Source organism: Actinomyces sp. oral taxon 171 str. F0337 (assembly GCF_005696555.1).
In the GTDB taxonomy this organism is placed as follows: Bacteria; Actinomycetota; Actinomycetes; order Actinomycetales; family Actinomycetaceae; genus Actinomyces; species Actinomyces oris_E.
Genome location: NZ_CP040005.1, coordinates 860,981 through 916,299, shown reverse-complemented (window position 1 = coordinate 916,299; position 55,319 = coordinate 860,981). Strand labels below are relative to the sequence as shown.

57 protein-coding genes and 1 riboswitch (2 of these 58 running past the window's edge) are annotated in these 55,319 nt (G+C 69.7%); of the genes, 20 read left to right on the top strand and 37 right to left on the bottom strand.

Going from position 1 to position 55,319, the window contains the following annotated elements; translation table 11 throughout:
• The 8 genes from FBF36_RS04075 to FBF36_RS04040 form a co-directional block, all read right to left on the bottom strand.
• On the bottom strand, positions 1-706 hold the 5' portion of the coding sequence (locus FBF36_RS04075; RefSeq protein ID WP_034491674.1) for an ABC transporter permease. Its footprint begins 587 nt before the window's first position; only the first 706 of its 1,293 coding nucleotides appear in the window; its start codon is at positions 704-706; the stop codon falls past the left edge of the window.
• Between the two features lie 3 nt (positions 707-709).
• Complete coding sequence (locus FBF36_RS04070) at positions 710-2,053, bottom strand: ABC transporter permease (protein ID WP_009394944.1); 1,344 nt, start codon at positions 2,051-2,053, stop codon at positions 710-712.
• Positions 2,050-3,579 carry an ABC transporter ATP-binding protein gene (locus tag FBF36_RS04065; RefSeq protein ID WP_138137203.1) on the bottom strand — a complete coding sequence of 510 codons (1,530 nt, stop codon included), beginning with the start codon at positions 3,577-3,579 and terminating at the stop codon, positions 2,050-2,052. The genes FBF36_RS04070 and FBF36_RS04065 overlap by 4 nt, the downstream gene beginning before the upstream one ends.
• 57 nt (positions 3,580-3,636) lie before the next feature.
• Positions 3,637-4,737 (bottom strand): BMP family lipoprotein, encoded by a 1,101-nt coding sequence (locus FBF36_RS04060; protein ID WP_009394947.1) that lies wholly within the window; start codon positions 4,735-4,737, stop codon positions 3,637-3,639.
• Between the two features lie 222 nt (positions 4,738-4,959).
• Positions 4,960-6,162 carry a mannose-1-phosphate guanylyltransferase gene (locus FBF36_RS04055; RefSeq protein WP_138137201.1) on the bottom strand — a complete coding sequence of 401 codons (1,203 nt, stop codon included), beginning with the start codon at positions 6,160-6,162 and terminating at the stop codon, positions 4,960-4,962.
• A 53-nt stretch (positions 6,163-6,215) separates the two neighbouring features.
• Positions 6,216-6,566: a hypothetical protein gene (locus FBF36_RS04050; protein ID WP_034492139.1), complete on the bottom strand. Its 351-nt coding sequence runs from the start codon at positions 6,564-6,566 to the stop codon at positions 6,216-6,218.
• 234 nt (positions 6,567-6,800) lie between these two features.
• Positions 6,801-7,823: a YihY/virulence factor BrkB family protein gene (locus FBF36_RS04045; protein WP_138137199.1), complete on the bottom strand. Its 1,023-nt coding sequence runs from the start codon at positions 7,821-7,823 to the stop codon at positions 6,801-6,803.
• A complete protein-coding gene (locus FBF36_RS04040) occupies positions 7,820-8,482 on the bottom strand; it encodes a 2'-5' RNA ligase family protein (RefSeq protein WP_009733979.1) in 663 nt (220 codons plus the stop codon). The genes FBF36_RS04045 and FBF36_RS04040 overlap by 4 nt, the downstream gene beginning before the upstream one ends.
• Positions 8,483-8,796: 314 nt before the next feature.
• Between FBF36_RS04040 and FBF36_RS04035 the strand changes: the two genes are divergently transcribed.
• The 5 genes from FBF36_RS04035 to FBF36_RS04015 all read left to right on the top strand — a co-directional run bounded on the left by FBF36_RS04035 (position 8,797) and on the right by FBF36_RS04015 (position 14,396).
• Positions 8,797-9,594 carry a DeoR/GlpR family DNA-binding transcription regulator gene (locus tag FBF36_RS04035; protein ID WP_009396109.1) on the top strand — a complete coding sequence of 266 codons (798 nt, stop codon included), beginning with the start codon at positions 8,797-8,799 and terminating at the stop codon, positions 9,592-9,594.
• A gap of 59 nt (positions 9,595-9,653) precedes the next feature.
• The gene (gene galK / locus FBF36_RS04030; protein ID WP_138137197.1) at positions 9,654-10,931 is read left to right on the top strand and encodes a galactokinase; all 1,278 of its coding nucleotides are present in this window, start codon (positions 9,654-9,656) and stop codon (positions 10,929-10,931) included.
• 182 nt (positions 10,932-11,113) lie between these two features.
• On the top strand, positions 11,114-12,181 hold the full coding sequence (locus tag FBF36_RS04025) for a biotin/lipoyl-binding protein (protein ID WP_009394581.1): 1,068 nt from the start codon (positions 11,114-11,116) through the stop codon (positions 12,179-12,181).
• Positions 12,178-12,969 carry an ABC transporter ATP-binding protein gene (locus FBF36_RS04020; RefSeq protein WP_009394585.1) on the top strand — a complete coding sequence of 264 codons (792 nt, stop codon included), beginning with the start codon at positions 12,178-12,180 and terminating at the stop codon, positions 12,967-12,969. The genes FBF36_RS04025 and FBF36_RS04020 overlap by 4 nt, the downstream gene beginning before the upstream one ends.
• Positions 12,966-14,396 carry an ABC transporter permease gene (locus tag FBF36_RS04015; RefSeq protein ID WP_009394586.1) on the top strand — a complete coding sequence of 477 codons (1,431 nt, stop codon included), beginning with the start codon at positions 12,966-12,968 and terminating at the stop codon, positions 14,394-14,396. The genes FBF36_RS04020 and FBF36_RS04015 overlap by 4 nt, the downstream gene beginning before the upstream one ends.
• A gap of 85 nt (positions 14,397-14,481) precedes the next feature.
• On the opposite strand, the gene FBF36_RS04010 is transcribed toward FBF36_RS04015, so the two are convergent.
• Positions 14,482-15,315, bottom strand: coding sequence for an exodeoxyribonuclease III (locus FBF36_RS04010; RefSeq protein ID WP_009394588.1), 834 nt, complete (start codon positions 15,313-15,315; stop codon positions 14,482-14,484).
• Positions 15,316-15,361: 46 nt separating this feature from the next.
• On the opposite strand from FBF36_RS04010, the gene FBF36_RS04005 reads away from it, so the two are divergent.
• Both FBF36_RS04005 and FBF36_RS04000 read left to right on the top strand, forming a co-directional pair.
• Positions 15,362-15,667 (top strand): acylphosphatase, encoded by a 306-nt coding sequence (locus tag FBF36_RS04005; protein WP_009394590.1) that lies wholly within the window; start codon positions 15,362-15,364, stop codon positions 15,665-15,667.
• Between the two features lie 13 nt (positions 15,668-15,680).
• Positions 15,681-15,905, top strand: a complete 225-nt coding sequence (locus FBF36_RS04000; RefSeq protein WP_009394591.1) for a hypothetical protein — start codon at positions 15,681-15,683, stop codon at positions 15,903-15,905.
• 95 nt (positions 15,906-16,000) lie between these two features.
• On the opposite strand, the gene FBF36_RS03995 is transcribed toward FBF36_RS04000, so the two are convergent.
• Positions 16,001-17,194 (bottom strand): choice-of-anchor L domain-containing protein, encoded by a 1,194-nt coding sequence (locus FBF36_RS03995; RefSeq protein ID WP_034491516.1) that lies wholly within the window; start codon positions 17,192-17,194, stop codon positions 16,001-16,003.
• A 333-nt stretch (positions 17,195-17,527) separates the two neighbouring features.
• On the opposite strand from FBF36_RS03995, the gene FBF36_RS03990 reads away from it, so the two are divergent.
• A complete protein-coding gene (locus FBF36_RS03990) occupies positions 17,528-19,426 on the top strand; it encodes a glycoside hydrolase family 68 protein (RefSeq protein WP_009394593.1) in 1,899 nt (632 codons plus the stop codon).
• A 124-nt stretch (positions 19,427-19,550) separates the two neighbouring features.
• Here the strand turns inward: FBF36_RS03990 and FBF36_RS03985 are convergent, their stop codons facing one another.
• The 4 genes from FBF36_RS03985 to FBF36_RS03970 all read right to left on the bottom strand — a co-directional run bounded on the left by FBF36_RS03985 (position 19,551) and on the right by FBF36_RS03970 (position 25,006).
• The gene (locus tag FBF36_RS03985) at positions 19,551-21,293 is read right to left on the bottom strand and encodes a glycoside hydrolase family 32 protein (protein ID WP_138137195.1); all 1,743 of its coding nucleotides are present in this window, start codon (positions 21,291-21,293) and stop codon (positions 19,551-19,553) included.
• A 42-nt stretch (positions 21,294-21,335) separates the two neighbouring features.
• Positions 21,336-22,232, bottom strand: a complete 897-nt coding sequence (locus FBF36_RS03980) for a bifunctional methylenetetrahydrofolate dehydrogenase/methenyltetrahydrofolate cyclohydrolase (RefSeq protein ID WP_009394595.1) — start codon at positions 22,230-22,232, stop codon at positions 21,336-21,338.
• Positions 22,229-23,539: a serine hydroxymethyltransferase gene (glyA, locus tag FBF36_RS03975; RefSeq protein WP_009394596.1), complete on the bottom strand. Its 1,311-nt coding sequence runs from the start codon at positions 23,537-23,539 to the stop codon at positions 22,229-22,231. The genes FBF36_RS03980 and glyA overlap by 4 nt, the downstream gene beginning before the upstream one ends.
• Positions 23,540-23,603: 64 nt before the next feature.
• A riboswitch (ZMP/ZTP riboswitch) is annotated at positions 23,604-23,689 on the bottom strand.
• Between the two features lie 105 nt (positions 23,690-23,794).
• Entirely contained in the window at positions 23,795-25,006 is a 1,212-nt protein-coding gene (locus tag FBF36_RS03970; protein WP_138137193.1) for a GTP-binding protein, read from the bottom strand.
• A 55-nt stretch (positions 25,007-25,061) separates the two neighbouring features.
• Between FBF36_RS03970 and rpmB the strand changes: the two genes are divergently transcribed.
• The 8 genes from rpmB to FBF36_RS03930 all read left to right on the top strand — a co-directional run bounded on the left by rpmB (position 25,062) and on the right by FBF36_RS03930 (position 28,919).
• On the top strand, positions 25,062-25,301 hold the full coding sequence (gene rpmB, locus FBF36_RS03965) for a 50S ribosomal protein L28 (RefSeq protein ID WP_003789593.1): 240 nt from the start codon (positions 25,062-25,064) through the stop codon (positions 25,299-25,301).
• On the top strand, positions 25,298-25,471 hold the full coding sequence (rpmG, locus tag FBF36_RS03960) for a 50S ribosomal protein L33 (RefSeq protein ID WP_003789591.1): 174 nt from the start codon (positions 25,298-25,300) through the stop codon (positions 25,469-25,471). Before rpmB ends, rpmG begins: the two co-directional genes overlap by 4 nt.
• Positions 25,471-25,776: a 30S ribosomal protein S14 gene (gene rpsN, locus FBF36_RS03955; RefSeq protein WP_070660171.1), complete on the top strand. Its 306-nt coding sequence runs from the start codon at positions 25,471-25,473 to the stop codon at positions 25,774-25,776. Before rpmG ends, rpsN begins: the two co-directional genes overlap by 1 nt.
• Before the next feature lie 143 nt (positions 25,777-25,919).
• Positions 25,920-26,171 carry a type B 50S ribosomal protein L31 gene (locus tag FBF36_RS03950; protein ID WP_009395619.1) on the top strand — a complete coding sequence of 84 codons (252 nt, stop codon included), beginning with the start codon at positions 25,920-25,922 and terminating at the stop codon, positions 26,169-26,171.
• A gap of 80 nt (positions 26,172-26,251) precedes the next feature.
• A complete protein-coding gene (gene ykgO, locus FBF36_RS03945) occupies positions 26,252-26,374 on the top strand; it encodes a type B 50S ribosomal protein L36 (protein ID WP_003782012.1) in 123 nt (40 codons plus the stop codon).
• Positions 26,375-26,465: 91 nt separating this feature from the next.
• Positions 26,466-27,338: a formyltetrahydrofolate deformylase gene (purU, locus tag FBF36_RS03940; protein ID WP_009395617.1), complete on the top strand. Its 873-nt coding sequence runs from the start codon at positions 26,466-26,468 to the stop codon at positions 27,336-27,338.
• A gap of 482 nt (positions 27,339-27,820) precedes the next feature.
• Positions 27,821-28,246: an ester cyclase gene (locus tag FBF36_RS03935; protein WP_009395615.1), complete on the top strand. Its 426-nt coding sequence runs from the start codon at positions 27,821-27,823 to the stop codon at positions 28,244-28,246.
• Positions 28,247-28,394: 148 nt separating this feature from the next.
• Positions 28,395-28,919, top strand: a complete 525-nt coding sequence (locus tag FBF36_RS03930) for a DinB family protein (protein WP_009395612.1) — start codon at positions 28,395-28,397, stop codon at positions 28,917-28,919.
• A gap of 117 nt (positions 28,920-29,036) precedes the next feature.
• Here the strand turns inward: FBF36_RS03930 and FBF36_RS03925 are convergent, their stop codons facing one another.
• The 17 genes from FBF36_RS03925 to FBF36_RS03845 form a co-directional block, all read right to left on the bottom strand.
• Entirely contained in the window at positions 29,037-30,272 is a 1,236-nt protein-coding gene (locus tag FBF36_RS03925; RefSeq protein ID WP_192575010.1) for an N-acetylglucosamine-6-phosphate deacetylase, read from the bottom strand.
• A 110-nt stretch (positions 30,273-30,382) separates the two neighbouring features.
• Positions 30,383-31,633: a DNA glycosylase AlkZ-like family protein gene (locus tag FBF36_RS03920; RefSeq protein WP_192574994.1), complete on the bottom strand. Its 1,251-nt coding sequence runs from the start codon at positions 31,631-31,633 to the stop codon at positions 30,383-30,385.
• Between the two features lie 10 nt (positions 31,634-31,643).
• Complete coding sequence (gene nucS, locus FBF36_RS03915) at positions 31,644-32,339, bottom strand: endonuclease NucS (protein WP_009395863.1); 696 nt, start codon at positions 32,337-32,339, stop codon at positions 31,644-31,646.
• A 121-nt stretch (positions 32,340-32,460) separates the two neighbouring features.
• Positions 32,461-32,877: a DUF2550 family protein gene (locus FBF36_RS03910; RefSeq protein ID WP_009395862.1), complete on the bottom strand. Its 417-nt coding sequence runs from the start codon at positions 32,875-32,877 to the stop codon at positions 32,461-32,463.
• A gap of 3 nt (positions 32,878-32,880) precedes the next feature.
• The gene (locus tag FBF36_RS03905; RefSeq protein WP_009395861.1) at positions 32,881-33,147 is read right to left on the bottom strand and encodes a F0F1 ATP synthase subunit epsilon; all 267 of its coding nucleotides are present in this window, start codon (positions 33,145-33,147) and stop codon (positions 32,881-32,883) included.
• Between the two features lie 45 nt (positions 33,148-33,192).
• Positions 33,193-34,629 (bottom strand): F0F1 ATP synthase subunit beta, encoded by a 1,437-nt coding sequence (gene atpD, locus FBF36_RS03900; RefSeq protein WP_009395860.1) that lies wholly within the window; start codon positions 34,627-34,629, stop codon positions 33,193-33,195.
• 92 nt (positions 34,630-34,721) lie between these two features.
• Positions 34,722-35,666, bottom strand: a complete 945-nt coding sequence (locus FBF36_RS03895) for a F0F1 ATP synthase subunit gamma (RefSeq protein WP_009395858.1) — start codon at positions 35,664-35,666, stop codon at positions 34,722-34,724.
• A gap of 1 nt (position 35,667) precedes the next feature.
• Positions 35,668-37,299, bottom strand: a complete 1,632-nt coding sequence (gene atpA, locus FBF36_RS03890) for a F0F1 ATP synthase subunit alpha (RefSeq protein ID WP_009395857.1) — start codon at positions 37,297-37,299, stop codon at positions 35,668-35,670.
• A gap of 100 nt (positions 37,300-37,399) precedes the next feature.
• On the bottom strand, positions 37,400-38,215 hold the full coding sequence (locus tag FBF36_RS03885) for a F0F1 ATP synthase subunit delta (RefSeq protein WP_009395856.1): 816 nt from the start codon (positions 38,213-38,215) through the stop codon (positions 37,400-37,402).
• Positions 38,212-38,799, bottom strand: a complete 588-nt coding sequence (locus FBF36_RS03880) for a F0F1 ATP synthase subunit B (RefSeq protein WP_009395855.1) — start codon at positions 38,797-38,799, stop codon at positions 38,212-38,214. Before FBF36_RS03880 ends, FBF36_RS03885 begins: the two co-directional genes overlap by 4 nt.
• Positions 38,799-39,008, bottom strand: a complete 210-nt coding sequence (atpE, locus tag FBF36_RS03875; protein WP_009395854.1) for an ATP synthase F0 subunit C — start codon at positions 39,006-39,008, stop codon at positions 38,799-38,801. Before atpE ends, FBF36_RS03880 begins: the two co-directional genes overlap by 1 nt.
• A 78-nt stretch (positions 39,009-39,086) precedes the next feature.
• Positions 39,087-40,076 (bottom strand): F0F1 ATP synthase subunit A, encoded by a 990-nt coding sequence (atpB, locus tag FBF36_RS03870; protein ID WP_009395853.1) that lies wholly within the window; start codon positions 40,074-40,076, stop codon positions 39,087-39,089.
• Positions 40,077-40,176: 100 nt separating this feature from the next.
• The gene (locus FBF36_RS03865) at positions 40,177-40,638 is read right to left on the bottom strand and encodes a hypothetical protein (protein WP_009395852.1); all 462 of its coding nucleotides are present in this window, start codon (positions 40,636-40,638) and stop codon (positions 40,177-40,179) included.
• Positions 40,635-41,885 (bottom strand): MraY family glycosyltransferase, encoded by a 1,251-nt coding sequence (locus FBF36_RS03860; protein ID WP_009395851.1) that lies wholly within the window; start codon positions 41,883-41,885, stop codon positions 40,635-40,637. Before FBF36_RS03860 ends, FBF36_RS03865 begins: the two co-directional genes overlap by 4 nt.
• Positions 41,882-42,652: an L-threonylcarbamoyladenylate synthase gene (locus FBF36_RS03855; RefSeq protein WP_009395850.1), complete on the bottom strand. Its 771-nt coding sequence runs from the start codon at positions 42,650-42,652 to the stop codon at positions 41,882-41,884. The genes FBF36_RS03860 and FBF36_RS03855 overlap by 4 nt, the downstream gene beginning before the upstream one ends.
• A gap of 141 nt (positions 42,653-42,793) precedes the next feature.
• Positions 42,794-43,504, bottom strand: coding sequence for a response regulator (locus FBF36_RS03850; RefSeq protein ID WP_075376961.1), 711 nt, complete (start codon positions 43,502-43,504; stop codon positions 42,794-42,796).
• 115 nt (positions 43,505-43,619) lie between these two features.
• Positions 43,620-44,987 carry an ATP-binding protein gene (locus FBF36_RS03845; RefSeq protein ID WP_034492049.1) on the bottom strand — a complete coding sequence of 456 codons (1,368 nt, stop codon included), beginning with the start codon at positions 44,985-44,987 and terminating at the stop codon, positions 43,620-43,622.
• A 125-nt stretch (positions 44,988-45,112) separates the two neighbouring features.
• Between FBF36_RS03845 and FBF36_RS03840 the strand changes: the two genes are divergently transcribed.
• Positions 45,113-47,221, top strand: coding sequence for a PspC domain-containing protein (locus FBF36_RS03840; protein WP_138137186.1), 2,109 nt, complete (start codon positions 45,113-45,115; stop codon positions 47,219-47,221).
• A gap of 80 nt (positions 47,222-47,301) precedes the next feature.
• On the top strand, positions 47,302-47,784 hold the full coding sequence (locus FBF36_RS03835) for a hypothetical protein (protein WP_009394694.1): 483 nt from the start codon (positions 47,302-47,304) through the stop codon (positions 47,782-47,784).
• Between the two features lie 163 nt (positions 47,785-47,947).
• Here FBF36_RS03835 and FBF36_RS03830 read toward each other — a convergent pair whose 3' ends face one another.
• Both FBF36_RS03830 and FBF36_RS03825 read right to left on the bottom strand, forming a co-directional pair.
• Positions 47,948-48,541 (bottom strand): DJ-1 family glyoxalase III, encoded by a 594-nt coding sequence (locus tag FBF36_RS03830; protein ID WP_009394696.1) that lies wholly within the window; start codon positions 48,539-48,541, stop codon positions 47,948-47,950.
• Between the two features lie 110 nt (positions 48,542-48,651).
• The gene (locus FBF36_RS03825) at positions 48,652-50,184 is read right to left on the bottom strand and encodes an alpha-amylase (RefSeq protein WP_138137184.1); all 1,533 of its coding nucleotides are present in this window, start codon (positions 50,182-50,184) and stop codon (positions 48,652-48,654) included.
• A gap of 791 nt (positions 50,185-50,975) precedes the next feature.
• On the opposite strand from FBF36_RS03825, the gene FBF36_RS03820 reads away from it, so the two are divergent.
• Entirely contained in the window at positions 50,976-51,179 is a 204-nt protein-coding gene (locus FBF36_RS03820) for a hypothetical protein (protein ID WP_009394702.1), read from the top strand.
• Between the two features lie 10 nt (positions 51,180-51,189).
• Positions 51,190-51,567: a type II toxin-antitoxin system death-on-curing family toxin gene (locus tag FBF36_RS03815; RefSeq protein WP_009394703.1), complete on the top strand. Its 378-nt coding sequence runs from the start codon at positions 51,190-51,192 to the stop codon at positions 51,565-51,567.
• Between the two features lie 298 nt (positions 51,568-51,865).
• Here FBF36_RS03815 and FBF36_RS03810 read toward each other — a convergent pair whose 3' ends face one another.
• The 4 genes from FBF36_RS03810 to FBF36_RS03795 all read right to left on the bottom strand — a co-directional run.
• Positions 51,866-52,675, bottom strand: coding sequence for a class I SAM-dependent methyltransferase (locus tag FBF36_RS03810; protein WP_009394704.1), 810 nt, complete (start codon positions 52,673-52,675; stop codon positions 51,866-51,868).
• 88 nt (positions 52,676-52,763) lie between these two features.
• Positions 52,764-53,546 (bottom strand): alpha/beta hydrolase family protein, encoded by a 783-nt coding sequence (locus tag FBF36_RS03805; protein ID WP_034491559.1) that lies wholly within the window; start codon positions 53,544-53,546, stop codon positions 52,764-52,766.
• A 97-nt stretch (positions 53,547-53,643) separates the two neighbouring features.
• On the bottom strand, positions 53,644-54,522 hold the full coding sequence (locus tag FBF36_RS03800) for an alpha/beta fold hydrolase (protein ID WP_009394707.1): 879 nt from the start codon (positions 54,520-54,522) through the stop codon (positions 53,644-53,646).
• Positions 54,515-55,319, bottom strand: the 3' portion of a protein-coding gene (locus tag FBF36_RS03795; protein WP_034491562.1) for an NADP-dependent oxidoreductase. The gene runs 221 nt beyond the window's last position; the window shows 805 of its 1,026 coding nt (coding positions 222-1,026); the start codon falls outside the window, past its right edge; its stop codon occupies positions 54,515-54,517. The genes FBF36_RS03800 and FBF36_RS03795 overlap by 8 nt, the downstream gene beginning before the upstream one ends.

Sequence of the window (55,319 nt, the reverse complement as noted above, 5' to 3'; positions counted from 1 at the left end):
TGGAGAACAGGAAGCCGGTGAGCCCGGAGACCAGGACGTTGAGGACGACGCCGACGACGATCTGGTTGACCCGGTAGCGCAGTCCGAACAGGGCCAGCAGGAGCGCCACGAGGACTCCGGCCACGGGTGCGGCCAGGAGCCCCACCCACGGGTTGGAGCAGGCCGAGGCGACGACGGCGCCCAGGAAGGCCCCGCCCAGGAGCTGGCCCTCGATGGCGATGTTGATGGTGCCCGAGCGCTCCCCGATGATCCCGGCAAGCGAGCCGTAGACGAGGGGGACGCTCAGTCCCAGCGCGGAGGACAGGATGGTCACCAGGGGGATGACGCCGCTGCGTCCGGCTCCGGCCCAGGCCAGGAAGGCGATGACGAATCCGACGCCGATGAGGGCGGCGCCCCAGGTCGGGATCCTGCTGCGACGCCGGGCCCGGTCGAAGGCGACGGCGGTGGCCACCGCGACGATCCCAGCGGCGGCGAGGATGACCAGGCGCGCGTTGAGCTCGGGGGCCCCGAGCCGGAAGAGGTCGGAGGAGGAGGTGAGGTCGAAGGTGGTCGCGCCTCGGGCCCCCAGGGCCATGAGCCCCTGCAGGAGGAGCACGACGACGCCGGTGATCGGGACCTTGAGGTCCATGGGCGCAACCGCCGCGGGAGCGGACACATCCGATGCGGTCACGGCGTGAGAATCGGTGGAAGCAGTTGATGCGCTCATGGCTCAGGCCTCCTTCACGGCGGGAGCGGCCGGGGCTGTGGCCGTCACTGAGGCGGGGGACGGATCGGTGCCGCCGGGGGACTCTCGGCGCTCCGGGAGCCGGAAGATGGCTCGGATCAGAGGTGGAGCGGCTATGAACAGCACGATCGTGGACTGCAGGACCAGGACGATCTTGATGTGGGTGCCCGGTGCGGCCTGCATGGCGGTGCCGCCGGCGCGCAGTGCTCCGAAGAGCAGGCCGGCCAGCACGGTGCCTACGGGGCGGGAGCGGCCCAGGAGTGCCACCGTGATGGCGTCGAAGCCGATGGTGCCCACGACGGACTCGTCCATGCTCTTCTGGGTGCCCAGGACCGGTGCGGTGGCGGCCAGTCCGCACAGGGCGCCGGAGATCATCATGACTAGGCACGTCACCCAGGGCACGCTCATGCCAGCGGTACGGGCGGCGTCGGCGTTGAGGCCGGTGGCCCGCAGCTGGAAGCCGAGGCGGGAGCGCTCCATGAGCCACCACACGGCCACGGCGACCAGCAGGGCGAGGAGGAATCCGGTGTGGAGGCGGAAGGAGTCGCCGGCCAGTGAGGGGTACTGGGCGGTGTCCGCCACGGTCAGGGACTTGCGGTTGCCGGTCTCTCCCTCCCCGTTGAAGGCCTTGAGGCTGAGCACCTGGGACAGCAGGTGGGCGGCGATCGAGTTGAGCATGATCGTCACGATCACCTCGTTGGCACCGGTGCGGGCCTTGAGGACGCCGGCGATGCCGCCCCACACCAGTCCTCCCAGCGCCGCCCCGATGACGGCCACGAGCAGGTGGGCCACCGGCGGCAGGTTCCAGGCGATGCCCGCGTAGCAGGCCGTGATCGCCCCGAGGATCATCTGCCCCTGGCCGCCGATGTTGAACAGGCCGGCGCGGAAGGCCACCGCCATGCCGAGCCCGGCAATGATGAGCGGGGTGGCGTTGGTCAGGGTGTCGGTGATGGGGCGGATCATGCGCACGCCCGTGGTGGCGCGCCAGTCGAAGATGGCGCCGCGCAGCAGGGAGCTGTAGGCCTCGCTCAGGGTGGAGGCGGTGGCGTGAAGGAAGTCGCCGGGACGGTTGAACAGGTAGGTGGCGGTGTAGCGCACCTCGGAGTCGGCCGCGAGGATGAGGATCGAGCTGAGGATCAGGGCGGTCAGGACCGCGAGCAGCCCGACGACGGCCGGTGAGGAGATGACCTGTCGCAGCAGGGCGGCCTGGCCGGCAGGCCGACTGCCTGACTGGCCGCTCGGGCCGCGCTTGGTCCGCCCCTCGGGGCGGTCCTCGGACTGGTCCGTCGGCGTCGGTTCGGTGCCGGAGCCGGTGGTGGAGGTGCTCATCGTGTCTGCTCCTGAGGGTCGAGGGCCTGCTCGGCGGGGGTGCCGGCCATCATGAGGCCCAGGGCGTCACGGGCGGTGTCGGCGGGGACGGTGCCAACGATTCGTCCGCGGTACATGACGGCGATCCGGTCGGCCAGGGCGTAGATCTCATCGAGCTCGGAGGAGATGATGAGGACGGCGGTGCCGGTGTCCCGCTCGGCGACGATGCGCTGGTGGACGAACTCGATGGAGCCCACGTCCAGGCCGCGGGTGGGTTGGGAGGCGACGAGCACCTTGAGGGGCCGGGAGAGTTCGCGGGCGAGGATGGCCTTCTGCTGGTTGCCTCCTGAGAGGGTCGAGATGGCGTCGCCGACGTCGGTGACACGCACGTCGAACTCCTCGCGCATCCGGTGGGCGGCGTGGCGCACGCGCGTCGGGGACAGTGACGGGCCCCGCCCCAGGGAGGGGTCGTCGTAGCGGTCCAGGACCATGTTCTCGGCGACGGAGAGCTCGGCGACCATGCCGTCGGTGGTGCGGTCCTCGGGCACGAAACCGAGTCCGGCCCGCAGGCGTCGACGCACCCCATGGCGGGTGACGTCCTGGCCGTCGAAGGCGATGGAACCGGTGGTGGGCGGACGCAGCCCGAGGATGACCTCGCTCAGCTCGGTCTGCCCGTTGCCCTGGACGCCTGCGATGGCGAGGATCTCGCCGGCGTGCACGTGCAGGTCGATGTCCTCGAGCAGGACGGCGCCGTCCTCGACGAGGCTGATGCCCTCCAGGGCGAGCCCGCCGTCCCCGGGTTCGGCCGGTGGCTTGTCGACAGTCAGGGAGACGTCGTGGCCGACCATGAGGCCGGCGAGCTCGGCGGCCGAGGCGGTGGGCTCGGCGGTGCCGACGACACGGCCGCGGCGGATGACGGTGATGGTGTCGGCCACCTCGCGGATCTCGCGCAGCTTGTGGGTGATGAAGACGATGGAGGTGCCCGAGGCCTTGAGCTCGCGCATGATGGTGATGAGCTCGTCGGTCTCCTGCGGGGTGAGCACGGCGGTAGGCTCGTCGAGGATGAGGACCTTGGCGTCTCTGGCCAGGGCCTTGATGATCTCCACGCGCTGCTGGACGCCCACGGGCAGGTCCTCGACGAGGGCGTCGGGGTCGACGTCGAAGCCGAAGCGGCGGGAGATCTCGGTGACCTTGGCCGCGGCGGCACCGGCGTTGAGGATCCCCAGCGGCCCGGCCGGCTCGTAGCCCAGGGCGACGGACTCGGCCACGGTGAAGACGGGCACGAGCATGAAGTGCTGGTGGACCATGCCGATGCCGGCGGCCACGGCGTCGCCCGGACCGGAGAAGGTCACGGGCTCGTCGTCGATGAGGATCTCTCCGGCGTCGGGCTGGTGGAGGCCGTAGAGGACGTTCATGAGCGTGGACTTGCCCGCGCCGTTCTCGCCCAGGAGGGCGTGGATCTGGCCGGGTTCGACGGTCAGGTCGATGTGATCGTTGGCCACGAGCGGCCCGAAGGCCTTCGTGATCCCGCGCAGCTCAAGCTTCACAACAGGCTCGCTTCCGGGTGGCGGTGGAGGCTCGGGGCGCCGGCCCCGGCCGGGCGGTCAGGAGGGGTCGTAGGGGGTGGAGACATCGAGGGAGCCGTCGATGATCTGATTTCGCAGCTCCTCAAGCCTGGCCTTGACCGGCGCCGGAACCCGGGAGTCGAAGTCGTGGAAGGGTGCGGTGGTCACCCCGTTGTTCTTGAGGGTCCCGATGTAGGGCTCGGAGGAGAACCTCCCCTCGGAGGCGTTCTTGACGGTGTCGAAGACCGAGTTGCCGATCTCCTTGACCACGGAGGTCATGATGATGCTGCCGTCACCGGTGGAGGTGTAGCCGTCGGAGTCGACCCAGATGACGGCGTTGGTGCCACCGGCGTCGTTCTTCTGCTTGACGGAGGACAGTGTGCCCTGGCCAACGGGGCCGGCCACCGGCATGATGATGTCCGCGCCCTGGGACATGAACTGCTCGGTGATGGCCTGACCCTTGGCGGCGTCGGTGAAGTTACCGACGAAGGAGCCTCCCTTGCCGGTGGTGGTGTCCCAGCCCTTGACCTGGACCGAGGCACCGGTGTCCTTGTTGTAGCGGGCCACGCCTTTGGCGAAGCCGTCCATGAAGATCTGGACGGTGGGCAGGGGCTTGCCGCCGTAGGTGCCCACGACACCGGTCCGGGAGGTTCCGGCGGCGGCGTATCCGGCCAGGTAGGCGGCCTCGGCCGTCTTGAACAGCAGCGGCTTGGTGTTGGGCAGGGCGGCGGGCTTCCCGTCGGCGCCGATGAAGGAGGCGTCGATGAGGGCGAACTGGATGTCGGGGTTGGCCTTGGCCGACTCGGTCAGGTCGGCGGCGATGTTGAAGCCGACGCCGATGACGAGCTTGCAGTTCTGCTGGATGAGCGCGTAGATGTTGGTGGCGTAGTCGGCGGAGTTCTCCGACTGGACCGCGATGGTCTTGACTCCCAGCTCCTTGCCGGCCCGGTCCAGTCCCTTCTTGCCGGACTCGTTGAAGGAGTGGTCGTCGAATCCGCCCTCATCGGAGAGCATGCAGGCGGTGAAGTCCTTGGCGCCCTCCAGGTTGCGGGTGGGCCGCTGCGCCGGCGGCGTCCCGCAGGCGGCCAGGACCAGGGCCAGGGCCGCACCGAGCGTCATCGCGGAACAGGCCTTCTTCATGGAAACCTCCGTGGTTCTCACGTGCGACGGGGGACACATCCGAGTGTCAAGGATAAGTGAAAACCTCTCATTCTCACACCACCCGTTCCACCGGAATCACCTCATGATCGTGTCGGTTTCGATGAGGGGGCCCGGCGCCGGAGGACTCTCTTCTCCTGGCGCCGGGCCCCTCAAGGCCCCAGCGGCCCCAGCGGTTGCGGCATCCGTGGGCCGGTGGCGCGGTTAGAGCAGGTCCTCGCGACCAGCCGCTCTCAGTGCGTCGACGACGCCCTTGACGTCCTGGGCGTGCGCGGGGGTGGTGACCAGGAGGGCATCGGGGGTATCGACGACGACGGCGCCCGGCACTCCCAGGAGCACGACCGTGCGTCCGGACGTGGAGGCGATGAGGGCGCCGTCGGAGTCAACGGCCTGAATCTCTGCTCCAGGGGCCGCGAGGGCCGCGCCGTCGACGTCATCGAGGACGCCGGCCCCTGCCGCCGTCCCCTCCGTGCGCGGCGGGACGAGGTCGGTCAGGGCGTCGAAGCCGCCGACGTCGTTCCATCCCATGGAGACCGGCACGGTGGCCACTCCCCCGGAGGCGGCCACCGGCTCGGCGATGGCGTGGTCGATGGCGATCTTCTCCAGGTCCGGCCAGCGCTCGGCCAGGACCTCCTCGCGCTCGGGGGTGTCCCAGACGGCGGCGATGGCCTCGATGCCCTGGGCCAGCTGGGGTCTGAGCTCGGCCAGGTGGTCCAGGAGGACACCGGCGCGGACCACGAACATGCCGGCGTTCCAGCGGTAGTCACCGGTGGCCAGGTAGGCGGCGGCGGTGTCGGCATCGGGCTTCTCGGTGAAGCCCAGGACCCGCCGCCCGTCGGGGGCTCCGGGCACATCGGTGGGGTCCCCGGCGTGGATGTATCCGAAGGCGGTCGAGGGGCCGGTGGCCTCGATCCCGATGGTGACCACCCAGCCCTGCTCGGCGAGGAGGGCGGCCTGGCGGACGGCGTCGGCGAAGGCGGCCCGGTCGGCCACGGTGTGGTCGGCGGCGAAGGAGCCGACGACGGCGTCTCGCCCGTGGCGGTGGGCGACGACGGCGGCGGCCAGGCCGATGGCCGCCATGGAGTCGCGCGGGGAGGGCTCGGCCAGGAGGTTGTCTCGCGGGACGTTTGGGAGCTGGTGGGCCACGGCGTCGATGTGGGCGACACCGGTGACGACTGTCGTCGTCGCGGTCACCGGGGCCAGGCGCTCGACGGTGTCCTGCAGGAGGCTGCGGCCGGCCCCGGTGAGGTCGAGGAGGAACTTGGGGCGGCCACGCCGGCTGAGAGGCCACAGCCGGGTGCCCGCGCCGCCGGCGGGGATGATGGCGTGAATGGCCGGTGCCGAGCCGTCGGGCTGTACGGCGCGATCGGACGTGCCGGGGTTGCCAGAAATGTCAGTCACCGGCACAGGCTAGCGCTCGGACCACCACCCCGCACGCACCACCGCCCCAGTCTCAGCAACTACATCCCCGGCCGGGCGACCTTCTTCCGCTGAGTCGCTTTCATGACACCTGCGGCAACCAAACCAATAATGCCGAGCACCACTCCACCAGCCGCCACCTTACGAACCGTATAGGCGCTCTCACCGAGCCATCCTTGACTCTCCCACTGGGCACGGGCCCGATAGCTCTCAATGGTGACGGAGCAGCCTCCCTGGTCCGGATCGCTGACCCCGGAGCTGACGGACCCGTCGGTGACGCATTCGTACTTGGGGGCCTCTCCGCTCGCAGGAATAAGACTGACCCCGATGACTCCCACGCCCGCTACCAGCAGAACCAACGCAAAGATGAGCACTCGTTTAGCCGCTGACACATCGACTCCTTTCAGGAAAAGAGAACAAGGGATGCGTTCGACAGGCAATGCTACCCATGCGGACGAGAATCTCCACCTGCGGATTCACAACTCGCCGACGCATGCACATCCTACCGATTCAGTAGGCGACCAGGGACTCGAGAACACGTCACACCCGCCTTTTGAGTCGTGAAAATTTCGTCTTCGGACGTCACCACCATTTCCCTCCTCTCCCCAAAAAAGTTCCATCCACTCTCAGGGGATCGGCACCGGCGGGACGTAGTCGGGGTGCGCCGTCGGGTCCGCCTCGAGGCTGCCGGTGATGGACTGACGGGGCCAGGTCAGGGTCTCCGGCACGGAGAGCGTCACGTAGTTGGGGCGCTCGTGGGCGTGGACCTCGTCGGGGTGATCGACGTCGCGGGGCAGCGGCGGGTTGGCCATCCAGGCCGCCACGAGCAGCACGACGCGGCTGGTCAGGTGCAGCCACAGGATGAGGACGGCGATGGCCGCGAAGGAGGCCAGCAGCGGGTTGCGCGTCACCGAGCCGACCGCCCCGGTTCCCACCTGGCGCAGCACGCCCAGCGCGAAGGCGCCCAGCATGCAGCCCTGCACCAGGTCGCGTCGGGGAGGGCGGATGCCGCACATGGTGATGAGGAGCGCCAGGACACCGGTGTCGATGAGGAAGGAGAGCAGGAGCGTCATCACCCACGCCCCGGTTCCGGTCAGCGACTGCGGCAGACCCAGGGAACGACCGACGCTGCCCGACAGCGTCGTCGTCACCACCGAGGCGACGGCGGTCACCAGCACTCCGGCCACGATGACGAGGAACCCCGCGAGATTCGCCAGCTGCCCGACCACCGGCCTCATCACGGGATTGACCAGGCCGAACATGGCCCGCAAGGCGATCTTGAGGGTTCCCATGAGGCTGATGACCGAGTAGATGAAGGCCCCGGCCGCCAGCACCGATCCCAGGTTGAGCGCCGAGGTGAGCGTCAGCTGCTCGACCGACACCATCCCCTGGCCGTTGCCGGTGTCGATGACACCGGGCAGCAGCGAGTTGATGGAGTCCACGACGGCCGCCCGGATGGTGGGATAATGACCGAGCATCGCCATGAGCATGCTCACGCCGATGACGAGCACGGCGAAGACCGAGAACATGCCCGTGTAGGCGATCCCTCCGGCCATGAGCGCACCGCGCGCCGTGCCGTAGCGGATCAGGGCCCGGCCGACCCGCGTGCGCCGTCCGGCCGCCAGCAGCTCCTTGACGCGCTCGATCACAGCGAGACCACCGGAGTCGAGGAGGTCACCGATGCTGCGGTTGCCTCACTGTCAGCGGAGGCGTCGGAGGCGAGGGAGCCTCCGAAGGCGAAGGCGGCAACCACGTCCCAAACCCCCTCCGAAGCCGGGTACCCGCTACAAGTGTGGCGAGAGGGCCGGCTGCGGTGGCGGTAGAGATGAAGCTTGGTGACGGTGAAGTCCATAGTCAGATCCGCTCCCTTCCTCGCGGCGGTTTCGAGGCCGTCCTCGGCGATATCGTGGGCCAGGGTCACGTGCGGGTGGAAGGGGAAGCTGAGCGAACGGGCCAGGGGACCCCGGCGGTGACGGACCCGCATCTGAAGACGATCGCACTCCTCCGCACCGCTGCGCAGACCGAGGTAGACCACGGGGCTGACGGGCCGGAAGGTGCCGACCTCGTCGAGACGCACCTCGAAGGGACTCGTCCCGGCAGCCACGTCACGCAGGTGCCGCATGACCTCGTCGAGGGAGTCGACGTCAACGGCCGTGGGCGGCAGCAGCGTGATATGAGGCGGCACGACCTCGGCCAGAGGATCCCCGGCGGCCTCCCGCACCGCTCGCACCTGGGCGGCGTAGTGGAAGGGCAGGGCGATGGCCACACCGATGACGCACTGGTGCGCGTCTGGCGCGGGGATCTGCATGACTCCTGGGCTCCTACGGGATGACGGGTTGATCGGGCTGATGTGAAAACCTGCGTCCGGAGAACGCGTGCCCATGAGGGCGACCCGGACACATTACCGTGTCATGCCCTTGTTATCCCAGCCGGGAGCGCGGCACGAGCGGGATGAGTGTGCCATGACCGACCGAACGGGCGACACATCGGCGACCATCACCGCCTGTGCGACTCTGTGCGGGAACGTGCGAACATGGCGTTTTCGGCGCTGAGGTCTGGCAGACTGGCCCCATGCAACCCGGCACCTCAGCCTCCGCCGTCGGATCGCCCCGCCCGGCCCCGATGCTCGCCCGTCAGCGCCAGGAGCACATCCTGGAGCGGGTCGCGACCACCGGCGGGGTCCGCGTGGCCGACGTCGTCGATGAGCTGGGGATCTCCGAGATGACCGTGCGCCGTGACATCACCGAGCTCGTCACCCAGGGACTGGTTGAACGCGTCCACGGCGGAGCGGTGGCGGCCGGCCCCACCACCCTCGAACCGCGATTCACCGCCAAGTCGACCCTCAACCTGGAGGTCAAGCGCCGCATCGGCCAGGCGGCGGCCGCCATGGTCCGCCCCGGGGACTCCCTGGCGCTGTCGGCCGGGACCACCACCCTCGCACTCGCCCAGGCCCTGACCGAGCTGGAGCACTTCCCCACCCTGACCGTCATCACGAACTCGCTGCCCGCCGCGCAGGTGCTCTTCGACGCCGCCGACACCGCCCGCGCCGAGAACCGCGACGCCCCCACGGTGGTCATCACCGGGGGTGAGCGCACGCCGTCGAACGCCCTGGTGGGGCTGGTGGCCGTCGACGCGCTGCGCACGATGCGCGTGGAGTGGGTCTTCCTGGGCGCCCACGGCTTCACTCCCGAGGCCGGGCTCATGACCCCCAACCTGCAGGAGGCCTCCGCCAACCAGGCGCTGGTCGCCGCCGGGCGCACAGTGGTGGCCACACTGGACTCCTCCAAGTGGGGGGTCCTGGGGCTGCGCTCCTTCTGCGCCACTAGGGACATCGGGGTCCTGGTGACCGAGGCCGAGCCCGACGCCGACAGCGTTGACGCCCTGCACCAGGCCGGCACCCGCCTGACCATCGCCACCTGACCCCGCCCCGCCACAGCCCGTCCGCTCACTCACAGAACAACCCATCACAGGAGACCACGATGACCAACGATGCTCCCGTCTTCGCCCCTGCACTGAGCCCGCAGGAGGGCGCCGAGGCCGCGACCGACCTGTTCCGCGAGGTCTTCGAGGCCGAGCCCGATGGCGTCTGGTACGCGCCCGGGCGCGTCAACATCATTGGCGAGCACACTGACTACAACGGCGGCCTGGCCCTGCCCATCGCCCTGCCCCACCGGGCGCACCTAGCGCTGCGCCGCCGCGACAACCGCGTCGTACGCCTGGTCTCTCCCCAGACCCGGGAGAAGGTCGACGTCATGGACCTTGACACGATCGGCCCGAAGGGATCCCCCGGGGAGGTGGAGCACTGGGCCTCCTACATCGCCGGCGTCGCCTGGTCCCTGGAGCGCGACGGGTTCGAGGACCTGCCCGGCTTCGACGCCGCCCTGGTCTCCTGCGTGCCTCTGGGAGGCGGGCTGTCCTCCTCGGCGGCCCTGGAGTGCTCGGCGGCCGTCGCCATTGACGAGGTCGCGCACCTGGGCCTGGCCGGGCCCCCTGAGGAGCCCGACGACGCCGGGCGCGCCCGCCTGGTGACCAACTGCGTGCGCACGGAGAACGAGATGGCCGGAGCCCCGACCGGTGGCATGGACCAGTCGGCATCCCTGCGCTGCCGAGAGGGCCACGCACTGGAGCTGGACTGCCGCGACGGCTCGGTGACCCACGTGCCCTTCGACCTGGCCGCCGAGGGGCTGGCCCTCCTGGTCATCGACACCAAGGCCAAGCACTCCCTGGATGACGGCCAGTACGGGGCCAGGCGAGCCGCCTGCGAGCGCGCCGCCGAGATCCTCGGGGTGGAGCTCCTCGCGGACGTCGCGATCGCGGACCTGCCCGGCGCCCTGGAGCGCCTCGCCGCCACCGACGCCGACGACGCCGACGAGCTGGTCAAGCGCACCCGTCACGTCGTCACCGAGATCGACCGCACCCGCCGGCTCGTCGCGCTCCTGCAGAACGGGCGCCCCCTGCGCGGTGAGAAGCTCGCCGAGGCGGGCAGGCTCATGGATGCCTCGCACGAGTCACTGCGCGTGGACTACGAGTGCACCTGCCCCGAGCTGGATGTGGCCGTGGAGGCGGCCCGCGCCGCCGGCGCCCACGGCGCGCGCATGACCGGTGGCGGGTTCGGCGGCTCAGCGATCGCCCTGGTGGACGCCGACGCCGTCCACGCCGTGGCCACCGCCGTGGCTGACGCCTACCGGCGTGAGGGCTTCAACCCGCCGGCCTTTCTCGATGCGGTTCCCGCCGCCCCGGCCGGACGGCTTGCCTGAGCTGTACAGCACACCGCTCGGCCCACGCACCCGACGATGCTCAGCCCTCTCCAACCTCGGTTGGAGAGGGCTTTCAGCGTTCCTCCTTCAGGATGAGGTCAGACAAGCACCTCTGCCGTAGTCTCTGTGCGTATTAATCAGGAACGCGGGCTCCCTACCCGGTTCCGATTCCGTTGCCTTCCATGGAGGACGCCGTGAAGCGCTTCGTTTGGCCCGCCCTCAAGACCCTCATCGCGGCGATCGTCGCCGTCGCCCTGGTGAAGATCGCCTTCTTCCCCTCGCAGAACGACGGCACAACCGCTGACATCTCCCCCGGTTACGCCGCCGACGTCAAGACCGCCACCGTTGCCACCGGCAGCATCTCCAACACGGTCACGGTCAAGGGTCACATTGTTCAGGACGCCACGGTCGAGGTCCAGGCCGACCTGGCCGGCGTGGTGGACTCGGTCGCCGTGGAGAAGGACAGCCAGGTCAACGCCGGCGATCCGCTGCTCTACATCAAGCACTCCGAGTCCCAGCCCCCGGCGACCAGGACCGACGAGAACGGCAACGTCACCCAGACTCCGACCGAGGACAAGGTCACCTGGTCCACGATCTACGCCCCCGTCAGCGGCACCGTGAGTCCCAAGGTCATCAAGCAGCAGGAGACCGGCGTCGGCGTCGTCGTGGCCACCATCACCCCCTCGACCTACTCGGCCACCGGAACCGTCAGCGCTGCGCAGCAGTACCGGCTCACCAACGCCCCCACTGCCGCGACCCTGACCCTGGAAGGGGGACCGGCGCCCTTCCAGTGCAACAACCTCAAGATCGGCACCAAGGCCTCCACCTCCACGACCACCGGTGGGGACGGATCGACGACGACCACCTCCGGTGACGGCACCAGCGTGGAGATGCGCTGCGCGGTTCCCGGCGACCAGAAGGTCTTCGCCGGCATGCCGGTGACCATCAGCGTCGACGCGGGCAGCGCCTCGGACACCCTGATGGTTCCAGTCACCGCCGTGGAGGGCAAGGTCGGCTCGGGCTTCGTGTGGCTGGTCCCCGAGTCCGGGGACGCCTCCAAGGCGGTCAAGACCGCTGTGAAGCTGGGGATCACGGACGGTACGAACATCCAGATCACCGCCGGGCTCAAGGCCGACCAGCAGGTTCTGCAGTTCGTCCCCAACAAGGACACGCGCCGTACCGGGACGCCGGACACCTGCGAGCCGGACAACTCCGCCTGCTACGACTCCGAAGGCAAGGAGATCCTGTGAGCGGGCTGCTGGAGCTGCGGGAGATCACCCGTACCTTCACCGTTCCCGACTCCGAGCCCCTGGAGATCCTCACGGGAGTCAACCTGAGCGTCTCCCCCGGCGAGCACGTGGCCATCGTGGGACGCTCGGGAACGGGCAAGTCCACCCTGCTCAACATCCTGGGCCTCATCGACAAACCGACGTCGGGCCACTACACGCTCTCCGGCACCGACACCTCCCGGCTCGGGGAGAGCCGCCGCGCCCACCTGCGGGGGCAGACCTTCGGTTTCGTCTTCCAGTCCTTCAACCTCATCCCTGGGCTGAGCACCACCGAGAACGTGGCCGCCCCGCTCCTGTACGACACCGGCAGGGCCTTCTGGACCCGCAGCACGCGGGCCGCGGAGCTGCTGGAGGCCGTGGGCCTGGGAGACAAGGTGGGCTCGCCCATCTCACGCCTGTCGGGAGGCGAGCAGCAGCGGGTGGCGATCGCCAGGGCGCTGTCCCGCCGCCCCAGCGTCATCCTGGCCGACGAGCCCACCGGTGCCCTCGACGTCGACACCGGAAACTCGGTCATGACGCTCCTGGAGCGCCAGTGCGCCGAGAACGGTGCCGCCCTCATCATCATCACTCACGACCTGGCCGTGGCCGGCCGCGCCCACACGCAGTACCGGCTCGACCACGGCACCCTCACCCCGATCTCCGTCACGCAACGGAAGGTCGGCAGCCTGGAGGAGTTCGGTGAGGTCGTCACCGCCCCTCCGACATCCCCCTACCCGTCTGTGTCCACCAACCACGAAGGAGCCTCATGAACGGCATTCTCACCGGATTCTTCGGCGCCATCGTCGAGGCCTGGGCCCAGCTGCGCATCGGCAAGCTGAGGGTCCTGCTGTCGCTGGTGGGCGTGGCGGCGGCGGTGGCGGCCATGACCTTCGTCATCGCCCTGGGGCAGGTCTCCGTCGACGCCATCAACAAGGTCAGCGAGAAGTACACCGGTCGCCAGGGCACGGTGACGATCAATGTCAGCCCCACCGGCAAGGGCCTGGACCAGGCCCTCCAGGCCGACGACGCACCGGAGGCGAGCACTGGCGGCGACTCGGGCAGCAGCAGCTCCGACTCGGGCAGCAGCGACGCAGGCGGGGCGGGAGGCTCGGGTGGCTCAGGAGGTGCGGGTGGCGCAGGTGCCCCGGGCGGAGGCTCCACGACCAGCGCCGCGACCGCGGCGAAGATCTCGGGGGCGATGAACAGCTTCGTCGAGCGCTACGAGGTCAAGTCCTGGGCGACGACCTACACCTCCAACGTCCGCTTCTCCTTCCCCGACGGCGCTCGGAGCGTGCCCACCCAGACCGTGAGCCTGAGCTACGGGCTCCTGCACCACAAGACCGTCTCCCAGGGGCGCTGGTTCACCGCGCAGGACGAGGACGACCTCTCCCCGAGCATGGTCGTCACCCAGGGCTTCCTCGAGGCGCTGGGGATCCAGCAGTTCACCGAGCCGGTCACCGTCACCTCCTTCTCCCCCGTGCAGACCTCCTTCACGATCGTCGGCGTGCTGGAGGCGGAGGACCTCTCCCTCATCGGTTGCAGCGGTGACCCCGAGCGGGACGCGGGCCTGCCGTGCACACAGCCCGTGACCGCCTTCGCTCTCAACACGCCCTACGAGCACTGGCTGCCCAAGGACGCTTCCCGCCCTGCCCCCACACTGGAGATCTGGGCCGGTCAGGACGGTGCCAAGGAGATCGCCGGCCTGGCCAAGAAGGACCTCGACGCGCGCTTCGGTCAGGGATCGACCCAGACCGAGGACAACCTCCAGGGCAGCGGCATGGTCTCCAGCGCGAACACCTTCACCCAGGTGGTCACGGCCGCCGGAGTGTTCGTCATGCTGCTGGGGGCCCTGAGCCTGGTCAACATCTCGCTGGTGACCGTGCGCCAACGCATCCACGAGATCGGGGTGCGGCGCTCCTTCGGGGCGACGAGCCGACGCATCTTCTTCTCCATCATGTTGGAGTCGGTGGTGGCCACCGTGGTCGCCGGCGTCATCGGCATCGGGATCGCGATCGTCGGGATGCGCGTCATGCCGCTGAGTGCCTTCCTGGGCATCCCGGTGACCACGACTCCGCCCTTCCCCATGATGGCGGCCGTCATCGGCCTTGTCGCGGCCACCGCCGTGGGCGCGCTGGCGGGCATCATCCCGGCGATCGTGGCAACCCGCATCCGGCCGATCGACGCGATCCGCTACTGAGACGACACTGAGACGACGGCGGGGGTCGGGCACGTTCAGGTTCCCGACCCCCGCCGCCTGTTCTCTGAAGGAGTCAGCCGCGACGTCAGAGATACTCGACGACGAGCGGGGCGTGGTCGGACCAGCGCGAGGCGTAGTCGGGCGCTCGGTCCACAGTCACGCTGCGGGCCCGTTCGGCCAGGGCGGGGGTGAGGACCTGGTAGTCGATCCGCCAACCGGCGTTGTTGTCGAAGGCCTTGCCGCGCTGGGACCACCACGTGTAAGGCCCCTGCTCCTCGTCCCCCACGAGGTGGCGCGAGGCGTCCACCCAGCCGGAGGCGAACCATCCCTCCAGGTGGGCGATCTCCTCATCCATGACGCCGGCGATCTTGTTGTGGTTGGGCTTCCAGTTCTTGATGTCGCGCTCGGAGCGCACCACGTTGAGGTCCCCGGCCATGAGGACCTGGGGGCCGCCATCACGGGCGGCGGCCAGGAGGTCGGCCATACGGGCGTCGACGAGCTCGAGGTGGGCGTACTTCTGGTCCATCTTCTCGGTGCCCAGCTGGCCGGAGTGCAGGTAGGCGGAGATGACGGTGAGCTGCTCGACGCCGTCGAAGCCAGTGAGACTCAGGTCGGCCTCGAGCCAGCGGCCGGAGTCGACGTCGGGCTCCTCGGTACCGGGAGCGGCCACGCCGTAGCGCAGCTCGCCGAGGGTCGCAGGGCCGCCGTCGCGCACGGCGACGCCCACGCCCGCACGACCCTTGATGCGGCAGGGCCAGATGGCGGCCTCGTAGCCGGGCAGCAGGTCGACGGCGATCTGCTCGTCGGCCCGAACCTCCTGGAGCAGGAGGATGTCGGGGGCGGAGGCGGTGAGCCACTCCCCCATGCCCTTGCGGGCGGCGGCTCGGATGCCGTTGACGTTGACGGTGGCGATACGCATGGCGGCAAGCCTACGCGGTCGGCCCTGAGCCTGAGACGATAGAGCCATGAGCGACGCCGGTACAAGTGCCAGCAGCCTGAGAACCGTGCATGTCCTGGTCGAGGGCACGGTCCAGGGCGTGGGTTTCCGCTACCACTGCGCCCACACCGCCCAGGAGCTGGGTGTGGTGGGGCAGGTCCGCAACCTGCCCGACGGGGACGTCGAGGTCATGGCCCAGGGCGATCCCGAGGCCGTGGCCCTGCTGATATCGTGGCTGGAACGCGGCCCACGGTGGGCCTCGGTGCGCACCATCACCACCACCGACCTGCGCGCCGGCTGCCTGGAGGACCGCCGGTTCGAGATCACCGGATGAAGAGGAGCAGGCCATGAGTGACAACAACGACTCAGAATCGCACAGCGGGCGCCGAATCGCTTTCTGGATGATGTTCATCGTTGTCGCCGCTATCCTCCCCGTCCTAGCTCAGATACCGGCTCTGTCCCGTTTCTCCACGGCACTGTGGTTGAGCTCCATGCCTCTGTGCGTCCTGGGCTTCGCGATGCTGGTCAAGGAGGCGGCAGCGCACCGCGCCTCCAGGCAGGACCTGGACTGAGCACCCAGTGGCGGTCAGTGGCAGCCAGCACTGACGGGGCGGATGAGGAGAGCCTCATCCGCCCCGTCAGCCGTCCGTGGGCCTCAGCCTCGCTGTCAGTCGGCCTCTAAGCCGGCCAGGCGACGACGGCGCAGCATGAGCGCTACACCGCCACCGGCCAGGAGCAGCAGGGCGATGCCCCCCAGGAGGAGCGCCTGGGTTCCAGTCAGGGGCAGACCGGCCACAGTGTTCTTGGTTCCTGCGGTGGGCGAGGCGGCGCTGTAGTCGGTGACGCCCGGCTTGCCCTGGCCGAGCGGAGTGGTTGAGGCCTTGCCGTTGCTCGACTTGCTGGAGCCGTTGTCGGCTCCGGGGATGTCGCAGGTTCCGGCCTTGGCGGTGCAGGAGTCGGTGATCGGCTTGTCAGTGAAGCCCAGTCCCTGGGTGCGCAGAAGCACCGTGGAGTCGAGCTGACCGTCCTGGGCGTCAGCGATGGCCACGCGCACGTGCACCTTCTGCCCCGGGGCCGTGGCCGCCTGGCAGGGCAGGGCCGAGGTGTAGCCGTTGAACTCGACCGGGATCCGTCCCGGCGTGTGGCCCGAGACATTGGCCGTGTAGTAGTCGGCGTTCGAGGAGTCGTTGATCGAGGCGGCGCTCACGGCTGTCTGCGTGCCGGGGACGTGGGCGCACTCGGTGCCGTTGACCTGGATGCTCAGCGGGTCCTTGTAGCCGCGGGACTGCCAGGAGGCCGGGGTCCCCTTAGTGGCGCCGGCGTACTCCTCGGAGCCGAGGCTGTAATAGAGGACGATGTTGGAGCTGGTGGCGGTGACGTCGAACTCCAGGACGGCCTCGTCATAGACATCGGTGCCGGCCACCTTCGCCAGGCCCGCCGGGTCCTCAGTGACGCCGAAGTCACCAGTGGTGTCGAGGGCGTCATTGGGCCCCAGGACCGCGGAGCGGGTGATGTCGGTATCGGAGTCGGCGGTGGGATCGGGGTCGATGAGAGAGCCGGTGGACAGGGCGACGCCCTCGGTGATGGCATTGCCGTCACCGGGCAGGCCCTTGACGGTGCCGATCTGGACATCCTTGCTGGAGACGGAAGCGTTGGAGACTGTCGCCTTCGGACCGGCGACCATCTGAGCCAGGGACTGGGCACTCACCGTGGAGGTGTCACGCAGGGAGGCGGTGGACTGCCCCGCCGTATTCGGCGCAGTAGCGGCCACCGCCGGGCCGGCCGCACTCAAGGCGAGCACAGCCAGGAAAGCGGTTGTTGATGCGGATAACCGTCGCAGACGGATGGGAAGAATACTCACAGGATCTCCGTTAGACACGGGGCCGCCCAGCAGCGGACGACCACCTGAACCGACAGGCTGGGAGACCAGACAGCTCACGGAGAACACATTTAAGACTAACCGGCCAGTAACATATCGCCATGTGCGATATATCACTAAACTGTTCAATAACCTCAATAAAGCCTGGAAGTGAGGGGGTCCGTCTTCAGTAGGAGACCACCGGAACTGCCTGCACGACCAAGAGTCCCATCCCTCCATGTTCAGGTTGCTCTAAGGTAGCGGCAGGGAGATCACGAACATTGGCTCACGGCGCACTGACACCCTCATCCCTCATGAGTAAGGACAGTACGGACAATGACCGTGACACACACTTCGTTCCGCGCCCGTCGCAGACGACTGGCCGCGGCGCTGGCGCTCGGGCTCCTGGTGGCCGGCTCCGGCACCACCGCGCTCGCCGATGAGTCACCCTCCCCCAGCGCCTCCGCCACCGCCGAGGCCTCACCCGAGGCGGGAGCAGACCAGAAGAACGACCAGTCCCCCGCCGGCCAGGGGCAGGCGAGCCAGTCCCCCGCTGAACAGGGCCAGGCAGGTCAAAGCGACCAGCAGGCCGCCGGTGGAGCCGCCGCCCAGGAAGCGAACGGCTTCAAGGCCGATAACCCCGGCTGGGCCAACGCCACCAAGCACACCGGTGCGGCGCACGGGGTCGAGGAGAACTACACAGCAAAGTGGACCCGCGCCGACGCCATGCAGATCCAGCGGGTCTCCAACCCCAATGCGCCGTCGGGCACCAACTCGATGCCCGAGCAGCTCACGATGCCGGAGATCTCCAACGGCTTCCCAGCCACGAGCGAGGACGTGTGGGTGTGGGACACCTGGACGCTGACCGATGAGGCCGCCCACCAGATCTCCTACAACGGGTGGGAGATCGCCTTCTCCCTGGTGGCCGACCGGCACGCCGGCTACACCTTCGACGACCGCCACACCCACGCGCGCCTGGGCTTCTTCTATCGCAAGGCCGGCACGCAGACCTCCTCGGCCGACGGCGCGAACAGCTCCAACGGCGGGTGGATCTACGGGGGACACGTCTTCCCCGACGGCGCCTCCGGCTCGATCTTCGAGGACCAGAGCTTCACGGCCCAGACCGAGTGGTCCGGCTCGGCCCGACTCATGGAGGGCAACAAGATCCGCATGTTCTACACCTCGGTGGCCTTCTACAACACCACCGCCGGTGGCAGCGGCGACAAGGGCTATGGTCAGGACGGCAACGGCGGGGCGTCCAAACCCTACGACCCGCGGATCGTGCAGTCCGAAGGACGCATCCATGCCGATGAGAACGGCGTGTGGCTCACCGGCTTCCGCACCCAGCACCAGCTGCTCGTCCCAGACGGCAAGTACTACCAGACCCGCGAGCAGAACCCGGGCGTGAACTTCCGCGACCCCTTCACCTTCCGCGACCAGAACAACCCCTCGGACCCCACCGAGTACATGGTCTTCGAGGGCAACTCGGCCTTCGTCCGTGAGCAGCAGTACGTCGATGCCGCGGCCAAGGCCGGTCAGAACACCACTCTGGCCACCTGCACCGAGGAGGACCTCGGCTACGAGAAGGGCGATCCCAAGGCGGAGACGGTCGAGGCGGTCAACCAGCGCGGCGGCTACTACCAGCTGGCCAACGTGGGGCTGGCTCGGGCCAAGAACAAGGCGATGACTGAGTGGGAGTACCTGCCGCCGTTGCTGAGCGGCAACTGCGTCAATGACCAGACCGAGCGACCACAGATCTACTTCCAGGACGGCAAGTACTACCTGTTCACGATCTCGCACCGGGAGACCTATGCCGACGGGCTCCAGGGGCCCGAGGGCGTCTACGGGTTCGTGGGTGACGGACTGCGATCCGACTACAAGCCGCTCAACCAGAACACGGGTATCGCACTGGGCAACCCCATCAATCTCAACTTCAACCCGGGCAAGCCCTACTCACCGGACTTCAACCAGAGCCCGTACACCTTCCAGTCCTACTCGCACTACGTCATGCCCGGCGGCCTGGTGGAGTCCTTCATCGACTCCATCGGCGGCAACAAGGACGGCAACCCGGTGCGCGGAGGCTCACTGGCCCCGACGGTGAAGCTGAACATCTCCGGGGACACCACTTCGGTGGACCGCACCTACGGCACCAACGGCTTGGGAGGCTTCGCGGACATCCCCGCCGACCAGGCCCGCACCAACGGCGGTGACACCCGCCCGCAGCGACTGAAGTAGGTGCCGGCAGGGCCGAGGACGGAGCACCACGGTGCCCGGCAGCACCCTGAGACGATGGCGGGGCCGTCGGAACAGAAGTTCCGGCGGCCCCGCCTCCTTGTCGTCGACACGTCCTGCGGTGCACCTACAGGGCGGCCGACAGTGGGGTGAGGCTACCGGAGGTGATGGTGGCCGTGCCCTTGGCCCCCAGGACGATCTCCTGGCAGGAGGGGGCGGTGAAGACCAGGAGGCTGCCGACGGTGGCGCCGTCGTCGATGAAGACCTCGAGGCTGGAGCGGTCCAAGTAGAGGTGCAGACGCACCGTGGAGCCGGTGGGGCGGTACCGCGTCTGCCTGCGCAGGGCGAAGTCGGTCCTGGTCCCCTCATCCTTGCCGTCAACCTGTATGAGCCCGCCGTCGGTGCGGTCGAGGTAGAGGGTGCCTGTCGAGATGTCGACTCCGACACGAACCTCCTGGGTCTTGCCGTTGACCTCCCCGCGGGCCAGGCCCAGCCAGGCCTCAGAGGCCTGGGAGACGTCCAGGGTCAGGTCGATCTCGACCGTGCGACCCGCACCCAGCCCCGTCACCGTGTCGGTGGCCTTGAGGCCGGCGAGATCGGTGGCCTTGCCGCGCAGCGCGTCGAGCTCGGGGACGGGCTTCTGCACGAGGGTGCGCTTGCCGCCAACAGTGGTCAGGGACAGCTCGCGCGGGATGCTCATCTCACCGCGCCAGTCGCCGGTGGGAAGCGAGTAGGGATAGTTCCAGTTGCCCAGCCAGGCCATCCACACGCGGCGACCCTCGACGTGCTCGAAGCTCTGGGCGGCGTAGAAGTCCTGGCCGACGTCGGTGAAGCGGGTCTGGCGGTCCTCGGGGAAGAAGACGGAGCCGTCGAAGTCGCCGATGAAGTACTGGGCGGTGGAACCCGCCGTCTCCTCGTTGGCACCCACCGAGAGGGTCATGACCCAGCGGGTCCTGCCGTCGCTGGAGTCGGTCAGGGGGAAGAGATCGGGGCACTCCCACACGGCGGCGTGAGAGCCGACGCCCTGGCCGAAGTCGCTGGCGTGGGTCCAGGCCTTGAGATCGGTGGAGCGGAACAGGGAGACGTGGTCGCCGGCGGAGACGATCATGATCCAGGCCTTGGAGTCCTCGTGCCAGAAGACCTTGGGGTCGCGGAAGTCCTTGCGCCCGTCGTTGGGGATGACGGGGTTGCCGGAGAAGCGCCGCCAGCTCCTCCCCCGGTCGGTGGAGTAGGCGAGGGACTGGGCCTCACCGCCCTCGGTGGAGGTGTAGACGGCGACCAGGCCGCCGCCGGCGACCAGGCCGGAGGTGTCGGCGCCGTCGACGACGCAGCTGCCGGACATGGCCAGGCCCTGCGCGTCGTGCTTCAGGGCCGTCCCCTGGCGCTTCCAGTGCACCATGTCCGAGCTGATCGCGTGGCCCCAGGTGCCGTCCTGCTGGTGGAAGAGGTGGTACTCGCCCTCGTAGAGAACCAGGCCGTTGGGGTCGGCAAGGTTCCCCGTGGCGGGGCTGTAGTGGTAGGCGGGGCGGTAGGCGGCTGAGGCCGGCGAGTCGGTGGCCGTGGGTGTCGGTGAGCTCCGGCGCCCCGTGGTGCAGCGCACCAGGATGGCTCCGCCCACGATGAGAGAGCCGGCGCCGGCCGCACCGAGGATGAGGGTCCGCCGTCGCAGGCCACCGCGGTCCGGTCGCGGGTCCTGGGAGCCGGTCGCGTCCGGCGAGGACGACTCAGGCGCCGTGTCCGCAGGGGGCGGCGGGCACGCCTCCGGCTGAGTCGGTTCAGACTCCGAGGAGCTCGGGGAGCCTGCCGACTCAGCCGGATGGGTGGGGTGGTCAGGATGGGAGGGATGGGCGCCGTGGGACTCGTCCGTCATGACCTCAAGATTATCGGCCGGTCGGGCGAGCGGCGACGTCCCTCAGAGCGAGCGCTCCGCGGTCTCGACCACGTTGGCCAGCAGCAGGGCGCGGGTCATGGGGCCCACGCCGCCGGGGTTGGGCGAGAGCCAGGAGGCCACCTCGTCGACGCCGTCGGCGACGTCACCGGCGATGCGGCCCTTGCCGGTGGCGGGGTCGACGATGCGCGAGACGCCCACGTCCAGGACGATCGCGCCGGGGGCGACCATCTGCGGGGTGATGATGCCGGGGCTGCCGGCCGCCGAGATGACGACGTCGGCCCGGCGCATGTGCTCGGCCAGATCCGTGGTGCCGGTGTGACAGATGTCCACGGTGGCGTTGACGTCCTTGCGGCCCAGGAGCAGGCCGATGGAGCGGCCCACCGTGACCCCGCGGCCGACGACGCACACGTTGCGGCCGGCCAGGTCGATGCCGTGGCGCTCCATGAGCTCGATGCAGCCGCGCGGCGTGCAGGGCAGGGGCGAGTCGATGGGCCCCGAGGCCCGCAGCACCAGGCGCCCCAGGTTGGTGGGGTGCAGGCCGTCGGCGTCCTTGGCCGGGTCGACGCGCTCCAGGATCGCGTTGGTGTCCACGCCCGCCGGCAGCGGGAGCTGGACGATGTAGCCGGTGCAGGCGTCATCGGCGTTGAGGCGGTCGACGGCGGCGGCCACCTCGGCCTGGGTGGCGGTGGCCGGCAGGTCCTCACGGATGGAGAGGATGCCGACCTCGGCGCAGTCGGCGTGCTTCCCGGCGACGTACTTGACGCTGCCGGGGTCCTCCCCCACCAGGACCGTGCCCAGGCCGGGGGTGACGCCGCGCTCGCGCAGCGCCGCGACGCGTTCCTTGAGCTCGGCCTTGAGGGCGGCGGCCGTGGCCTTGCCGTCCAGGACCCGGGCCGCCCCGTTCCAGGGGGCCCTCACTGGGCCAGCCCCGGGTAGAGGGGGAAGGCGTCGGTCAGGGCGCGCACGCGGGCGCGCAGGGCGGCCAGGGTTTCGTCGTCGGCGGTGCCGGCGGCGCCGTGGACGAGGGTGGCGGCGATGATGTCGGCGACCTCGGTGAACTCGGCCTCCCCGAAGCCGCGGGTGGCCAGGGCGGGAGTGCCGATGCGCAGGCCGGAGGTGACGCGCGGGGGACGCGGGTCGAAGGGGACGGCATTGCGGTTGACCGTGATGCCGGCGGTGTGCAGGAGGTCCTCTGCCTGCTGGCCGTCCAGGGAGGAGTCGCGCAGGTCCACCAGCACCAGGTGGACGTCGGTGCCACCGGTGACCAGGCTGACGCCGGCGGCCTTGACGTCGTCAGCCCCCAGGCGCTCGGCGATGATGGCGGCGCCACGCACGGTGCGCTCCTGACGCTCGCGGAACTCCTCGGTGCCGGCGATCTTCATGGCCACGGCCTTGGCGGCGATGACGTGCATGAGGGGGCCGCCCTGCTGGCCGGGGAAGACGGCGGAGTTGAGCTTCTTGCCCCACTGCTCGGCGCGGCTGGACAGGAGCATGCCGGAGCGGGGCCCGCCCAAGGTCTTGTGGACGGTGGTGGACACGACGTCGGCGTGCGGGACGGGGTTGGGGTGCAGGCCGGCGGCGACGAGCCCGGCGAAGTGGGCCATGTCCACCCACAGAGTGGCGCCGACCTCGTCGGCGATGGAGCGGAAGGCGGCGAAGTCGAGGTGGCGGGGGTAGGCGGACCAGCCAGCGATGATGACCGAGGGGCGCTCACGCAGGGCGGCCTCGCGCACCTGGTCCATCTCGATGCGCATGGTGGTCTCGTCCACGCCGTAGGCGGTGGCGTTGTAGTTCTTGCCGGAGAAGTTGATCTTCATGCCGTGGGTGAGGTGTCCGCCGTGGGCCAGGGACAGGCCCAGGAGGGTGTCGCCGGGGGTGGCCAGGGCGTGGAGGACGGCGGCGTTGGCCTGGGCCCCGGAGTGGGGCTGGACGTTGGCCCACTCGGCGTCGAAGACGGCCTTGGCGCGCTCGATGGCCAGGGACTCGGCGACGTCGACGACCTCGCAGCCGCCGTAGTAGCGGCGACCTGGGTAGCCCTCCGCGTACTTGTTGGTCAGGACCGATCCCTGACACTCCAGGACGGCCCGGGGAACGAAGTTCTCCGAGGCGATCATCTCCAGGGTCTCGCGCTGGCGGGCGAGCTCACCGGTGAGGACCTCGGCGATGTCGGGGTCGAGCTCGGCCAGCGGCTGGTTCAGGGACGGGGTGACGGCTTGCGCGGTCATGTCTCTCCTCAGGTGTGGGGCGCACGCCACGGTGAAGCGGGCGGCGTGCGCGCACTGGTGGGCGATCCGTGGCCCAGGCGGGCGACCCCGGAGTCGTGTTCGTGCCGCTCCCCGGTGGTGATCCACCCGGCGCCAGTCGCGACGGGGACACCCTACCGTGCCGGGGAGCGGCCGCGCCCGTCCCGGGCCGCACCGCGTTGTCCTGTGCCGCGCTGTGGCGCCTCGGGGTAGGGCTCGCACCACGGGGGCGGGCGCTCAGCCCTCCTGGTCCTCCTGTCCGAACCAGTCGCCCAGGCCGTCGTCGGCGCCGATCCAGGCCAGGGCCTGGGCCATCTCCTCGGGGCGCAGGAGGATCCGGGAGAAGGCGCGGCGCACCTGCTCGCGCATCCCCTCGTCGCCCACGCCGGTGACCACGAGGTGGCAGCGGGGCTCGGCGGACGCGTCGTCGCCGGCACCGGCGGGGGCGGCCGGGACCTCCGCCCAGGTTCCGGCGTCGCCGACGCTCACAGCACCCCCGGCGACCTCCCAGGTGCAGACCCGGCCGGGGCGGCTGGGCAGCCAGAAGCAGCCGCGAGCGCACAGGCCCTGTCCTGCGAGCTCGACGACGAGGGAGCGCAGGCGCTCGGGGTGGAAGGGCAGGGAGGCGCTGAGGTCGAGGGTCCACACGCCGTGCTCATCGGGGCCGCCCCAGGCGCTGGTAGTGGCGGGGTGGATGCGGCTCAGGGAGGCGGCGGTGTCGTGGGTGAGGGAGGCGAGGGCCTCCAGGAGGGGCGCGTCGAGCCCCGGGAGCAGGAGGGCGTCGTGGGGGCGCAGGTGCTCGATGAGGTCGGCGCCGGCCGGGTTCTCGTCGCGTCCCAGGGCCAGGACGAGGTCGGCGTAGCCGAGGTTGGTGAGGTGGACGGCGCCCGTGCAGCGACAGTCGCCGGGGAAGGCGCTCAGCCGGCGGTGCTCGAGGAGCTCGTCCAGGGCGGTGGTGGCGTCCAGGACGTGGGCGGCTCCGGCCAGTCTCACCCAGGTGCCGGCGAGCTCCTCGGCCAGGCCGGGCAGGAGGTGGGCGAGCTCGATGGCCGCCGGCAGGAGGATGACGGTGGTGCCGCCCGGTTCCTGGGCGGCGCGGTCCTGGGCGACGGCGGCCAGGACCTCCCGCAGGGAGCAGGTGGGGCAGGTGTAGGGCATGGGGACGTCGAGGCGCACCGGTTCGTCGTCGAAGCCGTCGGCCGAGCTGTGGCTGACGAGCCGGACCAGGTCGTCGCCGGCGTCACTGCTGCCGGCATCGTCGTCGGCGCCGAAGTGGAGCCCGGCGCGGATGACGACGGCGTCCTGGCCGGCCAGGGAGAGGTCGACCAGGTCCAGCAGCGCGGGGTCGACGGCGCCGATGACGGCCAGGGTGTGCCGGCCTTCGGCTGCGGCCGGGGAGCCGGGGATGTCAGCGCGGTTGCCGGCAAAGTCATCCGAGGGATCGGTCACGAGGTCCTCCAGCAGAGTTGACGAAACTGAGAATCATTCTTATATCATGCTCGTCATGACCACCTACTGCCAAGTCACGGGGGCCCGGCCTGTCTTCGGCCGGTCCGTCTCTCACTCCCACAAGCGCACGCCCCGGCGCTGGGATCCCAACCTGCAGCGCAAGCGCTACTGGGTGCCGTCCCTGGGACGCACCGTGCGCCTGACGGTGTCCGCCAAGGGCATCCGCACGATCGACAAGCTGGGCATCGACGTCGTCGTGGCTCAGATGCTGGCCCGAGGGGAGAAGCTGTCATGAGCGGGGCGAAGGGCAAGGACCTGCGGCCGATCATCAAGATGGTCTCGACCGCGGGCACGGGCCACACCTACGTGACCCGAAAGAACCGCCGCAACACCCCCGACCGGCTGGTGCTGCGCAAGTTCGATCCGGTGGTGCGCCGGCACGTGGAGTACAAGGAGTCGCGCTGATGGCCAAGAAGTCCAAGATCGCCGCCGAGCTGCGGCGCCAGCAGGTGGTGGAGCGTTACGCCGAGCGCCGCGCCGAGCTCAAGCGGGCCTCGGTCAACCCTCACCTGAGCCAGGACGAGCGCGACGAGGCGATGGCGGCGCTGCACGCGCTGCCCCGCGACGCCTCCCCCACTCGTCTGCGTCGGCGCGACGCGGTGGACGGTCGCCCACGCGGGCACCTGCGCGTCACCGGGACCTCCCGGGTGCGCTTCCGCGAGATGGCGCTGCGCGGCGAACTGCCGGGCATCGTCAAGTCCTCCTGGTAGGCGGGCACGGGCGGGACGGGGCCTGCGGGCCCGCACCCGCCGGGGCGTGCGGCGTCACGCAGCCGCAGCCACCCTCTCGCAGCGCCGCCTCCGGCACCCGTTCACCACGTCAGTTCTCACATTCACCCATCCAAGGAGCTCGTATGCGTCCTGGGATCCACCCCAGCTACCAGCCCATCGTCTTTCGCGACAAGTCCGCCGGCTTCGCCTTCCTGACCCGTTCGACCCTGACGTCGTCGGAGACCATCGAGTGGGAGGACGGCAACACCTACCCGGTCTACGACGTCGAGGTCTCCAGCGCCTCGCACCCGTTCTGGACCGGCCAGGGCAAGATCCTGGACACGGCCGGCCGGGTGGAGAAGTTCGAGCGCCGCTACGGCAAGCGCAAGCGGTAGGTGCACAGGCGGGGCGCCACCGCCCTGCACCCTCGTCCTCTCACCGCCATCACTGGACACGAAGAAGGAAAGGAGCCGGCATGAAGGTTCGTGCCTCGATCCGGTCCCTGGCCAAGCAGCCGGGGTCCAAGGTGGTCCGACGCCGCGGTCACACCTACGTCATCAACAAGAAGAACCCCCGCCTCAAGGCCCGTCAGGGCTGAGCCACGACGGGAACCCAAGGAACACGGATCCTCCGGGACCGGCACCTGAGCCGTTTCTACGGCGGGGGCCGGTCCCGGTTAGGCTGAGGCCATGGCTCACTCCACGGCGCAACCCGACTCCGCCGCCCACCTGGTCCTGTCCCTGTCCTGCCCCGACCGCCCGGGGATCGTCCACGCGGTCACCGGGACGCTGGCGCGCCGCGGTGGGAACATCACTGAGTCCAAGCAGTTCGGGGACTCCTCCACGGGCCTGTTCTTCATGCGGGTCCAGGTGCTCACCACCGTGCCGCGCGTGGAGCTGGAGAAGGACCTAGCCGAGCTGGCCGGCGAGTACGAGATGGAGTGGAGCCTCGACGAGGTGGGGCGCGCCATGCGCACCCTCATCATGGTCTCCAAGGAGGGGCACTGCCTGACCGACCTGCTCTTCCGGGCCCGCAGCCAGGGACTGCCGGTCGACGTCGTCGGCGTGGTGGGCAACCATGAGACGCTGCGGGACGTTGCCGAGTTCTACGGGGTGCCCTTCCACCACATCCCGGTCACCAAGGAGACCAAGGAGGCCGCCGAGGCCGAGCTGCTGGGGCTGGTGGACTCCCTCGACGTCGAGCTGGTGGTGCTGGCCCGCTACATGCAGATCCTCTCCCCCACCCTGTGCGAGCGGCTGCACGGGGGCGTCATCAACATCCACCACTCGTTCCTGCCGTCCTTCAAGGGGGCGCGTCCCTACGCCCAGGCGCACGAGCGCGGGGTCAAGCTCATCGGGGCGACGGCGCACTACGTGACGGCGGACCTCGACGAGGGGCCGATCATCGAGCAGGACGTGACGCGGGCCGGGCACGAGGACTCCGTGTCCATGCTGCAGGCCAAGGGCCAGGACGTCGAGCGCCGGGTGCTGGCGCAGGCGGTGCGCTGGCACACCGAGCACCGGGTGCTGCTCAACGGGCACCGCACCGTCGTCTTCGCCTGAGCGCACTGCCGGCCTGGAGCAGAAACTCGCTTCCTGCGGCGTCACACCAGAACCACTGAAGTTCAGCAACACCACCCCTTCCCGGGAGGATTCCCCCGCAATGCGGATTGAATAACTCTGCCCACACATCGGGCTGGAGCCTCCTGGCGGAGATCGTGGACCTCTGCCCAGGTTTTAAACCATGTCAGCCAACCTGAACACCCTCTTGCAAACCTCGTCTGCAACACAGGGCACGAGCCACCAATGAGCGCCGCATTCACAAAGAAAAGTGAATCAACCCCTTGAACGCCCACAAATCCTCAACCTCTGACAGGAATGCATCACAAATTACGTCACCCACGGTCGAACAACAAACCAGTGACGAACAACAGAAAATTTCTCGTTGCGCGAAATAATCGCGGTGTCACAACAGAGACGAGTAACGTCCACACTGGTAACATGACATACATCGCTTCACCGAACAACCTAGCATTGAGGCACTCATGACACAGGCAACCGAACTGTACGACAAGTGGATCCGAGCATGGAACGGCGAGATGGATCTCATTGACGAGATCATCTCTCCTGATTTTCACTTCCATCCCACCAACGAAGAATCTGGCGAGGACTACTCAGGTCGCGACGGAGTCCGGAAGATGATCACCAGTAGCCGCACCCTCTTCACCCCCATCACTTTCAGTATCGAAATCGATCCGATCATCCAAGGCGACTTGCTTGCAGCCAGATGGATCGGCGAAGGCCAATACGCTGGAGGTTTTCCAGGCGCAACAGCAGAACCAGGAACCAGGGTCCGCTTCTCGGCAATCGACATCTTACGATTCAAGGACGGTAAGTTCATTGAATACTGGCACAATGCCGACGACCTGACGTTCATGTCAAGCATCGGAGCCGTAAGCTTCAACGGATAGAGACCGTCATCCCACCCAGGCACACAGTATTTCTACCCGCCTATGTCGACCCCACGGGTATTCACTTTTTCTTCTCTTGCCGCACCCTAGCCACAGCAAGAGTCACTGAAATTGCAAGCAATGGTCGGCAGAGGCGTAGCCTGGCATCATGACGACTCTTGAGATGCTCATTGACGTCCTGTCCCGGTCCCGCGAGCGCTTCGATCGCGCCTTCGACGGTGTCACGCTCGAGCAGGCCAACACCCGGCCCGCCCCGGACATGGCGCCCCGCATCGACTCGCTGACCTGGCTGGCCTGGCACACGGCCCGCGAGCTCGACATCCAGGTCGCAGCCCTGGCGGGCGTCGAGCCCGTCTGGGTCACCGGCGGCCACCGGGAGCGCTTCGCCCTGCCCCTGCCCGACAACACCGAGGACTGGCGGCACACGCCCGAGGAGGCCGCCCAGGTCATCGTCGGCGACCTCTCCGTCCTGACTGCCTATCTCGATGACGCCTACGCCCTGGCCACCACTTACCTGCGATCCCTCACGCCGGAGTCACTCGACGACGTCATCGACGAGTCCTGGGACCCGCCCGTCACCCGGGCCGTGCGCCTGGCCTCAGTCGTCGACGACGCCGCCCAGCACTCCGGACAGGCCGTCTACACCCGCCGCCTCCTGGGCCTGCCGGGCTAGACACGCAGCCCACCCCGAACCACACGTTCGCCCCGACCTGGCGGTTCAGGTCGGGGCGAACGGCTCCCACATGACAAGAGACTGCTGGGGCCCACGTGGGCCGGTGGTGCGGGAGGATCAGGCGGCGGGCTCCACCGCCTCGCCGCGGCGCAGCACGTTGACGGGCCGCAGATCCGCGTCGGTGACGACGACGTCGGCCCACAGGCCCGCCCGCAACGCCCCCACGGATGAGTCACCAAGGATCTGGGCGCCCTGGACGCTGGCGGCGTAGACGGCGTCGACCAGGTCGACTCCCCCCTGCCAGGTGGTGCGCACGACATCGATGAGGTGGGCGGTCCCACCGGCGATCGCGCCGCCCTCGGTGAGGCGGGCGACGCCGTCGGCCACGGTGACCGACTGGGAGCCGAGCACGTAGTCGCCGTCAGCCATACCGGCCGCCGCCATGGCGTCAGTGACCAGGACGACGTTGTCGCGCCCCAGGGTCTCGAACATGTCCAGGACGATGGCGGGGCTGAGGTGCACGCCGTCGCCGATCATCTCCAGGACGCACTCGCCGCGCTGGGCGGCCGCCAGGAACTCGGGCACGGGCCCGGGCGTGCGGTGGTGCATGGGGCGCATGCCGTTGAACAGGTGGGTGGCGGTCGAGCGCGGGGCGCGGACCGCCTCGCCGGCCTCCAGGCGCTCGGCGATGCGCGCGGCGGCGTCGGCCAGGGCGGCGCGCACGGGGGCGGCCTCGGAGTCGGTGTGCCCGAAGGAGGGCAGCGCCCCGCCCTCGATGAGGGCCGCGTTGACGCCGTCGTCGCCGGTGATGCCGGGTTTCTCCGGGGCGATCGTCATGGTGACGACGTGCCCGCCGCCAAGCTCGATGAGCTCACGGGTCAGGGCGGCGTCGGGGTCGATGATGTAGGTGGGGTCCTGGGCGCCGCAGCGCTCGACCGAGACGAAGGGCCCCTCGAAGTGGATGCCGGCGAGCTCGCCGTCCTCGCACAACCCTGCCAGCACCCGGGTGCGCGCGCGCAGGACATCGGGGGCGGCCGTCACGCAGGATGCCACGAGCGAGGTGGTGCCGAAGCGGCGGTGCTCGAGCACGGAGACCATCGCCTGCTCGGCGGTCTCGGCGTTGGGGAAGGACTCGCCGCCGCCGCCGTGGCAGTGGACGTCCACCAGTCCCGGCAGGAGGTAACCGCCCTCGGGTGCAGTCTGCGCCTGCTCGACGGCGTCTCCGAAGCCGGCCCGGGCGGCCTGGTCAGCGGTCCCGACCCACGCGATGTGGGATCCGGACAGGACGACCGCCCCATCGTCGATGATGTGGTCGGGGGTGACGACGCGACCCCGAAGTGCGCGGACCTGCATGGCTTCGTTGCTCATGAGTCGGATTCTGTCACTACTCCAGACATCAGACAACCTCCTTCGGAGCGTCTTCTCCCCCACACTGCGCGGGCGAAAAGCCGGTTCCGCTTCGGTCACCCGGCCAGGCGCCGCTCCATGCGGGTGACGGCCCGGTTGACGTCGCGCTCCACGCGGGCCGACGGCGCCGCCCCGCCCTTCCACAGCAGGCCCTCACCGACCGGCCGCACGGCGACGAGACGGCCACGGTCCACCAGGATCGGACGGAACATGCCGTTGCTCGCCGGGCAGATGAGGCGTTCGCCGTCGTCATCGGTGAGGCAGGAGCGGTCCTTGTAGCCCACGTGCAGCTCGTCGAAGGAGCCCAGGAAGTACGTGGCCTGCGCGGCGCCGCGGTGGGCGGACAGGAGGTCGGGCAGGTCGGCGCGCATGTAGAGCAGGCCGGCCTTCGGGGCCGACTCGCCGGGGTCGAGCGCCCGCAAGCCTCCGCGCGCCCCGCCCTCGGCGACCGCCCGCACCAGCGGGACACGGGCCCCGGCCGGCCCACCGGCGCCCTCGGCTGAGGCATGCTCCTCCCCCAGCTCGACGGCGTCCTCCAGGGCGCGGGCGGCCTGCGTCTTGGGCAGTGTGGTCCAGCGGGCCAGGTCCTCGGCGCTGACCGGACCGTGGCCGGCCGCGTAGCGGTAGGCGATGTGCGCGCAGGCGGCGCGGTGACCGGTCCCGCCGTGGGCGACGCCGGCCCCTGCGGGCCCGGAATCGGCGTCGGGGAGGGAACGGGCGTCCATGACGAGGTGCTCGTTGCCGGCCCGCGGCCCCTGGACAAGGATCCCCTCACGCTGGAGACGCACCAGGAGGTGACGACGCCGGTAGGCCGAGACGTCCTCACCGCGGAAGGCCTCCATGAGGCCGGCCTCCTGCCAGGCCGCCAGGAGCACCGAACGCGTCAGCGCGCCCTGGTCCTCGATGAGGCTCAGGGCCACCTCGGCGGCGCGCTCGCACAGAGCGGTATCGACGCCGTAGTCGGCCTCGCTGCGCCGGACCCAGGCGTCCGTGCGGTGCATGAGGGCTACCCGCAGCCAGTGGTGGTCGGCGGCAGTGGTGATGTGGACGGTGCCGCGCATGGGCCAGGAGCGAACCAGGTCACCTCGCGCGAAGGCGGCATCGACGTCGGCCGGGGTGGCCTCGGAGGTGCGCACGAGCAGGGCGTGCGGGACGGCGGAGACCTGCTGGCCCTGGATGGCGAGCTGGCGGGATACTGCCGCGACGATGTCAGGGGCGGCGGTGGCCGGGATGAGGCCCTGGGAGATGATGCGGGCCAGGCTCACCTCGGTCGGCAGCGTTGCGGAGGAGGCGCGGGCGGCGGGCACGGCGGCCTCCTCAGAACAGGCGGGAGCTCGGGTCGTCCATGCCGCGCATGGCATCGTAGTCGAGGGTGACGCAGCGGATGCCGCGGTCCTCGGCCAGGACGCGGGCCTGCGGCTTGATCGTCTGGGCGGCGAAGACGCCCTGGACGGGGGTCAGCAGCGGGTCGCGGTCGAGGAGCTCGAGGTAGCGGGTGAGCTGTTCGACGCCGTCGATCCCGCCGACGCGCTTGATCTCCACGGCCACGGAGCGGCCCTCGGCGTCCTTGGCCATGATGTCGACCGGGCCGATGGCGGTGGGGAACTCGCGGCGCACCAGGCGGTAGCCGGCGCCCAGGACCTCGATCTGCTCGGCCAGGAGCTCCTGGAGGTGGGCCTCGACGCCGTCCTTGGTGAGCCCGGGGTCCACGCCCAGCTCGTGGCTGACGTCGGAGATGGTCTCGAAGACGCGGATGACGAGGCGGTCGTCGGTCTTGGTGGCGCTGACCTCCCAGACCTCGCGCACGCCGTCGGCGGCGGCCTCCTCGTCCGGCTCGGTGACGGCCAGGCGGGCCGGGGCGCTCATCCAGTTCAGGGGCTTGTAGGAGCCGCCGTCGGAGTGGATGAGGACCGAGCCGTCGGCCTTGAGCATGAGCACGCGAGTGGCCCGGGGCAGGTGGGCGTCCAGGCGGCCGGAGTAGTCGACGGAGCAGGAGGCAATAACGAGGCGCACCCGTCCACCCTAGCGGGGCGGGCCCGGGCTCGGCGCGACACCGGGGCCGGCGGGCCTGAGCATCGTGTCACCCACGGGGAGCCAACCGCCATGAACGTCACCGAGTCCGGGCCAGGATCAGTCAGTAGAGCCTGGGCTGCTCGGGGGAGGCGGACTCCACCCAGGCGACCAGCGCCGAGTGGGACTCCTCCATCATGGCCAGGTCGAAGCCCTCGGGGCTGCGGGTGGCATCCACGCAGTGAACCTCGACGACGCGCCCCTGCTCCCGGCGGCGCCGTACCTCGGAGAGCTCCAGGTTCAAGCGGCTCCATGAGCGCGACGGCCTGGTGGAGAAGGACACGAGGCGGTACCACTCCAGGGAGTCGAGCCGGAAGGAGGCGACCCCGCTCAGCCAGCGCTGCGCCCCACGTGGACGCAGGGCGCACTCGAAAGAGCCGACCTGTCCGGCCAGATAGCGCAGGCGGGCCAGGAACCCACCGATCAGCAGCACGAGGACGATGACGACGAGCGCCACGATCATCCACACGTGCTGCCCCATGCCTCAGGCCTCCGTGCCCTGCTTCACATGGTCGGCGGCGATCGTGATGACGTCGTGGTCCACGGAGCAGAAGCCGCCGGACACCTCGATACTGCGCATCTCGCCGTCGATGGGACTCAGTCGCACCGGACCGGATCCCAGGACCGCAAGGAGGGGCTGACGTCCTGGCAGGACCCCCAGCTCCCCGTTGATCAGGGGCACGGAGACCTGCGCCGCCTCACCGGTCCAGGCCTCGCCCGTCGGCGAGACCACCTCAACATGTAAGGCCATGTCCCCCTCCTTTCCTGCGCCCGGCTCTACCCGGATCCTAACGACTCAGGCCTTGAGCTCGGCGGCGCGACGCTCCAGGTCCTCAATCCCACCGATGTTGAAGAAGGCCTGCTCCGGCAGGTCATCGTAGTCACCGTCACAGATGCGGCGGAAGGCCTCGATGGTCTCCGACAGCGGCACGGTGGAGCCGGCCACGCCGGTGAACTTCTCCGCCATGTAGGTGTTCTGGGACAGGAACTGCTCGATACGGCGGGCGCGGGCCACCGTCACCTTGTCCTCCTCGCCGAGCTCGTCGACGCCGAGGATCGCGATGATGTCCTGGAGCTCCTTGTTCTTCTGGAGGATGGACTTCACGCGGGTGGCGACGTCGTAGTGCTCCTGGCCCACGTAGCCGGGGGCCAGCAGGCGCGAGGTGGAGGTCAGCGGGTCCACGGCCGGGTAGATGCCTCGCGAGGCGATCTCACGGCTGAGCTCGGTGGTGGCGTCCAGGTGGGCGAAGGTCGTGGCCGGCGCCGGGTCGGTGTAGTCGTCGGCGGGCACGTAGATCGCCTGCAGGGAGGTGATGGAGTGGCCGCCGGCGGAGGTGATGCGCTCCTGGAGCTGGCCCATCTCGTCGGCCAGGTTGGGCTGGTAGCCCACGGCCGAGGGCATGCGCCCCAGCAGCGTGGAGACCTCGGAGCCGGCCTGGGTGAAGCGGAAGATGTTGTCGATGAACAGCAGCACGTCCTGGTGCTGGACGTCGCGGAAGTACTCGGCCATCGTCAGGGCGGACAGGGCCACGCGCAGACGCGTGCCCGGCGGCTCGTCCATCTGGCCGAAGACCAGGGCGGTCTTGTCGAACACGCCGGCCTCGTCCATCTCGACGATGAGGTCGTTGCCCTCACGGGTGCGCTCCCCCACGCCGGCGAACACGGAGACACCGCCGTGGTTCTGGGCCACGCGCTGGATCATCTCCTGGATGAGGACGGTCTTGCCCACGCCGGCGCCGCCGAACAGGCCGATCTTGCCGCCCTGCACGTAAGGGGTGAGCAGGTCGATGACCTTGATGCCGGTCTCGAACATCTGCTCCTTGGACTCGAGCTGGTCGAAGGCCGGGGGCTGGCGGTGGATGGGCCAGCGCTCGGTGACCTCCAGCTGCTCGCCGGGGCCGAGGTTGAGGACGTCACCGGTGACATTGAAGACGTGCCCCTTGGTCACGTCGCCCACGGGCACGGAGATCGGCGCGCCGGTGTCGCGCACCTGCGTGCCGCGCACGAGGCCGTCGGTGGGCTTGAGGGAGATCGTGCGCACGATGTTGTCACCCAGGTGCTGGGCGACCTCCAGGGTGATCTCGTGGGGCTCCTCGCCGGCGCTGGTGGCCTGGACGGTCACCTTGAGGGCGTTGTACATCGCCGGGATCGCATCAGGCGGGAACTCGACGTCGACGACGGCGCCGATGATGCGGGTGATGCGTCCCGTCCCGGGGGTGGTGGTGTCAGCCATGTGCGTTCTTCCGTATCTTCCAGAGCTGAGAGGGGTCCTGCTCGGTGAGGTGAGTCTGTGTGGGGTTCTCGACGACGTCGGGGCTGCCCGGCCTATTCGGTCCCCAGGGCGTCGGCACCCGAGACGATCTCAGTGATCTCCTGGGTGATGTCGCCCTGGCGGGCCGCGTTGGCCAGGCGGGTGTAGGTGATGATGAGGTCCTCGGCGTTGTCCGTGGCCGTGTGCATGGCCTGCTGGCGGCTGGCCAGCTCGGAGGCGGCCGACTGCAGCAGGGCGTTGCGGATGCGCGAGCCCATGTAGCGGGTCAGGAGGGCGTCGAGCACCTCGGAGGGCCCGGGCTCGAACTCGTAGAGCGGCATGGAGCTGCCGTGCTTGGCCGCCAGCTCCTTCTCCAGGGCCTCGTTGCCGGCGTCGTCGAGCTCACCGGCCCCCTCGACGTCGACCACCTTGAGCGGCAGCATGCGACGCACCTCGGGAACCTGGGAGACCATCGAGACGTAGCGGGTGAAGACGATGTGGACCTCGGCGACGCCGCCGGCCTCGGCCGGCTGGAGGAAGTAGTCCAGCAGGGTGGTGGCCACTTCCTCGATGGCCTCGTCGCTGGGGCGGTCGGACTGCCCGGTCCAGGAGAACTCGATCGGCGTGCCCCGGAAGCTGAAGTAGCTCTGGGCGCGCCGGCCGAAGGTGAAGATGACCGGCTCCTTGCCGTCCTTGACCAGGTCCTCGATGAGGCGGCCGGTCTCGCGCAGGATGGTGGCCGAGTAGGCGCCGGCCATGCCGCGGTCGGAGGTGACCACGAGGATCGCCACGCGCTTGGTGTCGGTGCGCTCCTGGGTGATGGGGTGCTCGAAGCGGGAGTAGGTCCCCAGCGCGGCCACCGCCTGGCTCAGGGCGTGATCGTAGGGCGAGGCCTCCTGCGCGTTGCGGCGCGCCTGCCCGATCCGGGACGAGGCGATGAGCTCCATCGCCCGGAACACCTTCTGGAGGGTCTGGGTCGATCGAATGCGCTGCTTGTAGACGCGCTGGTTTCCTGCCACGTCAGCCCCTCTTGACCACGAGCTGCTCGGTGGTCCTCTCGGCGGCGGGCTCCTCCTCGGGCTCGGCGACCTGGGCGCCCAGCATCTGCTCACCGGAGGCGAAGGTGCGCCGGAAGGCCTCGACGGCCTTGACCAGGGCCTCCTCGGTCTCGTCGCTGAGCTGCCCGGTGGACTCGATGGTGTCGAGGATGTCGGTGTTGCGCCGCAGGTGGTCCAGGAAGGCGGCCTCGAAGGGCAGGACGTCGGAGACGTCGATGTCGTCGAGGTAGCCCTTGGTGCCGGCCCAGACGCTGGCGACCTGCTCGGCCACCGGGTAGGGCGTGTACTGGGGCTGCTTGAGCAGCTCCATGAGGCGCTCACCGCGGGTGAGCTGGGCGCGGGTGGCGGCGTCCAGGTCGGAGGCGAACATGGCGAAAGCCTGCATGGAGCGGTACTGGGCCAGGGTGATCTTGAGGGTTCCGGCGACCTTCTTCATGGCCTTGACCTGGGCGGCGCCGCCCACGCGGGACACGGAGATGCCGACGTCGACGGCGGGGCGCTGGTCGGCGTTGAACAGGTCGGACTGGAGGAAGATCTGTCCGTCGGTGATGGAGATGACGTTGGTGGGGATATAGGCCGAGACGTCGTTGGCCTTGGTCTCGATGATCGGCAGCCCGGTCATGGAGCCCGCCCCCAGCTCGTCGGAGAGCTTGGAGCAGCGCTCCAGCAGGCGCGAGTGGAGGTAGAAGACGTCACCGGGGTAGGCCTCGCGGCCCGGCGGACGGCGCAGCAGCAGGGAGACGGCGCGGTAGGCCTCGGCCTGCTTGGACAGGTCGTCGAAGACGATGAGGACGTGCTTGCCCTGGTACATCCAGTGCTGGCCGATGGCCGAGCCCGTGTAGGGCGACAGGTACTTGAAGCCGGCCGGGTCGGAGGCTGGGGAGGCCACGATGGTGGTGTACTCCAGGGCGCCGCGCTCCTCCAGGGTGGCGCGCACGGCGGCGATGGTGGAGCCCTTCTGGCCGGTGGCCACGTAGATGCAGCGCACCTGCTTGCTCGGGTCGCCGGACTCCCAGGCGTCCTTCTGGTTGAGGATGGTGTCCAGGGCGATGGCGGTCTTGCCGGTCTGGCGGTCGCCGATGATGAGCTGGCGCTGGCCTCGGCCGATCGGGATCATCGAGTCGATGGCCTTGAGCCCGGTCTGGAGGGGCTCGTGGACGGACTTGCGGGCCATGACGCCGGGGGCCTGGAGCTCCAGGGCGCGGCGGCTCTCGGCGTCGATCTCGCCCAGGCCGTCGATGGGCCGGCCAAGCGGGTCGACGACGCGGCCCAGGTAGGCGTCGCCCACGGGCACGGAGAGGACCTCGCCGGTGCGGCGCACGACCTGGCCCTCGTCGATGCCGTCGAAGGATCCCAGGACGACGACGCCGATCCTGCGCTCCTCGAGGTTCATGGCCAGGCCTGCGGTACCGTCCTCGAAGGTGAGCAGCTCGTTGGCCATGACGCCGGGCAGGCCCTCGACGTGCGCGATGCCGTCAGCGGCGAAGACGACGTGCCCGACCTCCTCGGCCGCGACCTCGGCGGGCTTGTAGGACTCGGCGAACTCGTTCAGGGCCGAGCGGATCTCCTCGGGCCTGATGGTCAGCTCTGCCATCTCGTCTCCTTGCTGGTTGCGTTCTGGGGGCCGGCGGCGCTGGGAGTGAGCGACGACGGCGGGGGGGGGTGAAGTTGTGGGGTCGGCGGGAGCCGGTGGGCTAGCCCGCCAGACGGGCGCGCAGCTCGGCGACGGCGCTGCGCACGGTGCGGTCCATGACGTAGTTCCTCATCGAGATGCGTGCTCCGCCGATGACCGCGGAGTCGACCTCGCAGTTGAGGTCGATCCTGGTATCCAGCCTGCGCTCCAGGATGGTGCGCAGGCGCTCCTCCTGGGCCGAGGTCATGGGGATGGCGGTGACGACGTCGACGATGGTGCGATGGCGCATCTCAGCGGCCAGCTCGACGACGCGTCGCAGGTTGCGCAGCGGGCCGCCCTCGGCGCGGTGCCGCACGCACCAGCTCACCAGGCTCATGGCGGGGGCACTGATGTGGGGGGCGAAGACGGACTCGGCCAGGCGGGTCCGGGCCTCGGTGCTGGTACGGCGCGAGGGGGTCAGGGCCTCACGCAGGTCGCGGTCGTCTGCGATCTGCTCGTGGACCTCGAAGAGCTGCTGCTCGATCTCCTCCGCCGAGCCGTCCGCGTGGGCGCCGGCGAGGATCGCCTCGATGCCCAGGTCGTGGAGGGCGGAGACCAGGTCGACGGCCTTGGACCAGCGGCCGCGGACCATGGCGCTGAGCAGGTCGACGACGCGCTCGTCCACGGTGCCGGTGAAGAGCCGGCGGGCCAGGGCCACCTTGTCCTCGGCCTCGCGGCCCGGGTCGGTCAGCGGACCGGGCAGCGAGTGAACGGCGACCTGGTGGGCGAGGGCGAGGATCTGACGACCCAGCTCCTGGCCCTCGACGCCCGCGGCCGTGAGCACCGGGCTCCAGGCCTGGCTCACGGTCTCGCGGGTCGCGGACGTTCCTGTTCTCACTGCGCCGCCTCCGCAGTGGAGTCGACGCCGACATCGAGTCCCTCGACCGGCTCCATGGTCTCGAGCTCGTCGAGGAAGCGGTCGATGACCCGCTCGGACAGGGCGGTGTCGCTCAGGTGCTCACCGACGATGCGCTCGGCCAGGGTGGAGGCGAGCATGCCGACGTCGGTTCGCAGAGAGATCTGTGCGGCCTGCTTCTCAGCCAGGATCTGACGCTGAGCACCCTCGACGATGCCTGCGGCCTCCGCCTGGGCGTCGTCGCGGGCCTTGGCGATGATCTCCTTGGCCTCGCTCTGAGCGTTGTCACGGATGCGGGCGGCCTCTCGGCGGGCCTCGTCCACGAGCCGGGCGGCGCGCTTCTCGGCGTCGGCCTGGTCCTGCTTGGCCTTGTCGGCCAGGTCGAGGCCCTCCTGGATGCGCCGGGCGCGCTCGTCCAGGACGGCGTAGAGCCGGGGCAGGGCGTAGCGGCCCACCACCAGGAGGATGAGCAGGAGGACGACCGCAGCCCAGAAGATCTCATGGGCGTGGGGCAGGATGAAGGCCGTGCCTCCGCCCTGCCCGCCCTCGTTGGCCAGGGGAAGCATCACTTGACAACGAACGGGATAACGAAGCCGATGAGGGCCAGGGCCTCGACCATGCCCGCACCGATGATCATGTTGGTGAACAGGCGCCCGGCCACCTCGGGCTGACGGGCCGTACCCTCCTGGGTCTTGCCGACCATGATGCCGATGCCGATGCCCGGGCCGAGCGTGGCCAGGCCGTAGCCGACGTATGCGAGAGCAGCGGAGGTCATATGTGGTTCCTTCTTTCTGGCGCCGGATGGCGCAGGTGGGGGCGGTGGAAAGAGGCTTGAGGCGACGCACCGTGGCGTCTAGTGGGCCTCGATGGAGAGCTTGATGTAGACGGCACTGAGGATGGTGAAGATGTAGGCCTGCAGGACCGCAACGAAAATCTCGAACAGGGTCATCACGATCATGGCCGCGCCGGTCAGGAGGCTGATCGTCGAGGATGCCTGAAGGTGCACGAGCAGGCTGGTGGTGCCGAAGAAGGTCATGCCGAGCAGCATGTGCCCCGAGACCATGTTGCACAGCAGACGCAGCGTGAGCGTCACCGGCCGCACAATGAAGTTCGAGAGGAACTCGATGGGGGTGATGAGCAGGTACATCACCTTGGGCAGGCCTGGCGGGAAGAGCTGGGAGGCGAGGAAGTGCCCGACCCCCTGCTCCCTGATGCCGGCGCCGATGAAGGTGACGTAGGTCAGGGCGGCGAACACCATGGGGACGGCCACCACCGAGGAAGCGGCGATGTTGAGGCCGGGGATGACGCCGGCGAGGTTCATGGCGAGCACGCCCAGGAAGAGGGTTCCCAGCAGCGGGGCGAAGCGGCGGCCGTTCTTGTTGCCCAGAAGCGCGAAGGCCACATTGCTGCGCACGAAGTCGGCGATGATCTCCAGCAGGGCCTGGCCGCGCCCGGGGACGATCTTGATCCGGCCGGCGACCGCTCCCGCCGTCAGGCACAGGGCAACCGCCATGACAACGCGGACGAGGGTGAGCCGGTTGAACTCCAGGAGAGTCCCCTCACCGAAGATCGCGCCGGGGAAGAAGTCCTCAGCACCGGGCTTCTGAAGTTCGTGGCCCTCCGCGACGGTGAAGGCGGGCACCGCGGTCTTCGCGATCACCGCAACCAGGACGATCAGGAGCACCCAGTACCACAGCGGCTTGACGAATGGCTTGGCGTCAGCCGTCCGCGGCACGGCGACGTCGTCGGCTGCCGTGCCGTTCTCGGTGACGGTGTTGGTGGACAGGAGATCCTCCCGATGTCTCTCACGCTTCAAGGCCTGCCCGACAGGCCTGCTGATCACGGGCCATGCTAGCGCCTCAGCAGGGTCTCACGAAGCAAACCAGACGCCCCATCGTGACCCACTACAGTCACAACGCCTTGCGCCCACCCCTGCCCGCCGGTCAGGGACGGTCCGCCGAATCATCCTTGTTCGGCTCCACCACAAGGATTCGAGCCTGTGACAAGACGGTCGCCTCGGCGAACATGCCCACCAGGATCACAGCGATGACTGAGACCCCAATCACTCTGATGTCGAGTCCCAGGGACCGTCCACCGACGAGGGCCGTGGCCAGGACCGCCACCTTCGCAAGGTATCCACCGGCTATCCAGGCCGCGAGGCCCCTCATGCCGGAGCGGACCATACGGTGCAGGAACCACCAGGTCGCTGCCAGCAGCACCATCGTCGAGCCCGCTGCGCACATCAGCGTTCCCAACGGACGGACCACGGCGCCGTGAGAACCGCCGATGAGGCACCACAGGGCCTCGCCGACCACCAGGACCACGGCGGCCACGATGAGAATCCGACGCAGCCGGGCTGCGGCCTCACGCAGTGCGCGGGCGTTCGTGGGGGTCGTCTCACTCACCGGCGTGTCCTTTCAGAGGGTCCGGGCGACGCCGACAGGGCGATCCCCTGCGGCGCCTGCCCCTCGGCCGGGCGCGTCACCTCACCGGTTCCCGAGACGTTGCGGGAGATGACGATCCGCTGCTCCTGACGGTCCTGGCGACGGCGCAGCGCCGAGCGCAGTCCGTGGCGCACCCCGGGCATCAGGTCGACGGTGACGACGAAGGCGAACAGCACCGCGATGGCCAGCCCCGCCAGCACCCAGGGCAGGGGGAAGAAGGCCATGGCGGCCACGGGGAAGGAGGCGACCGCCGCCCACAGGTACATGACCAGCACCGCGCGGCGGTGGGAGTGCCCGGCGGCCAGGAGCCGATGGTGCATGTGCATGCGGTCGGGGTGAGTGGGACTCAGTCCCTTCCTGGCCCGGCGCACGATCGCCATGATCATGTCGGTCAGGGGCAGCAGGAGCACCGCCAGCGGCAGGAGGATCGGCATGAAGGCGGGCAGGGCGCGCGAGCCGTCGAAGCTGCCCGGGTCGATCTGCCCGGTGACGATGATGGTGGAGGCCGCCGAGACCAGCCCCAGCTGCATCGCCCCGGAGTCGCCCATGAAGATGGTGGCCGGGTTGAAGTTGTGGGGCAGGAAGCCCACGCACACGCCGATGAGCGCGGCCACGATGGTGGCGGCCAGGGAGCTGTAGGAGCCAGGGCTCGTGGCGCGGGTGAGGACGTAGGTGTACAGGAAGAAGGCGGTCGAGCCGATCCCGATGATGCCGGCCGCCAGCCCATCGAGCCCGTCGACGAAGTTGACGGCGTTGATGGCGGCCACCACGACGATGACGGTGGAGACGAGGGACAGGCGTGAGGAGCCGATCGTCAGCCCCGCCACGGGGAAGGTGAGGAGCTGGACGCCCTGCCAGGCCATAACGCCGGCGGCCAGGATCTGGCCGGCGAGCTTGGTCATCCAGTCCAGCTCCCACAGGTCGTCAACGACGCCGAGCAGGCACACCAGTCCCGCCCCCAGGACCACCGCCCAGGCGCTGGAGTCGATGACGTCGGAGAGATAGGGGATGGTGGAGGCCACGGAGATCGCGGAGAACAGGCCGAAGAACATGGCTACGCCACCCAGGCGGGGGATGGGCGTGGAGTGGACGTCGCGGGCCCGCACGGGGGTGAGCGCGTTACCCACCAGGGCGACGTGCCGGATGATCGGTACGGCCACGTAGGTGGTCGCGGCGGCAATGGCCATGACCAGGAGGTAGACCTTCACGCACCCGCCTCCGTCCCGTCGTGCGCCGCCTCTGCCGTCCGTTCAGACAGGGCGACGCCGACCACTCGTTCCAGGTCACCGCGTGCCAGCACCCCCTGGCGCAGGATCCGGGGGGCACGGGCGTGCGCCCCGGCGAGGGTGACGATGGTGGAGGGAACCGGGCCGGGGGTGGCTCCGCCGTCGAGCAGCAGGATGTCCTCGCGCCCGACCGCGCCGACATCTCCAGTACCCGGCGTGAGCTCCTCGATGTCCCGGACCCGTCCGGGGAAGGCGGCCCGGGCGGAGGCGGCGTCGGTGGCGGGCGGTGCGCCGGTGGGGTTGGCGGAGGTGACGGCCAGCGGGCCGCTGCGTCGCAGGAGGTTCAGGGCGAGCCCGTGGGCGGGCATGCGCACGGCGAGGGTGCCGCCGGTCTCCCCCAGGTCCCAGGTCAGGGTCTCATCGGCGTCGAGGACGAGGGTCAGTGCGCCCGGCCAGAAGGCCTCCATGAGGGTGTGGGCGGCCTCGGGCACCTGGGCGACGATCCCCGTCAGGTCGGCGGGGTCGGCCACGAGGACCGGTGGCGGCATCTGGCGTCCGCGCCCCTTGGCTGCCAGCAGCCGCTCAACCGCCCCGGCGTCGGCGGCGTTGCACCCGATGCCGTAGACGGTGTCCGTGGGCAGAATGACGAGCCCGCCTGCGCGCAGGTGCTCGCAGGCCGGTTGAAGAGGGTCGGGGTGGGGATGAGCGGTGCTCGCGGAGGGTTGCGGGGGTTGGCTCACGTGCCGCATCCTGCCACGGATCGGGCCGGCGACGGGACAGTGCGGCGGTGTGGACCCGGACGCGATGCCGGACCGTCACCTGACGGGGTCTCTCCTCAATCGCGTACTCCCCTGCTCGTTCCCGGGACGAGTCCGGGACGACGTCGATCCCTACACGATGCGGCGGGCCACGGCCCAGCGGGTGAGCTCGTTGCGGTTGGACAGCTGGAGCTTGCGCAGGACCGCGGAGACGTGGGTCTCGACGGTCTTGACCGAGATGAACAGCTCGGAGGCGCACTCCTTGTAGGTGTAGCCGCGGGCGATGAGTCGCATGACCTCCCGCTCGCGCGTCGAGAGGCGGTCGAGCTCGGTGTCGGCCACGGCCACCTCGCCGGCCCCGGCACCGAAGGCGTCCAGGACGAAGCCGGCCAGGCGCGGGGAGAAGGCGGCGTCCCCGGCGGCCACGCGCCGCACGGCCTGGGCCAGGTCCTCGGTGGAGATCGCCTTGGTGACGTAGCCGCGGGCGCCGGCCCGGATGACGCCGACGACGTCGTCGCTGGCGTCCGAGACGCTCAGCGCCAGGAAGCGCGTCTCGTGGACGTCATGGCAGGAGGCGACGACCTCGGCCCCTCCCCCGCCGTTGCCGCCGGGCAGGTGGACGTCGAGCAGGACGACATCGGGCCGCAGGGCGTGGACGGCGGCGATGGCGCCCTCGACGTCATCGGCCTCGGCGATGACATCGAGGTCTGGAGCATGGGTGGTCAGCTCGGAGCGCACCCCGGAGCGGACCAGGGCGTGGTCGTCGACGACCAGGACCCGCAGGGGCGCGCTCGCCTCTCCGGACGGCTGGTTGTCTGTGGTGGTGGCGGGCGTGTCAGCCATGGGGTCTTCCTGGAGGTGACGTGGGGGTGATGAAGGAACACGGGCCGAGTGGCTCCGAGTGGCTCCGAGTGGGATCGAGTGGGATCGAGTGGGACGGACTCAACGATAGACGGGCTCAGTGGGCTCGCACGGGGAGAGTCAGCGCCACCTCGGTGCCGGTGGACATGCGGCGCACCCGGGCGCTGCCGCCGTGGCGCTCCATGCGGGCGATGATGGACTCGCGCACGCCGTGGCGGTCCTCGGCGATGGAGTCGAGGTCGAAGCCGGGGCCGTGATCGCGCACGAACACCTCCAGGCCCTTCTCGCCGGCCTCGACGTAGAGGGAGACCGGTGGGGAGCCGTGGCGCACCGCGTTGGACAGGGCCTCGCGGGCGGCGGCGACGATGACCTCGGTGTCACGGTCGGGGGCCCTGTCGCCGACGCACACGGCGTCGACGGCCACGCCGTAGCGGTCCTCGATCTCACCGGCCAGGTCGGTGAAGGCGTCGGCCACGGAGGTGCCCGGCGCGGGGCGGTCGGTGTAGAGCCAGGCGCGCAGCTCGCGCTCCTGGGAGCGGGCCAGGCGGGCCACCGTCTCGGGCTCGTCGGCGCGCTTGCGGATGAGGGTGAGGGTCTGGAGGACGGAGTCGTGCAGGTGGGCGGCGATGTCGGCGCGCTCGGCCTCGCGGATCTCGGCGGCGCGGGTGTCGGCCAGGGCCCGGTTGGTCCGCAGCCACAGGGGCGCCAGGACCACGCCGATGCCCGCCACGAGCGCCCCTCCGGTGATGAGCCCGGAGATGAGCTTGTAGGGGGTGCTGTCCGCGGCCACCCACACCAGGATGCCGACGACGGCCAGGCACACCCCGCCCGCGACTCGCAGGACAGCACCCAGGTTGCGGTCCGGGCCGACGAGGGTGTCCATCTGCGACCAGGCCACGGCCGCCCCGGCGATGACGACGACGATGATTCCCACCGCCCCGATCCGGTCCAGCAGCCCGAAGCGCCAGGAGGCCAGGAACAGGGCCGCCAGGAGGAGTGCACCGCCGTCGATGACCGTCTGCGACAGACCCAGGCCGGCTCCGCCGTCGGCCCTGCGGTCTGCGGCGCCTCTCCCGCCCCTGAGGCGGGCCGCCAGGCGGGCACGGGAGACCGCCGAGGCGGAATCCTCGCCCGCCGGGCCGTTCTCGCCGGGGAGGGTCGCCCACAGCAGGGCGTAGAGCAGGGCTCCCGCACCGCCGCCGAGGGCGAGGACGACCATGGCGGCACGGACGTATCGCACGGGGATGCCCAGATGAAGCCCCAGTCCTGCGCAGACGCCGGCGATGCGGGCGGGCCGGCGCATGGAGGCGGTCTCCGCAGACAGGTCGGCCGGAGCCGGCCCCAGGTGGTGGGGCATACGGCGCAGAGGGGGACGTCGCCGCAGCTGGCGCGGGGGGCACCAGGAGTATGACGGCCCACCAGCGGTCGGCCCGGGCTGCGCACCCCACTGCTGAGCTGTCGTCATGGCACCATCGTGGCACGTCAGGGTCGCCGATCCGATTGTCCCCCGGGGGATTCGGGGGACAATCCGGGATCATTCAGGGGTTCCCCTGATCGTGCCGCGGGGCGCAGGCGCGAAGAATCGTTGACATGAACGACATGCCTGCTTCCCCGTCTGACGGTGACTCTCCCACCGGCTCCGATTCCTCCACTTCCTCCAACCCTGCCGGCTCCCACGGCGCCGACGGCGCCGACGGCGCCAAGCGCGATTCCCAGCAGGGCCCGCAGTACGGGCCGCAGCCGGGCCCCACCCCCTCCTTCCAGCAGTACGGCGGTCCCCAACCCGGGCCTCAAGGTGGATCCACCCACCGCTTCTTCGACTCCCTGCGCGGCTCCGGCCTCATGCGCACCAACGAGCGCTGGATCGCGGGCGTGGCCGGTGGCGTGGCGTACCGCTTCGGCCTGGACCCCACCCTGGTGCGTTGCGTGTGGGTGGTGCTCTCGCTCTTCGCCGGTGTCGGGCTGGTCCTCTACGGGCTGGCCTGGGCCCTCCTGCCCGAGGAGTCCGATGGACGCATCCACCTGGAGGAGGCCCTCTCCGGCCGTTTCAACGCGGGCCTGGCGGGCGCCATCGGTACGACGATCATCGGGATGTCGACATTCGGCAGCGGCTTCATCCCCAACTGGTACGTCCACCAGGCGGGTACCGCGGGAATCGCCGCCGCCCTGTGGCCCCTGTTCTGGCTGGGGCTGATCGTCCTGGCCATTGTCTTCCTCATCCGCCGAGCCCAGAACCGGCGCGCGAACCGGATGGCCGCTCGAGGTCCTCAGGGACCCCGGCCCTGGCCGGCCTCCGCACCCGGCACCGCGCAGGCGCCGGGCAACCGCCCCGGCGGCCAGGCCGGTCCGGCGGGTCAGGCCGGGAACTTCGCCTCAGCGGCGGGCCCGGCATCGGCCTGGCACTCCTCGGCGCCCGGCTCCGGCGGCCCGGCCTTCAGCCAGCCGGCCGGCGGCCCGAGCTGGCAGAGCCGCTCCTACCGGCAGTACCCGCCGTACCAGCCGGCACCCATGGCGGTCCGCCCAGCGCGCCCGCGCCGCCCCGGCCCCGGTTCCTCGCTGTCGCTGGCGGTCCTGGGCCTGGGACTCCTGACCGCGGCGGGCATCTGGTACGCCACGGCGACCCATCGCGTCGGCCTGCTTCAGGGCCAGTTCATCCTCATCGGCACCCTGGTCGCCCTCCTGGGAGCGGGCATCGTCGCCAGTGGCCTGCGTCGTCGGCACGGCGGCTGGATGACGGTGCTGGGCTGGCCGGTCCTGTTCGTCGTCGCCATCCCCGCTCTGGCCACAGCGTCTATCGTCCCCACGAGCCTGGCCCGTATGCCCTTCGGGACCCTCAAGGACTCGACCACCGCCGCCTCGACCACGGTGACCTGGAAGGAGCTGACGGCGTCGGCCAGCGGCGGCAGCGTCACCCGCAGCAAGAGCATCGGTGACCTCACCCTGGACCTGCGGGGTATGCCCGCCGAGGAGGCCGGCAAGCTCTCCACCATCACCACCCACCTCGACGTCGGGACCCTGCGTATCAAGACCGACGGCAACCAGCGGGTGACGGTCAAGGCCGACGTCGACATGGGGGCGGTCGACTCACAGGTCGACCGGGCCTGGACCGTCAACGGCCGGCAGATGGATCAGGACGACGAGGGCCCGCGTCGCCACGACGTGACCGGCAAGAGCATCACCACCTACGCCAGCTCCAGCGGCGGTCTGAACACCAAGCGCACCCTGGCCTCCCCCAGCAGCGATGACGGGCGGCCGGAGATCACGATCAACGCCTCGGTGGACACCGGGACGATCAACATCGAGGAGCGCAGCAACACCGTCTCCTGGTACGGCAACGTCGAGGAGCCCGTGTGGATCGTCAGCTCCTGGTACGACGAGAAGGGCGATGCCCACGGCGACGATCTGCCGGTTCCGGGCATGAACCACCAGGCCATCACAGCCGAGGAGGCCGAGGCCTGCATCCGCACGGCCCACGAGAGCGTGGACGAGGGCAGCCGCAGCGAGGATGTCAGATGGAGCGACCTGTCCGACCTGACCTCCGCGGAGCGCACCTCCTACGACTCCTGCGTGCAGAAGACCTTGTCCGGGCAGGGCGCCGCACAGCCCGGTGCAAGCCCGACTCCCTCCGGACCGGCCACTCCGACGCCGTCCCCGGCGCCCACCAATCAGTCCGCCACGGCCACCCCGACAGCCGGCTGATCGCGCCCGCGTCTACGCGCCGGCCTCAGCCACCAGAACTCTTCCCCGGGCACGTCCCGGCCCCACCCAAGGAGACCCCCATGAGCAGCACCTCATCCACGACGTCGCCCGACGATGCCGGCAGCAACAGCACCGAGGCGACCGGCGAGGACGCCACCAGGCCCTTCCCGGCCACCGGCGACACCCAACCGTTGACCCCACCGCTGACCCAGCCCATGGCTCAGCCCGAGACTCAGCCGGTGACCATGCCGCTGCCCACGTCCGACGAGGCGGGTGCGGACAAGGCGTCCGCGGACTCGGCGCCCGCGTCGTCGACGTCGAGCCCGGTGTGGAGCGCCGGGACGGTCACTGAGCAGGACCGCCCGCAGGCGCCCCAGGACATCAAGGGCTCCACGCTCCTGTGGGGGGCCTTCCTGCTCCTGGTGGGCGGGCTGCTCATCGCGGCGGGCCTGGGGCTGCGCTTCGATTTCACGACGACGGCCATCGCCTGCCTGGCGGGCCTGGGGGGCCTGCTCGTCGTCGCCGCCCTCATTCCCAAGAAGCGCCGCAGCAGCAAAGCCTGATCCGCCCGATTCACCCCGTAACCGCCCCATCGAGCCGCGAGGACGCACGTGAGAGCTCGCCGACTGCGCCTCCAAGGTGCGGCCGCGAACCCCAACGTGCGTCCTCGCGAGCCTTGATCGCACTGGAAAACCCACCGGGATCAGACAACGGCAAGAGTGGATATCAGCCCTGGTAGACGATCTTGGCCTTGACGTCGTCGACGGCCTCCTCGCCCAGGTAGTGGCGCACGATCTCCAGGCCGAAGTCGATGGCGGTGCCCATGCCGCGTGAGGTGATGACGGGGCCGTCTGTGACGACGGCGGCCTGGCTGACCTGCGCGCCGCGCTCGGCGAGCACGCCCACGAAGCCGGGGTTCGACGTCGCCTGGCGACCCTCGAGCAGGCCCAGCTCGGCCAGGATCGAGGGGGCGGCGCAGATCGCGGCCACCGGCCGGCCGGCGCGTACCCGCTCGGTGACCGCGGCCATGAGCGGCTCGACGGCCTTGAGGTTGGGGGTGCCGGGGATGCCACCGGGCAGGACGAGCATGTCGTAGTCGTCCAGGTTCGCCTCGGCCAGGGTGAGGTCGCAGGTGACGACGATGTTGTGGGAGGAGACGACGGCCCGCTCAGGGGTCACCGAGATCATCGTCGTGGGGATGCCGGCGCGGAAGAGGATGTCCACGGTCGCCAGCGCTTCGACCTCCTCCAGCCCGGGCGCGATGAAGACGGCGACGGTCTTGTCAGTCCTCTGGTCGGTGGGCGCGTGGAAAGCGGGCATGTCTCCTCCAGGAAGGTCGGCTCAGGTCAGTGCGGCTGACGCCATCACCCTACGCGCCCGTGACGCCAGGCGTGAAGGACACCGCTCCTCCCCGACCCTTCGGGCGATCCTCAGCGCTGGCGCAGGAGGTGCTGCTCGGCGCTGTCCAGGATCGGCCGGGCGGTCTGCGGCGCGTAGACGCTCAGGCCGCCGTCGGACACGGGCAGCTCCACGCTGCCGTCGTCGGCGACGGTGACCGGCTCGTGACCGCCCAGGACGCAGATCCACTGCTCACCGGCGTGCCGCGCCCCGACGTGGAGGCACTTGGTGGCGGCCCTGCGGTCGGACAGGACGACGGCGAGCCCGGAGCCGGGGTGGGCCTCGTCGCCCTCACGCGCGAAGCCGACGACGTCGGGGTCGTCGAGGGCGTCGTGCTGAGGGCCGTGGGCCAGGGCGCGCCGCATGGTCATGAGCAGCGGCAGCTCGGTGACGGCCGGCAGGTCGCCGGTCTCGGGGGTGCCGAACAGGTCGCCCCAGAAGACGCAGGGGGTTCCGGCCTCGCGCAGCAGGATGAGGGCGTAGGCCGAGGGCTTGAACCAGGACTCGATGGTGGAGGCCAGCGACTGGCCCGGCTGGGTGTCGTGGTTCTCCACAAAGGTGACGGCGCGCGCCGGGTCAGCGGCCACGAGGGTGCCCTCGAAGAGGCGGGTCAGGTCGACGTCGCCGTTGGAGGTGGAGGCGGCGTGCAGGTGGAAGTGGAGGGGGACGTCGAACAGGCTCATGAAGGGCACGGCCTCCAGGTAGCCCTCCAGCTCAGCGACGTCGCGGGTCCAGTACTCGCCCACGGCTGGCAGGGCGCGCCCGGTGGCGCGTCGCAGCTCGGGCAGCCAGCGGGCGAAGAAGTCGGCGCCGACGTGCTTGAGAGCGTCCAGGCGCAGGCCGTCGACGCCGGTGGTCTCCACGTACCAGCGCCCCCAGCGATCCATCTCGGCGCTGACGGCGGGGTCGGTGACGTGGACGTCGGAGCCCATGAGGTAGTCGTAGTTACCGAGCTCATCGTTGACGTTCTCGTTCCACTGCTTGCCCTCGAAGAGCCACACGCCCTGCTGGTGGCGGGCCTCGTCCCAGTCGGTGCCGTGGAAACAGGTCCAGTCCCAGGTGAAGTCCGAGTAGGCGCCGGCGCGCCCCGGGAAGGTGTAGCGGGTCCAGGCGGTGATCTCCTCGGTCTCGCCGATGGGGCGCGTGCGGTCGTGGGGGCCCACCGGGGTGGCGCGCACGACCTCGGTGCCGTCTCCGCCCATGCGGTGGTTGAGGACGATGTCCGCCACGACGCTAATGCCGGCCGTGTGCAGGGCCTCGATGGCGGCGAGGTAGTCCTCCTTGGTGCCGTACTTGGTGGGGACGGTGCCCTTCTGGTCGAACTCGCCCAGGTCGTAGGTGTCGTAGACGCCGTAGCCGACGTCCTCCACTCCGGCCTGCCCCTTGTAGGCAGGCGGCAGCCACACCGAGCTCACCCCGCAGTCGGCCAGGAGGGCGGCGTTGTCCGCCAGGAGGCGCCAGTGGGTGGAGTCGGCGGGCAGGTCCCAGGCGAAGGCCTGGAGCAGGAGGGGGTTGACGACGTCGTCCGGGTTGGCGGGGCTGGGCTGGGCGTGGTTCTCGGTCACGGCTCCGATGCTGCCAGCCCTCCCCCGCGAGCGGGGACATTCCACGCCGCCGGGTGCGTGTCCCTCCAGACGGGGTCATTCGACGCCGTCGGGGACCGGATTCCTGTCCCCCTACGCGCGACATGTCCCCGGCCGAAAAAAGTGCACCCCCACGCGCAGCATGTCCCCACAGGCAGAAGAAGGAGAGACGATGTGGACAGTGCGGAACGGCGGCCCCATAATGGTGGAGAGCCACCCGGGTGCTAGCCGGGCGACTCCCCTGGCAAGGGAACGGCCTAGCCGATCCACTTGCTGAGGGCATCCACAAGGACACCGACGGCCCGGATCAGGCGAGCGACAGCGTTGAGTACTTCGCTCACCTTCCGGGCCGTTACCTTGCCCTTGCGGACTTCTGTGCGTCGTCCTGTCGGCTTGGACACGGCCCTCACCTCCTCCCGACTCCTTCCTCCCCGGCAAGGACATGAGTGTTCCGGGAGAAGATGCCATGGGAGGCATCACCCATCATGCCAACGGGCGCCGGCAGCCCTTCTCGGACTCCACAACACGGGGATTCCGTGGAAAGACAGTCGCCCTTGTGGACACCTGCGTCGTCGGTACTCGTCCCACGCCTCTTGGTCTCCAACACGCAGGGTGGGGTCTGGTGGTGGATGATGCACCGCTCGCGGGAAGGGTGTTTTGTGTCTGGGACTGGGGTTGGTCAGGATGGTCCCGCAGGTGCGCGGTGGGATCCGGTCGATCCTGAGAACGCATCCACCTGATACCAGCCTGATACCACGTGCTACTGTGGACGTATGGCGATGACATTGCGCTTGAGCAAAGAGGATGAGCGGCTGCTCGCGCTCCTTGCGGAGGAGGACGGGGTCAGCCGCCAGGAGGCGACGATCCGGGCGATCCACGAGGTGGCCGCGCGCCGCGGACATGAGCAGCGAGTCGCGGACGCCTCCGCCCGTATCCGCAACCGGTACGCCGAGGTCCTGGAACGCCTCGGCCGCTGATCGGGCAGAGATGGTCGAGTATCTGACGCTCGAGGACGCGCTGTCTCTCATTGAGGACCTGGCTGTGGGACCAGTCCGGGATCTCGGCCTGCTCGACTCGGCGCTGCACCGACCTGCGACCATGCTCTGGGGGCACGACGCTTATGCCACGATCGACGAGAAGGCGGCAGCTCTGCTCGATTCCCTGGTCCGCAATCATCCACTGGTGGATGGCAACAAGCGCCTGGGGTGGTTGGCCACGCTGGTCTTCCTGGACATCAACGGCCACTGGGTCGAGGCCCCCGACGACGACGCCTACCGGCTGGTGATGGATGTCGCCGCTGGGAGGCTCTCACTCAAGGAGATCACTGAGGCATTGTCTCAATGGCACGGCCGCAGTTCGATATAGCGCAGTCTGGTGAGGCAAGGCGTCGATCCTTCGGCTTGGAGACGCACGGCGACAGCCGGGGGCATTTCTTCGCGGCCGGGGACATTCCACGCGGCCGGAGGCGTGTCCTTCCGGCCGGGGGCATTCGACGCCGTCGGGGACCGGCTTCCTGTCCCCCTACGCGCAGCCTGTCCCTGGCCGGAAGAGAATGCACCCCCACGCGCAGGATGTCCCCGTCGAGATCGGCCGCCCCGAGCAGTGCCAGGCCAGCACCGGACCAGTGCCAGGCCAGGTCCCTACCCAGCGCCCCGCCCAGCACTCAGGCCGGCGCTCGCAGCACCACGATCCACTCGGCGAGCCTGTCCACCAGCGGCAGCCGCGTCAGGGGCGCGAGCAGGGGGTGATAGCGCGCGATGGTGCGGGTGAAGGGAACGTCGTGGAGCAGCGTGTAACCGGGGGCCACCGTCCGGTGGAACTCCGCGGCACTGGAGCAGCCGTAGGTGTAGCGCGCCCCCGCGTCCTCCACCGAGCGTTCCCGGCCGTACTTCTGGAACAGGCGGGGCATGACCTCGATGAGGATGGTCGCCCCGGGCAGGCGCGCGGCGATGATGTCCAGGAGCGTGCACACCTCCTCCTGCTCGAGGTACATGCTCAGCCCCTCGATGATGACGAGCACGTCACGGCTCATGTCCCCCAGATGGTCGGGCCAGTCGGGGTCGAGGGCGGAGGCGGCAATGGTGCGGTGACGCTCGCCGTCCTCGAGCAACCGGCGTCGCAGCGCGATGACGTCGGGGAGGTCGAGGTCGTACCAGGTGACGCGCCCGTCGTCGAGGCGCTGGAAGCGGGTGTCGAGCCCGCAGGCGATGTTGACCACCGTGCAGCCGGGGTGGGTGGCGAGGTACCCGGCCACGAGCGGGTCGAGCGTGAGGGTGCGCAGCACGACGCCGTCGGCCATGAGCCGGTCCTGGCTGGCCATGGTGAAGTCGTAGTCGAGCCGGGAGACGAGCTCGACGGCGGCGGGGTCCGTAAAGCGCGGCCGCTCGGAGAGCGTGTGCTCCGCCCGGGCGTGGAGGGTCAGCAGCATCGTCTTGCTGACACTGCTCAGGTCCGCCGCCTCGTATGCGCTCATGCGGCCAATTCTGCGATGTCGGTCGCTCGGGAGCCACCGTTGTCAGAAAACGGGCTGCGCCGCCCGTTGCCGCTGTCCGCTGCGGAGCTCAGTCCTCCTCGAGGACCCCGTTCCAGGCCAGGAAGCCGATGGTGCGGCGCATGGCCTCCTCCCAGTTGGCGTCGCCGAAGCCGTGGGCGGCGCCGTGGATGGTGACGAGCTCGGCGTCAGGCGTGGCGCTCACGGCGGCCCGGGAGACCTCGATGGGCACGGCGCGGTCCTGGTCCCCGTGGACGATGAGAACGGGGCGGCGGTAGGTGGCCAGCTCGGCCCCGACCTCCAGGTTCCAGCCGTCGACGGCGTAGGCGCGCCCCAGGCGGGTGCCCGCCCAGTCGAACTCCTCGGGCACGGCCGCCAGCGTGCGGAAGGCGGCGCGCAGGCTCTCCCCCAGCCGCAGGGCCGGGTACCACAGGGCCAAAGCCGTGATCCGTTGCGAGTGGCGGGCGGCCGCGAGCGCCGCGACCGCTCCGCCCAGGCTCAGCCCGAACAGGGCGACCCGGGAGGCGTCGACCTCCGGCCAGGCGCAGGCGGCGGTGAGGACGGCTTCGAGGTCGGCCAGCTCAGTGAGGGCCGACATCGCGGTGGTCTCGCCCTGGCTGGCGCTGCCGCCGCCTCCGCGGAAGTCGAAGCAGACGGCCACGGCCCCGGCCGCGGCGAAGCGCCTGGCCATGGGGGCGACGCGGGTGTGGGAGCCCTCCATGCCGTGGCAGCAGATGACCAGGGGTCCGGGTGCCGACGACGCCGCGTGCGGGACGTAGGCCAGTCCCCCGACCCTCTGCCCCTGGACGGTGAGGGTGACCTGCCGTGAGAGGTAGGGCTGCGTCGTCGTCACGTGTTCTCCTTGCTGTGCGGGGCCGGCAACGAGAACCGGCCCGGCGGCCATCGTAGACGGGCCGCCGGGCCTCACTGCCGAATCGGGTTCCCTGACCTCACGAGTCGAGATGGCCCAGCAGCGTGGGGATGAACTCCCGGTAGTACTGGAAGACCCCGCCGTGTCCCGCCCCGGGGTAGATGACCAGGGTGCTGCCGGGGATTCTCCGGTGCATGTCCTGAGACAACGGGGTCGGGACCATACGATCGTGATCCCCATTGGCGATCAGCGTGGGGGCCGCGATCCTGGACAGGTCCTGTGGCCACTGGCGCCCCCAGGCCTTGATGGCGGCGATCTGAGTGCGAAAGGCTTTCAAGCTGATCGGGGAATCACGATCCATGACTCGTTCGTGAATCCGGGCGAGGTAGTCGCGCGCCGCGGCCTTGCCATCGCACGTGCGCGGGAAGAAGAGGAACTCTTTAGCGTCGGTGCGGGCGAGCACTCCGCGCAGTATGTCGAGGTAGACGTAGGCGGCTCCGGTTGGCCGGTCGATCCCCTTACCTCCTGCGGGACCGGTTCCGGCCAGGACGAGCCGTCGGACCAGGTTCGGGGCGTCGAGGGCGACCTGCTGGGCCACGAACCCTCCCAGGGAGAAGCCCATGAGGTCGATCCGGGTCAGACCGAGTTCGGAGATGAAGGCCCGTGCAGCACCGGCCATCCCTTTAATGGTTCGTGGGACGCTCCCGGTGGAGGAGCCGATGCCTGGCAGGTCGACCGCAATGACGCGGCGGCCCTCGGCGAGCGCATCGACGACGCGGGGGTCCCACTCGTCGAGAGTGGCTCCGAGATGGGCGAGAAGGACAATGGGTGTGCCGCCGTCGATCCCGAGGTCCCGGTACGCGAAGGACTCTCCCCTCACCCGCAGGTGCCGAGTGGGAGCGGAGGTCCACCGGGTGACGGGCCCTGCGAGCATGGTGGTGGTGTCTGCCTCAGGCATGAGTGGTGACCTCCTGCTCGTTGGTAGTGATGAGGACCTTGCCGCGGGTTCCGCCGGCCAGCAGCTGGTCGAGCGCGGCGAGGGTCTGCTCGAAGGGCAGGATCCGGTCGACGACGGGCTGGATGACGCCGTCGTCCACGAGTCCGGCAATGGTGCGCAGGGCCTCTCCGTCGGGTTCGATGAACAGGAACCGGTAGCGCACGCCGAGCTTGCGGGCCTGGCGGCGCACCTTGAGGCTGAGGGCGGACAGCGCGACCTTGACCAGCGGCCCGGCGCCGGCCTGATCGGCCAGTGACGGGTCGGGGGCACCGGCGATACCCACCACGATCCCGCCGGGACGCAGGACCTGGAAGGACCGTGAGGTGATCTCGCCGCCCTGGGTGTCGACGACGATGTCCACCGGGGTCTCTGCCAGGCGTTGGACGAAGTCCTCACTGCGGTAGTCGATGATGATGTCCGCTCCGAGCTGCCGGACGGTGTCGGCACTGGAGGCCGAGGCCGTGGTGGCGACGGTGGCGCCCAGGTGCTTGGCGAGCTGGATGACGGCCGACCCCACTCCGCCTGCGCCGCCGTGAACCAGGACCGTCTGGCCCGGCTGGAGGCGGCCGATCGTCACCAGCGACTGCCACGCGGTCAGGGCGACGACCGGCAGGGAGGCCGCCTGAGCCATTGAGATGCTGCGGGGCGCGGGAGCGAGGGCATCGGCGTCGACCACGACGAACTCGGCCCAGGTTCCCATGGCCACCACGCCGGTGTAGCCGTAGACCTGATCGCCAACGGCGAGCTCTGTGACCTGA

What these genes read in the sequence shown, in the direction of transcription:
- FBF36_RS04070 (WP_009394944.1), bottom strand. Translation starts at nt 2,053, where the DNA reads ATGAGCACCTCCACCACCGGCTCCGGCACCGAACCGACGCCGACGGAC.
- FBF36_RS04060 (WP_009394947.1), bottom strand. Translation starts at nt 4,737, where the DNA reads ATGAAGAAGGCCTGTTCCGCGATGACGCTCGGTGCGGCCCTGGCCCTG.
- FBF36_RS04040 (WP_009733979.1), bottom strand. Translation starts at nt 8,482, where the DNA reads ATGCAGATCCCCGCGCCAGACGCGCACCAGTGCGTCATCGGTGTGGCC.
- FBF36_RS04035 (WP_009396109.1), top strand. Translation starts at nt 8,797, where the DNA reads ATGCTCGCCCGTCAGCGCCAGGAGCACATCCTGGAGCGGGTCGCGACC.
- galK (WP_138137197.1), top strand. Translation starts at nt 9,654, where the DNA reads ATGACCAACGATGCTCCCGTCTTCGCCCCTGCACTGAGCCCGCAGGAG.
- FBF36_RS04025 (WP_009394581.1), top strand. Translation starts at nt 11,114, where the DNA reads ATGGAGGACGCCGTGAAGCGCTTCGTTTGGCCCGCCCTCAAGACCCTC.
- FBF36_RS04015 (WP_009394586.1), top strand. Translation starts at nt 12,966, where the DNA reads ATGAACGGCATTCTCACCGGATTCTTCGGCGCCATCGTCGAGGCCTGG.
- FBF36_RS04010 (WP_009394588.1), bottom strand. Translation starts at nt 15,315, where the DNA reads ATGCGTATCGCCACCGTCAACGTCAACGGCATCCGAGCCGCCGCCCGC.
- FBF36_RS04005 (WP_009394590.1), top strand. Translation starts at nt 15,362, where the DNA reads ATGAGCGACGCCGGTACAAGTGCCAGCAGCCTGAGAACCGTGCATGTC.
- FBF36_RS04000 (WP_009394591.1), top strand. Translation starts at nt 15,681, where the DNA reads ATGAGTGACAACAACGACTCAGAATCGCACAGCGGGCGCCGAATCGCT.
- FBF36_RS03990 (WP_009394593.1), top strand. Translation starts at nt 17,528, where the DNA reads ATGACCGTGACACACACTTCGTTCCGCGCCCGTCGCAGACGACTGGCC.
- FBF36_RS03985 (WP_138137195.1), bottom strand. Translation starts at nt 21,293, where the DNA reads ATGACGGACGAGTCCCACGGCGCCCATCCCTCCCATCCTGACCACCCC.
- glyA (WP_009394596.1), bottom strand. Translation starts at nt 23,539, where the DNA reads ATGACCGCGCAAGCCGTCACCCCGTCCCTGAACCAGCCGCTGGCCGAG.
- rpmB (WP_003789593.1), top strand. Translation starts at nt 25,062, where the DNA reads ATGACCACCTACTGCCAAGTCACGGGGGCCCGGCCTGTCTTCGGCCGG.
- rpmG (WP_003789591.1), top strand. Translation starts at nt 25,298, where the DNA reads ATGAGCGGGGCGAAGGGCAAGGACCTGCGGCCGATCATCAAGATGGTC.
- rpsN (WP_070660171.1), top strand. Translation starts at nt 25,471, where the DNA reads ATGGCCAAGAAGTCCAAGATCGCCGCCGAGCTGCGGCGCCAGCAGGTG.
- FBF36_RS03950 (WP_009395619.1), top strand. Translation starts at nt 25,920, where the DNA reads ATGCGTCCTGGGATCCACCCCAGCTACCAGCCCATCGTCTTTCGCGAC.
- ykgO (WP_003782012.1), top strand. Translation starts at nt 26,252, where the DNA reads ATGAAGGTTCGTGCCTCGATCCGGTCCCTGGCCAAGCAGCCGGGGTCC.
- purU (WP_009395617.1), top strand. Translation starts at nt 26,466, where the DNA reads ATGGCTCACTCCACGGCGCAACCCGACTCCGCCGCCCACCTGGTCCTG.
- FBF36_RS03935 (WP_009395615.1), top strand. Translation starts at nt 27,821, where the DNA reads ATGACACAGGCAACCGAACTGTACGACAAGTGGATCCGAGCATGGAAC.
- FBF36_RS03930 (WP_009395612.1), top strand. Translation starts at nt 28,395, where the DNA reads ATGACGACTCTTGAGATGCTCATTGACGTCCTGTCCCGGTCCCGCGAG.
- FBF36_RS03925 (WP_192575010.1), bottom strand. Translation starts at nt 30,272, where the DNA reads ATGCAGGTCCGCGCACTTCGGGGTCGCGTCGTCACCCCCGACCACATC.
- FBF36_RS03910 (WP_009395862.1), bottom strand. Translation starts at nt 32,877, where the DNA reads ATGGGGCAGCACGTGTGGATGATCGTGGCGCTCGTCGTCATCGTCCTC.
- FBF36_RS03905 (WP_009395861.1), bottom strand. Translation starts at nt 33,147, where the DNA reads ATGGCCTTACATGTTGAGGTGGTCTCGCCGACGGGCGAGGCCTGGACC.
- atpD (WP_009395860.1), bottom strand. Translation starts at nt 34,629, where the DNA reads ATGGCTGACACCACCACCCCCGGGACGGGACGCATCACCCGCATCATC.
- atpA (WP_009395857.1), bottom strand. Translation starts at nt 37,299, where the DNA reads ATGGCAGAGCTGACCATCAGGCCCGAGGAGATCCGCTCGGCCCTGAAC.
- FBF36_RS03880 (WP_009395855.1), bottom strand. Translation starts at nt 38,799, where the DNA reads ATGCTTCCCCTGGCCAACGAGGGCGGGCAGGGCGGAGGCACGGCCTTC.
- atpE (WP_009395854.1), bottom strand. Translation starts at nt 39,008, where the DNA reads ATGACCTCCGCTGCTCTCGCATACGTCGGCTACGGCCTGGCCACGCTC.
- FBF36_RS03855 (WP_009395850.1), bottom strand. Translation starts at nt 42,652, where the DNA reads ATGCGGCACGTGAGCCAACCCCCGCAACCCTCCGCGAGCACCGCTCAT.
- FBF36_RS03850 (WP_075376961.1), bottom strand. Translation starts at nt 43,504, where the DNA reads ATGGCTGACACGCCCGCCACCACCACAGACAACCAGCCGTCCGGAGAG.
- FBF36_RS03845 (WP_034492049.1), bottom strand. Translation starts at nt 44,987, where the DNA reads ATGACGACAGCTCAGCAGTGGGGTGCGCAGCCCGGGCCGACCGCTGGT.
- FBF36_RS03840 (WP_138137186.1), top strand. Translation starts at nt 45,113, where the DNA reads ATGAACGACATGCCTGCTTCCCCGTCTGACGGTGACTCTCCCACCGGC.
- FBF36_RS03835 (WP_009394694.1), top strand. Translation starts at nt 47,302, where the DNA reads ATGAGCAGCACCTCATCCACGACGTCGCCCGACGATGCCGGCAGCAAC.
- FBF36_RS03830 (WP_009394696.1), bottom strand. Translation starts at nt 48,541, where the DNA reads ATGCCCGCTTTCCACGCGCCCACCGACCAGAGGACTGACAAGACCGTC.
- FBF36_RS03820 (WP_009394702.1), top strand. Translation starts at nt 50,976, where the DNA reads ATGGCGATGACATTGCGCTTGAGCAAAGAGGATGAGCGGCTGCTCGCG.
- FBF36_RS03815 (WP_009394703.1), top strand. Translation starts at nt 51,190, where the DNA reads ATGGTCGAGTATCTGACGCTCGAGGACGCGCTGTCTCTCATTGAGGAC.
- FBF36_RS03810 (WP_009394704.1), bottom strand. Translation starts at nt 52,675, where the DNA reads ATGAGCGCATACGAGGCGGCGGACCTGAGCAGTGTCAGCAAGACGATG.
- FBF36_RS03800 (WP_009394707.1), bottom strand. Translation starts at nt 54,522, where the DNA reads ATGCCTGAGGCAGACACCACCACCATGCTCGCAGGGCCCGTCACCCGG.